The following is a 44,285-nucleotide window of genomic DNA, read 5'->3' on the forward strand; positions in this document are numbered from 1 at the left end:
TACCAGCCGACGCTGGCCGACGAAATGGGCAAGCTGCAAGAGCGCATCACCTCCACCAAAACCGGCTCCATCACTTCCATCCAGGCCGTGTACGTGCCGGCGGACGACTTGACCGACCCGTCGCCCGCAACCACCTTCAACCACCTCGACGCCACCGTGGTGCTGAGCCGCGACATCGCCTCGCTGGGCATCTACCCGGCGGTCGATCCGCTGGATTCCACCAGCCGCCAGATTGACCCCAACGTCATCGGCGAAGAGCACTACTCCACCACCCGCGCGGTGCAGGGCATTCTGCAACGCTACAAGGAACTGCGCGACATCATCGCCATTCTGGGCATGGACGAACTCTCGCCGGAAGACAAGCAGGCTGTGGCCCGCGCCCGCAAAATCCAGCGTTTCCTGTCGCAGCCCTTCCACGTAGCCGAAGTGTTTACCGGTTCGCCCGGCAAGTATGTGCCGCTGAAGGAAACCATCCGCGGCTTCAAGATGATCGTCAACGGCGAATGCGACGCCCTGCCCGAGCAGGCGTTCTACATGGTCGGCACCATCGACGAAGTCTTCGAGAAGGCCAAGAAACTCAACTAAGCCAGCGAGCTTGAAGCGATCCAATCCGGCCGACGATGCAAAAGACCGTCGGCTGGAGCCTGAAACCGCATCACGTTCCGGATTGAAGCCATGAACACCATCCATGTCGACGTCGTCAGCGCCGAAGAATCCATCTTCTCCGGCGAAGCCCGTTTCGTCGCCCTTCCGGGCGAGTCAGGTGAACTGGGCATTCTGCCCGGCCACACCCCCTTGATCACCCGCATCAAGCCGGGCTCGGTGCGAATCGAGTTGGCCGAAGCCAACGCCTCAGGCGGCAAGGAAGAGTTCATCTTTGTCGCAGGCGGCATTCTTGAAGTGCAGCCCAAGAGGGTGACCGTGCTCGCGGACACCGCCATTCGGGGAAAAGATCTCGACGAGGCCAAGGCCAACGAGGCGCTCAAGGCCGCGCAAGACGCGCGCGCGCATGCCAAAGAAGTGCAAGACGTCGCTGTGGTGGAGGGTGAACTCGCCATGCTGGCCGCCCAGCTTGCGGCGATCCGCAGGCTTCGCGGCCGAGCGCACTGAGAGCCCCCAGGGCCGGGCTGCGCCCAGCCCGCCACCGTGGGGGGCAAGCAAACTTGGGACGGCCCTACGTTTCTTTGAGTTCTCTTGGGTCAACCGTTGCAAAAGAACAGCCCGCTCGTGCGGGCTGTTTTGTTTTGCGCTTCGCCGCCGTTACGATGAACTGGACGCGAGCAATGTGGAGTCGGTGAATGAGCGCAGGTGGGGGCGTATGGACGACAGCCCAAGGAGGTCGGGACAGCAGGCCGCGCCTGCCAGGATCTCTGCTCGCCGTTGCACTGTTGCTGGGTTTGGCCTTAGGGGGCTGCGCCAGTGCGCCGCAGCGCAGCGCCTCGGGCGGGGCGCCAATCAATGCGCAGGAGGGGTGCCACGCTCCACCGCCCAATCTGCGTGCGGCCTACAACCGCACTTATACCGTGCGGGGCCGCAGCTACAGCCCCTTGCGCAACGCCGACGGTTACGACGAAGTAGGCATCGCCTCCTGGTACGGCTGGGAGTCGGGCACCACCACGTCGATGGGCACGCGTTTCAACCCGCGAGACTTTTCGGCCGCCAGCCGCGTCTTGCCGCTGCCGACCTGCGTTCAGGTGACCAATCTCGACAACGGTCTGAGCGCCCTGGTGCTGGTCAATGATCGGGGTCCATTTGTCAGCGGACGTTTGCTCGATTTGTCGATGGGCGCAGCGCAGGCTCTGGGCGTGACCCGAACGGGCACGGCGCGGGTGCGCATCGTGGCCCTGCCCGAGGGGGCCAACGCCCCCTTGCAAATCGCGCAGGCGGCCACGCCGCAGCCGTCGCCGCAAACCGGGTCGGCGCCTGTCGTGAGCCCGCCATCTGCTTCCTTGTCGGAACAGCCCGCGTTTGCGCCGCAGCAGTTCGCTGCGGCGCCCGTCACGCAGGTGCCGTCGATGCCAACGCCCGGGGCGAGCTTGCCCCAGCAGGCGCCAGAGCCTGCGCCCATCGAAGTGCAGACGCTGCCGCCGCTTACGCCCGCCTCATTGTCAACCTCTGTGCCGGCCGTCTCTGACCCACAGGCTGCGTTGCCTGCCGCTGCCACCAGCGCTCAGCCGCCAATGCCGCAGCCTGCGTTGAACCTGCCCGCAAACTCCGCTTCACCGCAAAACTATGTGCAGACTGGCGCATTCACGCTGCAAGCCAATGCCGAGGCGGAAAAAGCGCGTCTGCAGGCCGCAGGCATCGACGACGTATTGGTGGTGCCCGGCTATATCCGGGGTCAGACGTTCTACCGTGTGCAGATCGGACCGATCACAGGCGCCGCACCGGATGCCACGCTAGTGCAGAAATTACAGGGACTGGGATTGAGCGGCTACTCCGTGGTGCAGCAGTAGCGACACACTTCCTGCTTCCAAGACCACAAATGAAAAACGCACCCGAAGGTGCGTGCAAACCGCGTGCAAGCGTTTGAATTATTTCTTACGCAGGCATTCGCTCATGAATTTTTTACGCTCTTCGCCTTTCATGCCTTTGGCCTTGGCATCTTTGCTGCAGAACGACATCTTCTCTTGCTGCGGGGTCAGCTTCTTTTCGCCGGCAGCGGCTTTTTGTTCTGTCTTGCGTTCGGGCTTGGAGGCTTCTTTGCTGGCAGGCTTGGCAGTTTCGGCAGCTGCGGCGGGCTTGCTGGCCAGGCACTCTTTCATGAAGGTCTTGCGGGCCTCGCCGGTCTTGCCGGTGGCTTCCTTGTTGCATTGGGCCATGCGGCTTTGCTGCGGTGTGCCTTGCGCTTGAGACAGCACAGGCAGGGCCATCAGGCCCAGGGCGAGACCGAGGGTGGCGATCAGTTTTTTCATCATTCCTCCAAGTTGTGTTGTGACCGGACCGCAGTAGGCGGTTGTGCGATCAAGCCGTGCAACGAAAGGTTGCAAACCGGCAATTCATTACACCATACGGTTGTGCGGGCGCGAAGAACGGCAACAGACCCATAAAATGCCGACTTTGCGTCTTTACAACATTCCCATAATGATCGAATTCACCGCGCGGTTGACCACAGCGCTGCAACAAGCGGCAACGGCCTTGCAGCCCGAGTTTTCAGGCTCTATCGAACTCAGCCGTCCGCGCAGCGACGATCATGGCGAATTGGCCAGCAATCTGGCGATGCAACTGGCCAAACCGCTCAAACGCAACCCGCGCGATGTCGCTCAGCAAATCATCGATGCGTTGCGCACAAATGCTGACTTGGCCGAGGGCATCGCCCGCACTGAAATCGCCGGTCCCGGATTCATCAACTTTCACCTCCATCCTGCGGTGCTGCAGCAGGTGATTGTGGAAGTCGAGCAGGGTGAGGCGAAGTTCGGGCATTCCCGTGCGGGGCGCGAGCAGCCCATGCTGGTGGAGTTTGTTTCGGCCAATCCGACCGGGCCGTTGCATGTGGGGCATGGGCGCCAGGGGGCGTTGGGCGATGCCATTGCCGCCGTCTTGACCACTCAAGGCTGGGCGGTGCAGCGCGAGTTTTATTACAACGACGCCGGGGTGCAGATCCAGACGCTCGCGCTGTCGGTTCAGGCCCGGGCGCGTGGGTACAAGCCGGGCGATGCGCAATGGCCCGAGTCGGCCTACAACGGCGACTACATCGCCGACATTGCGCGGGACTTTCTGGCGTGTGAATCGGTACCAGACGACCAAGGTCAGCCCATCGTGGCCAATGGTCAAGCCGAAGATCTGGACAATATCCGCCGTTTTGCCGTGGCCTATCTGCGCCGCGAGCAGGATCTCGATCTCAAGACTTTCGGCATTCGGTTCGACAACTATTACCTCGAATCCAGCCTCTACACCGATGGCCGGGTGGAAGATGCGGTGCAGCGCTTGCAGGCCTCGGGCCACACCTACGAGCAGGACGGCGCGCTGTGGCTGCGCACGACGCAATACGGTGACGACAAGGACCGCGTGATGCGCAAGTCCGACGGCACCTACACCTATTTCGTTCCCGATGTGGCCTACCACCTGGCCAAATGGCAGCGTGGGTTTCATCGCGCGGTGAACATTCAGGGCTCGGATCATCATGGCACCATCGCGCGAGTGCGCGCCGGGCTGCAGGCGCTCGACCTCGGCATACCCACCGGCTATCCCGACTATGTGCTGCACAAAATGGTCACGGTGATGCGGGGCGGTCAGGAGGTGAAAATCTCCAAGCGCGCGGGCAGCTATGTGACCGTGCGCGACCTGATTGAATGGTCGGGCGGCGTGCGCGACGACATGAGCGACGAGCAGCGTCAGGCGGCTTTGCAGCGAGGGCGAGACGCCGTGCGCTTTTTTCTGGTCTCGCGCAAAGCCGATACCGAATTCGTGTTCGATGTCGATCTGGCCCTGGCGCAAAGCGACGAAAACCCGGTTTACTACGTGCAATATGCCCACGCCCGGGTGAACTCGGTGTTCGAACAATGGGCCGCCCGAGCCCCGCAAGAGGCCGCGCAGCCCGCGCTCATCGAGCAAGCCGACTTGTCACTGCTGATCGCCCCGCGCGAACGAGCGCTGCAACTCACGCTTGCGCGCTATCCGCAAGTCCTGGCCGCAGCGGCACAGGAACTGGCGCCGCATCAGGTGGCCTTCTATCTGCGCGATCTGGCTGCCGATTTCCACGCTTTCTACAACGCCGAACGCGTGCTGGTCGACGAACTTCCCCTGCGGCATGCGCGCCTGCGGCTGCTGCGTGCCGTGCGTCAGGTGATGCACAATGCACTGGCCGTGCTCGGCGTGAGCGCGCCGCAGCGCATGTAAGCGCACGGCGCGTCCGCAGGGCTCCATCGACAACGCACACTTCTGTCTTCCATGTCTAAACGCACCACACTCCGCGGCCAGTTCGGCGGCACCGTGATCGGCCTGATCGTCGGCCTGGTCATCGGCCTGGGTATCGCCCTCGGCGTTGCCCTCTACATCACCAAGGCGCCGCTGCCCTTCATGAATCGATTCCAGGAGCGTCCCGCCAGTGCGGCTTCCGGGGCCAGCAACTGGAATCCCAATCAGGGCTTGAGCGGCGCAACCGCAGCGCCGCCTGCGGGCAGCGGTTCCATGCCCGTGACGGTGGCGAGCAAGCCGCTGTCTCCTCAGGCGCTGGCCAAACTGGGGCAGCCCGCTGCGGGGGCCTCACAGGCGGCACTCGCGCCGACGACGGGAGGCGCGACAACCCCGGCCGCCCCAACCAAACCGGCCGCCCAAGGCCCCGTGCAGTATGTGCTGCAGGTCGGGGCGTACAGCACGCGCGAAGACGCCGAGCGTCAGCGCGCCAAGGTGGCTCTGATCGGTCAGGAAGCGCATGTGGATGAGCGCGTTGTCAACGGGCGCACCCTCTATCGCGTTCGAGTGGGGCCATTCACCTCGGCGCAGCAAGCCGAGCAGACGCAGAAACTTCTGGGCGATAACGGGGTTCAAACCGCCCTGATGCGCACCGGTTCATAAAACCCTATTCAGATCTTCAAACCAAAGGACGACTCATGTTTCAACGCTGGCTTTCCGTGGTGTTCATGGTGTTTTCAATGGGCTTTCTTGCTGCGGGAGCGCAGGCGCAGACGCCCGCCAAGAGCAGCCCGTTCAACGAGGGTTTTGCCTACAACCGCCTGGCCGTGCCGCAGCCGGTGAGCCCGTCGGACAAAATCGTGGTGTACGAGTTTTTCTGGTACGACTGCCCGCACTGCGCCGACTTCGACCCCCTGCTCGAAGCCTGGCAGAAAAAACTGCCCGCCGGAGTGGTGCTCGAGCGCGTGCCCGTCGCTTTTTCTCCTCAGTTCGTGCCGCAACAGCACCTCTACTACGCACTGAAGGCGCTGGGCAAGCTCGACGATGCGATGCAGGCCAAGATTTTCAACGCCATCCACAAACAGCACATTCCTCTGGGCACGGCCGATCAGATGGCCAACTGGCTGGCACAGCAGGGCATTCCCAAAAAAGCGTTCCTGGATGCCTACAACTCGTTCGGCGTGAATGCGCAAGTCCGGCAGGCCACGCAAATGGTGACGGACTATCAGATCAGCGGGGTGCCGACCATGGCGGTTCAGGGCACCTACACCACTTCTGCGGCGCTGCCTGAAGCCAACAACAACAAGAAGGTGCTCGAGGTCGTGGACTACCTGATCAAGAAGGTGCAGGCGGAGAAGAAGTAAGCGCGTCGCCCTGCCACATCTCAACACTGCCCGCATGCCGCGGGCAGTGTTTTTTGAGCCCCGCAAAATTGCTGCGAAATCGCCTGAACTGGCCCTAGAATGGATCGACTAAAGCAAAACCCATGCCGATGAAACGAGTGGCCAGAATTCTGTTGTTGACCCTGCTGTGTGCGCCGAGCTTGGCGCTGCCCGTGCTTGCGGCGCAGACCGACCGGAACCAGCCGATTCACATCGAGGCCGACGCCATGCGCTACGACGACGTGCACCAGACCAGTGTGTTCACCGGCAACGTGGTCGTCACCAAGGGTTCTCTGGTGCTGCGCGCCGCAACGGTCGATGTGCGCCAGGCGCCGGACGGCTATCAGTACGCGACGGCGATCGCCGCGCCGGGCCAGTTGGCCACCTTCCAGCAACAACTCGATACCGCGCCCGGCCAGCCCACGCAAACCATGGACGGCGCCGCGCAGCGCATCGAATACGACGGTAAGACCGATGTGGTGACGCTGCGTGGCCAGGCCATGCTCAGCCGACTGATCGACGGCAAGCTGGCCGACCGCAGCCAGGGCAATGTGATTGCCTACAACCAGATCACCGATGTGTTCACCGTCGAAGGCGGTGCGCAGGGCGCCACGGCCACCAACCCTGGAGGGCGGGTGCGGGTGATGTTGACGCCGCAGCCCGCCGCCCCGTCCGCGCCGACGGCGCCCAAATCGCCTCCCGCGCTCAAAGTCGCCCCGAAGCTGGGGACACAGCCTTGAGCGTCCAGCCGCATTCCGCTGGACAGACCGTGGTGCGGGGCGGCCTGGAGCCCGTCGCCCCGGCTGAAGCCGCGCGCGTGCCTTCAACTCCGTCGTCCCGCGCGGCCACCGGCCCGGAGCTCGACGTTCAACATTTGCAGAAACGCTATGCCGGTCGGCAGGTGGTGCGCGACGTTAGCTTCAGCGTGCGCTGTGGCGAGGTGGTCGGGCTGCTGGGGCCGAACGGCGCGGGCAAGACCACGTCGTTCTACATGATCGTCGGCCTGGTGCGGCCCGACGCGGGGCGCATCCACATCGACGGCCAGGACGTGAGCGATTCTCCGATGCACCGCCGTGCGCGCATGGGGTTGTCGTATCTGCCGCAGGAGGCGTCGATCTTCCGCCGCATGACGGTGGCCGAGAACGTGAGGGCGGTGCTGGAGTTGCAGCGCGACGCGCAAGGGCGCCGCCTGGGCAGGGCCGAAATCCGCGAACGCGAAGATCATCTGCTGCGCGAACTGCACGTCGAACATCTGCGCGACAGCCCCGCCCCCGCGCTTTCGGGCGGCGAGCGGCGGCGGGTGGAAATCGCCCGCGCGCTGGCCACGCAACCGCGCTTCATCCTGCTCGACGAGCCGTTTGCCGGCATCGATCCGATTGCGGTCATCGAGATTCAGCGCATCGTTCAGTTCCTGAAAGAGCAGGGCATCGGCGTGCTGATCACCGACCACAATGTGCGTGAAACGCTAGGCATCTGCGACCGGGCCTGCATCATCAGCGAAGGGCAGGTGCTGGCGCAGGGCGATCCGCAATCCATCATCGACAACCCCGCGGTACGCAAGGTGTACCTCGGCGAAAACTTCCGCATGTAAGCCGCGATGAAGCCGTCGCTGAACCTGCGCCTGTCCCAGCATCTCGCACTCACGCCGCAGTTGCAGCAGTCCATCCGGCTGCTGCAACTCTCCACCCTCGAACTCACGCAGGAAATCGAGGGCCTGCTCGAATCCAATCCCTTCCTCGAACCTGAAGAAGAGCAAGAGGCGCCCGCTGCCGCGCCGACATCCGAGTCGCCACCGCCTTTGGCGCCCGACCCGTCTCAGACATCGGTCGAAGGGCATGACGCAGCCGCCGAGCCCGCCGCTGAGCTGCAACTCGACACGCAGGACTGGACGGCCAGCAGCGGCGAAACCGATCACGGTGCGGATACCGATGCCGACGCCGACTCCTGGGTCAGCTCAGGCCAGTCCGTCAGCGGGGGCGGGGGTGACGACGACGAATTCAGCGCGCTCGACATTGCCTCCGAACACCTCGATCTGCGCGACCACCTGCGCGGTCAGTTGGCCGGGCTTGCGCTGAGCGCCACCGACCGCGCGGCTGCCGAAGCCATCATCGACTCGCTCGACGACGACGGCTATCTGCCCGACACCCCGCTGGAACTGGCGCAGGCCCTCGCCCCCGCGGCAGACGCCGAGCAGCTCGAAGACCTGGCCGATGCGCTGACCACGGCCATGCGCCTGATTCAGAGCTTCGACCCGGCCGGTGTCGCCGCCCACGATTTGCCCGACTGTCTCTGCCTGCAGCTTCAGCGCCAGGCGTCTTGTCCCGTGCGCGAACTCGCCCTGCAGATTTGCCGCGGCGGTCATCTCGATCTGCTGGCCAAGCGCGACTGGCGCAAGCTCGAACGCCAGCTCGAAGCCGATGAAGCCGCGCTGCGCCTGGCGCAGCAACGCATCGCCCAGCTCGACCCCCATCCCGGCAGCGCCTTCCGCCGCGATGCCGCGCAAGCCGTGACCCCCGATGTCATCGCCCGCAAGACCCCGCAAGGCTGGGTGGCGCAGCTCAACCCCGAGGTCATGCCCCGGCTGCGCGTGAATCAGATCTATGCCGACGCCATGCGCCGCGCACGCGACAGCGGCGGCGCCATGCAGGGACAGCTTCAGGAGGCGCGCTGGTTCGTGAAAAACGTGCAGCAGCGTTTCGAGACCATTCAACGCGTGTCGCAGACCATCGTCGAGCGCCAGCAGCGTTTTTTCGACTTCGGCCCCGTGGCCATGCGGCCCATGGTGCTGCGCGAAATCGCCGACGAACTCGGCCTGCACGAATCGACCATCTCGCGCGTGACCACGCAGAAGTTCATGCTCACGCCCTTTGGCACTGTCGAGCTGAAGTATTTTTTCGGCTCTGGCCTGAGCACCGAGGCCGGGGGCAACACCTCATCCACCGCGGTACGCGAACTCATCCGCCGCCTGGTGGCTGAAGAAGACAGCGCCAAACCCCTGTCGGACAGCGAACTCGCCGAACGCCTCACGCAGCAAGGCGTGCAGGTGGCGCGGCGCACCGTGGCCAAATACCGCGAAGCGCTGCGCATCGCCCCGGCCAATCTGCGCAAGAGCGGCTGAGGGCCCGCAGTCGCAAGCGGAGCCAGTCGCTCACCTTGCGCTAAGTCGTCCTCTCCAGAATGCCGGGGTCGCGCCGCACGCGACGCCACAACAACGCAAACGGTATTCAGGGAGTTCATCATGCAAAACGCAGTAAAAGCCGCGCAGCCTGGTTGGGCGCTGGCGGTCAAGGTTCCGGTCGTCATCACGCTTTACTTCTGGCTGATCAAAATCATGGCCACCACGGTGGGCGAAACCGCTGCAGACTATCTGTCGGTGGATCTGCATCTGGGCCTGGTCGCCACCAGCGCGGTGATGACCCTCTTGTTCATCGGTGTGCTGACGGCGCAGATGCGCGCCAGCCGTTACGTTCCCTGGCTTTACTGGTTGACGGTGACGCTCATCAGCGTCGTGGGCACCTTGCTGACCGACAATCTGACCGATCAGTTGGGTGTGCCGCTGCCGGTGAGCACTGCCTTGTTTGCGCTGGCCTTGCTGGCGACGTTTGCGATCTGGTGGGGCAGCGAGCATGATCTGTCGATCCACAGCATTGCCACGCCAAAACGAGAAGGGTTTTACTGGGCGACGATTCTGTTCACCTTTGCGCTGGGTACTGCCGGAGGCGATCTGGCCGCTGAGCGGCTGCAGCTCGGCTATGCCTTGTCGGCCTTGCTGTTTGGCGGCGCCATTGCGCTGACGGCAGCGGCCTACTACCTCTTCAAGGCCAGTGCCGTGACCACGTTCTGGGTCGCTTACATCCTCACCCGCCCGCTGGGCGCGACCTTGGGTGACTGGTTGTCTAAACCCGGTGCTGAAGGAGGGCTCGGTCTGGGAACCATGGGCACCAGTGCCCTGTTCCTGGTCACGATTCTGGCCCTGGTGATTTACCTCACTGCGACACGGCGCGACCAGTTGCAGGCAAGTTCAACCCCAAGTTCAACCCTCTCTTGACTTGCCGCGGGCGGCTTGGAGCGCGCGCTGCAAGCCGGTGCGGGCCTGCTTGAAGGCATCGTGCATGGCCTGTTCGCTGAACGCGTTGGGCTGTGACGGCGGAGTGCTTGGGTCGCTGATCATCCAACGCGCCAGCCGGTGGGTGTCGAGCGCTTTGCCCAGGTCGGTTTGCAGGGCGCTGGTGAGTTTGAGCCAGGCTTTGCCTTCGTCGCCCAGCGACTGGCCGATCCAGGGGGCCAGCCATTCCAGCGCATAACGCAATTGCTTGGCGCGCAGGCGCAGGGCGTGCAGCGCGCTCCAGGGGGCGTCGATCGGTGTCGCGGCGAGGCTGTCCCAGATGGCCAGCAGTTCGGCCCAGCGCTGCGGGTGCAAATGCAGGTCGTCGCGGTGCAAGCGCAGCAGCCTGCGGGCCAGCTGTTCGGTGGACATCTCGGCGGCAATGATCTGGCTGCCGCTCCAGCACTCGGCCCAGCGCGTCTGCGCCAGCAGTACGCGGCCGAAGCGGGCGCTGCGCAGATAGGTCAACAGGGCTTGAAGACGCGCCTCGCGGCGTTGGGCGAGACCGTCGCGTAGGGTGGCGTGTGTGCTGCCGGGCGCGCTGGCCTGTTCAATGCAGACGTCGACATCGCGCACCGCGCCCAGCAGTTGTCCGGCCCAGCGCCATTCGTCGCGCAGCCAGCGGCAGGCTGCGCGTTGCGACTTCGGCCCCGTGGTCTGAAGCAGCCGCAGCAGCACCCGCAGTCGGCGCAACTGCAGCCGCATCTGGTGCACGGTTTCGGGCAGGGCTTTGTCGTGCAACAGATCGGCGCCGACGGCAATGACGGCGGTTGCCTGCTGCAGCACGTCGGCTACGGCCTGCCCGCCCTGTTCATGCGGAGGCAGTTCGCGAGCGAGCGCGGGCAGTTGCAGCGTGGCGGCGCCTGCGGCAATCGCTGCGAGCTGAACCTTGCTGATGGGCGAGATCAGCAGCGGCAGGTCTTGCGCCAGCGTCCACGCAAGGTCGAAAGCGTGGAGCCAATGGCCGCTGATGAACTCGATCTCCAATTCGCTGACCAAGAGGCTGGGCGCGTCTGGGGTGACGCCGCCCAGCGCCTGGCCGTGATCGAGGCAGACCTCGAGTTGCGAGCCCTCCCAATCGACCCACCATAGGGTGCGCTGCACCCGGGTGCCGAGCACCGCCTGCAACTGGCTGGCGAGCGCATCAAGGTCGCCCAGGCGGGCCAGTGGCGTCTCGCTCAGGCGTTGCAGCGACGCGGCGTCGGGCGTGTCGGCGTCGATGTCGAACTCCCATTCGCCGCGCGCGAGTTGCAGGCCCTGCGCCGGGCTGCTCTTGAGGGTGAGAATGCGCCGCCCGTCCCCCGGGTGCCGTACCCGCAAGGCCAGGCCCGCCTCGCGCAGGGCGTGCGCCGGGGTATCGAAGTACCAGGTTTGCAGCGCCTGAACCCGGGGCGGCTGCGCCATCGATTGCAAGACCGGATGGCGGCGCACGGCGTCATGCAGGGCGGGATCGAGTCGGAATTTGAGTTCGCGTTCCTGGCTCATGGCGAGGGGGGTTCGAGGGAATGAAGTTGTCATTTGACCCGCTCGCTAGATGTGAAACAAGTCGCAGCGTCAATTGGGTAGCGATATTTTTTCCGTGACGTTCACCAGATTGACACATTGAAGCTATGCAATGCGCGACATGGTGATCCAAACCCTGTCCCGAATGATGCGCAGCAGTGCCGTGATTCCGCAAGACGGCGCCACGGCGGAAACCCTGCGCGCGGCAGTTCACATCGACGCTCCGCAAGCCGGCGCTGAGGGCGAGCCGGAGTTGAAATGGCGCACCCTGTGGCTGTCCGACATTCATCTCGGCACGCGCGACTGCAAGGCGCCGCAGCTGCTCGAATTTCTGCGGCATTGCAGCGCCGACACCATTTATCTGGTGGGCGACATCATCGACGGCTGGCAGCTCAAGAAAAAGGGCATCTACTGGCCGCAGGCGCACAACGACGTGGTGCAAAAGCTGTTGCGCAAGGCGCGCAAGGGCACGCGGGTGGTGTTCGTGCCGGGCAACCATGACGAGTTCGCGCGGCCCTACGACGGGCTGCATTTCGGCGGCATCGAGGTCATCAATCAGGTGCGGCATGTCACCGCCGATGGCCGCACCCTGCTTATCGTGCACGGCGATCTGTTCGACAGCGTGGTGCTCTATGCCAAGTGGCTGGCGCATCTGGGCGACGCCGCCTACATGTTCACCCTCAAGCTCAATCGCTGGCTCAACCATGCGCGGCTCAAGCTCGGTCTGCCGTACTGGTCGCTATCGCAATATCTCAAGCACAAGGTCAAGGCGGCGGTGAACACCATCTCGAGTTTCGAGACCTTGCTCAGCGATGAAGCGCGACGCCAGCAGTGCGACGGTGTGGTCTGCGGTCATATTCACCGCGCCGAGCTGCGCAGCGAAGACCGGCAGATCTACGCCAACTGCGGCGACTGGGTGGAGAGCCTGACCGCGCTGGCTGAAGACTTCGACGGCCGCCTCAAGCTGCTGCACTGGAACGCCGGGCTGCAGGTGCTGGCGGAGCTGGCGCCGCAGACTGCAACGCATCCCGCCCCTTTACATCCCGCACCCACACAACCCGTCCACGCATGATCGCCTCCGCAGTCGCTCCTCAAGTGGCCGCCGCGGCCGAAAAGCCCTGGCCCCCCGCCGCCGGCACGCCGCCGCTGCGCATTCTCATCGTCACCGACGCCTGGGAGCCGCAGGTCAACGGCGTCGTGCGCACTCTGAAGACCACCATCGGGCAGCTGCGCGACATGGGGCAAGTGGTCGAGGTGGTGGAGCCGGGCAGTTTTCGCACCATTCCCTGCCCGACCTATCCCGAAATCCGCCTCAGCCTGCGGCCGCGTTCGCGCATCATGCAGCGGGTGACCGAGTTCATGCCCGACGTGGTGCATGTGGCTACCGAAGGGCCGCTGGGCCAGGCCGCGCGGCGCATCGCGCAGCGTCTGGACATTCCGCTGACCACGGCGTACCACACCCGCTTTCCCGAATACGTCCAGGCGCGCTTTCGTGTGCCGCTGGGGTGGACTTATGCCTATCTGCGGCGCTTTCACAACGCCGGCCGCGCCGTGCTGGTGCCCACGCAAGTGGTGCAGCGCGATTTGCAGGAGCATGGTTTTCGAAATGTGCGGCTGTGGTCGCGCGGGGTGGATCACCGCATGTTCTACCCGCGCGAAGGTGAACGGCTCGACGGCAAGCCGCCCATCTTTCTGTACGTTGGCCGGGTGGCGGTGGAAAAGAACATCGACGCTTTCCTGCAGCTCGACCTGCCGGGTACCAAGTGGGTGGTGGGCGAAGGGCCGGAGCTGGAGCGCATCCGCAAGCAGTATCCCGGCGTGCGCTTTCTCGGCGTGCTCACGCAGGACGAGCTCGCCAAGGTCTATTCCGGCGCCGATGTGTTCGTGTTTCCGAGCAAGACCGACACCTTCGGGCTGGTGCTGATCGAAGCGATGGCCTGCGGCTGCCCGGTGGCGGCTTATCCCGTGACCGGCCCACTCGATGTGATCGGCGAAAGCCCTGCCGGTGCGCTCGACAACGACCTCAAGGCCGCCTGCCTGCGCGCCCTGCAGATTCCGCGCAGCGTGGCGCTGGCGCATGCGCGCAAATTCACCTGGGAAGCGGCCTCGCGGCAGTTTCTCGATCATTTGCGCAAGGCCGTTCGCGAAAGTAGTGCGGCAAATAGTGCGACGCAAACGACGCACTGAACCCATGGCCCAGCAGCGCGAACGCGCGCCCCTGCCCAAGCCGGAGGCGGCGCCCAATCCCTACAAAACCCGCACCGGGCTATCGCGCGTGTATCACGCGGGTATCAACTCCATGAGCGGTTTGCGCGCTGCGTGGCAGACCGAGTCGGCGTTCCGCCAGGAGCTCACGCTGGCCCTCATCCTGCTGCCGCTGGCGCTGTGGCTCGGTCGCACCTGGACCGAGCGGGCCGTACTCGCAGGCAGTGTGCTGCTGGTGCTCATTGTCGAGCTGCTCAACACCGCCATCGAGTACACCGTCGATCGCGTTTCGCTGGAGCGGCACGACCTGAGCAAGACCGCCAAGGACCTGGGCAGTGCCGCCGTGCTGCTCACCCTGCTGCTGTGCGTGCTGATCTGGGCGGCTGTGCTGCTGCCGCGCATCTGATTCCAGCGCGGCGTCGCGCTACTGCATAAGATGCGCATCATGGAAATCGACGCTGCCCCGCCTTTGCACGCCTGTCCTTTGCACCGCATCGCCCGTGTGTTTGAACAACTGCGCGCCGACCAGCTCGACGTGCTGACGCAGGTTTACGCCCCGCAGGCCACGTTTCAAGACCCGTTCAATCGCGTGCAGGGCTTGCCCGCCATCACGGCGCAGTTTGCGCATATGTACGCCAAACTGCATGCGCCGCGTTTTGTGGTGAGCGAGGTCACCGGGCAGGGCAATGTGGGGTGGATGACCTGGGATTTCCACTTCGCCCTGCGCAAGGGCGCGTCTGCGCAAGTCGTGGCCGGCGCCACGCGCTTCGTGCTCGATGCGCAGGGGCTGGTGATGGATCACCGCGACTATTGGGACGCCTGCGATTTCTACGCCACGGTGCCGGTGCTCGGCGCCGTGGTACGGCGACTGAAACGCGCTGCCGCGGCCGGCTGAACAGGCTCTAATCGAGCCAGCCCTTTTTGCGGAAAAACCAGAACGGCGCGATGACGGTGAGCACCATCAGCCCCAGGGCGAAGGGGTAGCCGAGGGGCCAGTCGAGCTCGGGCATGTGTTTGAAGTTCATGCCGTAGATGCTGGCGATCAGCGTGGGCGGCAGCATGGCGACGGCAGCGACGGAAAAAATCTTGATGACCTTGTTCTGGTTGATGTTGATGAAGCCGACGGTGACGTCCATCAGGAAGTTGATCTTGTCGAACAGAAAGGCGGTGTGGCCGTCGAGCGAGTCGAGGTCGCGCAGGATCTGCCGCGCCTCTTGCGACTGATCGGCGCTGAGATGGCGGCTGCGCAACAGAAAGCTCAGCGCGCGGCGGGTGTCCATCACATTGCGGCGGATGCGGCCGTTCAGGTCTTCCTGCTGCGCGATGCCGGTGAGTGCCTCGGATGCGTCCTGGTCGCTGGGGCGCGGCTTGAGGATGTGCGCGCCGATGGCCTCCAGATCGTCGTAAATGCCTTCGAGGGTATCGGCCGAATATTCGGCGTCGGTGAGGTAGAGCGCGAGCAGCACGTCAGTGGCGTTTTCAATCAGCCCGGGCATGCGACGCGCCCGCAGCCGCAGCAGGCGAAAGACGATGAGGTCGTGCGTGTGGATGGAGAACAGCACGTTGCCGTGAACGATGAAGGCCACGCGCTCGTTGCGCGGACGCTCTTCGTCACTGATGAGAAAGTCGGTGCGCAGATGCAATTGCCCGTCTTCTTCCTCCTCGTAAAACCGCGCGGATTCCTCCAGATCCTGATCGAGGACGTCGGCGGGGATGGTCAGGCCGAAGCGGGCCTCGACCCAGCCGAGCTCGCGCGGATCGGCCGATTCGAGATCGACCCAGACGGGCTGCAGCCCCGCGAGGGTTTGCGGGTCGCCGACCTCCTGCTGCACCAGGCGACCATTCTTGAGGGTGAACACATTGAGCATAGGGCTGCATTATGCGCAATGCGGGTCGGGCGCGGTGAGGTTGAAAAACGCCGTGATCGCATCGCGCTGCGCCAGCGCATCGGCCCGGCCGAGTTCGACCAAGGCGGAGAGGTAATCCGGCGTGAACAGCAGATAACTGGCCAGCGCCGATCCTCGGCCGGTACCCATGCCCACCGATTGCAGCAGCAGCCGCGCGCCACGGGGCATGCTGTGCCAGTGCCGCGCGGCAATGGCGTCGATCGAGGTGGAGGGCAGCAGGGTCAGCGTGGGCAGGGGGCGGTAAGGCAGATTGGCGCGCACCTCGGGCGGCAGATCCGCCAACATGCGGTTGATGCGCCCGGCCTGCTGCGCGTCGGCGCGCAGGGTGTCGAGAAACACGCTGGACATGGCGTGCGCCGCAATCTCCGCCACGCTGGGGTAGGGCGGCAGATGCCGGCGCATTTGCCCCGCCTCGGGATGCGGCTCGGCCACGCCGATGGCCAGTGCGCGTTCTGCGCCCAGATGAATGGCAGGAGCCAGCGGGGCGAGCTGGCGCATGGCGCCGTCGCCAAAGTATTCCGGCCCGACTTCGCCATACAGCGGCGTGGCCGGAAACACGAAGGGCAGGGCGCTCGACGCCAGCAAGTGCTCCACGCCGATGGGCTGCGCAATGCCCCACAGCCCAGGCCGCCGCCAGGGCTGCACCTCGGGGTGGGCCTGAAAGAAGGTGATGTGCCGCCCGCTGGTATAGCTGGAGGTGGCCACAGATAGCGCGCGCAAGGCGCCGCTCTGAATCGCGGCGTCCACCGCATCGAAGTGCACCCGCCGACCCAGGGTGTCGGCCAGCGGGGTGTTGTCGAGCAGGGCGCGCGGGTTCTGCTTCCACAGCCAGCCGAATGCCATCAGCCCGAGCCAGCGCGCGCCGCCGCGCAGCAGTTGCCCTGTGCCGACCCCGAAGACCTCGTGCGCCTGCAGGGTGCTCCAAAGCGTTTGCAGTTCATGCAGGGCGGCTGGCCATTCGGCGCAGCGGCTGGCGAAATACGCCGCATTGATCGCCCCGGCCGAGGTGCCGCACACCACGGGAAACGGGTTGCGCTGCGCGGGCCAGCCCTGCGCCTGCAGAATCTCGCCCACACCGCCGAGCACTCCGGCCTGATAGGCCGTGCGCGCCCCGCCGCCCAGCAGCACCAGGGCCGCGTTTTGCGGCGGTGGGTTGTCGGCGGCAGTCGTGTTGTCGGGCATGGCGGCGTTGAAAATATCACTGCGCCGCGGCAGTAGAAATGCGGGTTAGCGCACGAAACGATAGACCCCGCCGTCTTCCAGGCGGCGCAACTGCCCATCGAACCACAGCTTGTGCAGATGGGCGATGGACTCGCCCATGGCGAAGGTTATCTGGTGCACGTCCAGCGGGCGTTTGAACAGCACGGGCAGCAGGTCGGCCGCGGTTTGCGGCGTGGCGCAGGCCTGCATCACTTCGGCCAGACGCTCGTGGTGATGCTGCTGCAACTGCCCGATGCGGGCCAGGGCGCCGCGGAAGGGTAGGCCGTGCGAGGGGAAGATCAGCGTGTCGTCCGACAGCAAGGCGCTAAAGCGCGCCAGGCTGTCGAGAAACTGTTGCAAAGGATTGGACAGCGGTTCGTTGTCGTTCACGCTGATGTTGGTGGAGATGCGAGGCAGCAGCATGTCACCTGCGATGAACAGCGCGTCGGCCTCGCTGTATAGGCTGATGTGTTCCGGCGCATGGCCGTAGCCCGCGACGCAGCGCCAGTCGCGCTCTCCGATGCGCAGCACGTCGCCGTCCTGCAGGCGCACGAAACGCGTGGGCATGGCGGGCACCAGGCCGCTGTAGTAGTCGGTGCGCTTGCGGATGGCGGTCAGAGTCTGCGGGTCGGCCAGGCCATGCGCGGCGTAGTGCGCCGCCATCGCCTCTCCGCCGATGGTCATGCAGCCGCGCGCCGCCATGCACGAGACGGCATAGTCGGTGGCGCTCATCCACAGCAGGCAATTCCAGCGCGCGGTGAGCCAGTGCGCCAGCCCGACGTGGTCTGGGTGCATGTGCGTGACCACCACACGCAGCACCGGCAGGCCGCCCAGTTGCGTGGCGAACACCTGCTCCCATGCCGCGCGGGTGGGCAGGGAGTCGATGCCGCAGTCCACAATCGTCCAGCCGCGCACGCCGTCCACGGTGTCTTCCAGCAGCCAGAGGTTGATGTGGTTCAGCGCGAAAGGCAGCCCCATGCGCAGCCAGCGCAGCCCCGGCGCCAGCTCGATGCTTTCTCCCAGTGCGGGCGTCGTTTCTCCAAAGGGGTAGCGGATGGCATCAAAGGCGGGCTGGGCGGACATGGCGGGCGGATTCAAAAGGTTGGGAGCGTGATGGCGCAAACTACACTTGACGTTAACGTCAACTGGAGCCGAGTATAGGCACGCATGAAAAAAGCCGCTGCTGCACCTGCCGCCCCCACTTTCACCATTGGTGAGCTCGCCCGCGAGTTCGACCTCACCACCCGCGCCATCCGCTTTTACGAAGAAGCCGGCTTGCTCTGCCCGCAGCGCCAGGGTCGGCTGCGCGTGTATACCCAAGGCGACCGCACGCGGCTCAAACTCACTCAGCGGGGCAAACGGCTGGGCCTCAGCCTGGCCGAGATCAAGGAACTGGTGATGATGTACGAGTCGCCGCGCGACACCGCACCGCAACTGCGCCGCTACCTGGAAGTGCTGGCCGAGCACCGCGCCGACATCGAAGGCCGCATGGCCGATCTCAAGGCGACGTTGGAGGAGATTCGCGCCTACGAGACCGAGGCGCGGGGGCTGCTGAAGAAGCAGGGCGGGTGAGGGGAGCGCTGGTTCTGGATGGGTGCTGGAGGAGTGGCTATTCACGTTGACGTAAACGGAAGGTAAGATCACCGGAAATCTGCCAGCAGAGCAGCCCCCACGGAGACTTGCCACCATGACCACCGCCCCCGCCGTTCTATCGCCTGCGCAGGAGGCGGCTATTCGCCAGAGTTTTGCCCGCCAAGGCTTGATGGCCGCGTTGGGCGTGGAGATGGTGCGGTTGGGGCCGGGGCGGGCGGAACTACGGCTGCCGCATTCAGAACGGATCAGCCAGCAGCAGGGCGGCTTCCACGGTGGGGCCATTGGCGCGCTGGCCGACGTGGCCGGTGGCTATGCGGCGATGACTCTGGCGCCCGAAGGCGACGAAGTCACCACGGTGGAGTACAAAAGCAATTTTCTAGCGGCCTTTGCGGGAGGTGAACTGCGCGCCTACGGGCGGGTAATCCGGGCGGGCAAGCGGCTGATCATCACCACCGCCGAAGTGATGCACCGCGATGAGGACGGCGCTGAGACAGTTTGCGCGGTGATGCAGCAGACCATCGCGCCAGTGCCCAAGCGGTATTGAAATTACGTCGAAACAACGCATCGAAACAAACAAGCGAGGAGACCTCATGCAACTACCCGGACTGGACTTCCAACTCGGCGAAGACATCGCTGCTCTGCGCGAGGCCGTGCGCGACTTTGCCGAGCAAGAAATTGCCCCGCGCGCGACCGAGATCGACCGCACCGATCAGTTCCCGATGGATCTGTGGCGCAAGTTCGGCGACCTGGGCCTGCTGGGCGTCACCGTGCCCGAGGCCGATGGCGGCACGGGCATGGGCTATCTGGCGCATATGGTGGCGTTGGAAGAAATCTCCCGCGCCAGCGCCTCGGTGGGCTTGAGCTACGGCGCGCATTCCAACCTCTGCGTCAACCAGATCCGCCGCAACGGCAGCGCCGCGCAGAAGGCGAAGTATCTGCCCAAACTGATTAGCGGCGAGCATGTGGGCGCGCTGGCGATGAGCGAGCCGGGCGCCGGCAGCGACGTGGTGAGCATGAAGCTGCGTGCTGACCGGCGAGGTGATGGGTTCGTGCTCAACGGCAGCAAGATGTGGATCACCAACGGGCCCGATGCCGATGTGCTGGTGGTCTACGCCAAGACCGATCCGGCCGCAAGTTCCAAGGGCATCACTGCCTTCCTGGTGGAGAAGGGTTTCAAGGGTTTTTCGGTGGCGCAGAAGCTCGACAAGCTGGGCATGCGCGGCAGCCATACCGGCGAGCTGGTGTTTCAGGATTGCGAGGTGCCCGCAGAGAACGTGCTGGGCCATTTGAACGGCGGCGTCAAAGTGCTGATGAGCGGCCTGGATTACGAGCGCGCGGTGCTGGCCGCCGGGCCGGTGGGCATCATGCAGGCGGTGATGGACAGCGTGGTGCCTTATGTGCACGAACGCAAGCAGTTCGGCCAGAGCATCGGCGAGTTCCAGCTCATCCAGGGCAAGCTGGCCGATATGTACACCGTGCTGCAGGCCGCGCGCAGCCTGCTTTACACCGTGGGCAAAAACCTCGACGCACTGGGCGACGGCCATGCCCGCTCGGTGCGAAAAGACTGCGCGGCCGTGATTCTGTGGTGCGCCGAAAAGGCCACCTGGATGGCGGGCGAGGGCATCCAGATTTTCGGCGGCAACGGCTATATCAACGACTACCCGCTGGGCCGGTTGTGGCGCGACGCCAAGCTGTACGAGATTGGCGCGGGCACATCCGAAATCCGCCGCATGCTGATCGGGCGGGAACTGTTCGCGCAAACGGCGTGAAGCCGTGAAGCTGGGTAGCGAACAGGGCTGAGCGACTGATGCGGCGGGTGATTCAGTTACCGAGGCGCTTACCGAGGCGGCTAGCGATGCGCTTTTTCCGGCAGGTGCAAACCCACGGCGTCGAGCGCCGCGTCCAGCCGCTGCACGGCGGCGGGCACGTCCTTCCATTTGTCCAGCCCGAACAGGCCGAGGCGAAAGCTCATGTAGTCGGCCGGTTCGTCGCAGGCCAGCGGCACACCGGCGGCAATCTGCATACCCTGTGCCACAAACTTCTTGCCGTTCTGAATGTCGGGATCGCGGGTGTAGCTCACCACCACGCCCGGCGCCTGAAAGCCGGGCGCCGCCACGCTCTTGACGCCGCGTTGCTCCAACGAAGAGCGCGCTGCGCGACCCAGTTCGATCTGCGCGGCCTTGAGCGCGGGCAGGCCGTAGCTGAACGCCTCGCGCATCTGGTCGCGTACTTCCGCCAGGGTGTCGGTGGGCATGGTGGCGTGATAGGCATGCGTGCCTTTTTCGTAGGCCTGCATGATCTGATGCCACTTTTTCAGGTCGCAGGAAAAGCTGTCGCTCGTGGTCGTCTCCAGCCGTTGCAAAGCCCGCTCGGAAAGCATGGCGAAGCCGCAGCAGGGCTGGCCGCTCCAGCCTTTTTGCGGTGCGCTGACCAGCACGTCCACGCCGGTGGCCTGCATGTCCACCCACATCGCACCCGAGGCGATGCAGTCGAGCACGAACACGCCGCCCACCGCATGCACCGCGTCGGCGACAGCGCGCAGATAGTCGTCGGGCAGCATCATGCCGGCGGAGGTTTCCACATGCGGGGCGAACACCACGGCGGGCTTTTCGCGGGCGATGGTGGCGACCACCTCGGCTATGGGCGCGGGCGTGAAGGGCGACTCGGACGAATCGGCCACGCGGCGGGCCTTGAGCACTGTGACTTTGTCCGACAAATGCCCGGTCTCGATGATCTGGCTCCAGCGATAGCTGAACCAGCCGTTGCGCACGATGAGCACCTGCGCGCCCTGCACGAATTGCCGCGCCACGGCCTCCATGGCAAATGTGCCGCTACCCGGCACGATGACTGCCGCCTGCGCGTTGTAGGCCTGTTTGAGCATGGACGACAGATCGCGCATAACCTGCTGAAACTTGGCCGACATGTGGTTGAGCGAGCGGTCGGTGTAAACCACCGAATACTCCAGCAGTCCATCGGGATCGACATTGGGCAGCAAGGCGGGCATCAGAAATCTCCTGGTCTTATGGTTCGAAAAAGTCGGCGCGGTGTCTATGCCGACCGCCTGAAAAGCCTAGCACGCAGCGGCGTCAAGCGCTGGGCGCTTTGCCTTGCCAGCGTCGCGGGCTTACAGTGGGCAGGGTGTTTTCGTATTGCCAATGCCCGATGAACCAATTCCCGCCCCGCCTCGATTCCCCCGTGGCTTTTGCCATGGCGCGCACCATGCTCGAAGGCTTCAATCGCCACTACCGCCTGTTCCGCCAAGTAAGCGCCGCGGCCAAGCAGCGCTTCGAGCGGGCCGATTGGGCCGGGCAGCAGGCAGCGCAGCGCGAGCGCATCGCGTTTTACGACCAGCGGGTGGACGAAGCCACTGAGCGGCTGCAGAACGAACTTGATGCCGGCAACCAGCCCATGGAAATCTGGCAGCAGGCCAAGCTGCACTACATCGGCCTGCTGACCAATCACCACCAGCCCGAGCTGGCCGAGACGTTTTTCAACTCGGTGACGACCAAGATTCTGCGGCGTGAGCATTTCAACAACGAGTTTCTGTTCGTGCGCCCCGCGCTGTCCACCGAGTACATCGAGAACGAAGAGCCCGCCGCCAAGCCGACCTTCCGTGTGTATTACCCGCACACCCACGAGGCGCTGCACGCCTGTCTGCGCCGCGCCATCGAGAACTTTCAGCTTGCGCTGCCCTTCGAAGATCTGGACCGCGACGTGGGCCAGGTGCTGGCCGCCGTGCGCCAGCGCTTCGGCAACGATGTGCGCCTGCGCGCCAACTTCCAGATTCAGATGCTCGACTCGCTGTTCTACCGCAACAAGGGCGCGTATGCGGTGGGCAAGGTGATCAACGGCTTCACCGAATTTCCGCTGGCGCTGCCCATCCTGCACAACGAGCGCGGCCAGCTCTTTATCGACACGGTGCTGCTCACCGAAGACGATCTGCTGCTGCTGTTCTCCTTCGCCCGCGCCTATTTCATGGTCGATATGGAAATCCCGTCGGCCTATGTGCAGTTTTTGCGCAGCCTCATGGCGCGCAAGCCGCGCGCCGAGCTGTACAACGCGCTGGGTTTGGCCAAGCAGGGCAAGACCCTGTTCTACCGCGACTTTCTCTATCACCTGCGGCATTCGAGCGATCAGTTCATCGTGGCGCCGGGCATCAAGGGCATGGTGATGGTGGTGTTCACCCTGCCGTCCTTTCCCTTTGTGTTCAAAGTCATCAAAGACTTCTATCCGCCGCAGAAAGACACTACCCGCGACAAAATCAAGGGCAAGTACCTGCTGGTGAAACAGCATGACCGCGTAGGGCGCATGGCCGAGACGCTGGAATACTCCAACGTGGCCTTCGAGCGAGCCCGTTTCTCGCCCGAGCTGATTCAGGAAATCGAAACCTTCTGCCCCTCGCAACTCGAATACGACGGCGACACCATCATCATCCGGCACTGCTACATCGAGCGGCGCATGATTCCGCTCAACATCTATCTGCAAGAGGCTGACGACGCCCAGCTCGACGCCGCCGTCATTGAATACGGCAACGCCATCAAGGACATGGTGGCGGCCAATATCTTTCCCGGTGACATGCTGTGGAAGAACTTCGGCATCACCCGCCACGGCAAGGTGGTGTTCTACGACTACGACGAGATCGAGTACATCACCGACTGCAACTTCCGCCGCGTGCCCGCGCCGCGCAACGAAGAAGACGAAATGGCCGCCGAGCCCTGGTACGCCGTGGGTCCGCACGACGTGTTTCCCGAGACCTTCGGCCAGTTTCTGCTCGGCAACCCCAAGGTGCGCGCCGTGTTCATGAAACACCACGCCGACCTGCTCGACGCTGCGTTCTGGCAGGAGCACCAGAGCCGCATCCGCGAGGGCCATCTGTACGACGTGTTCACTTATGACGCCACCCGCCGCTTCGCCCGCGAGGGCGCTCTTGCGGCATCCAACCCACCCGTTCAACCTGTTCAGGAGACTTCGACATGACTGATCCCATCGTGATGGTTTCTGCCGCGCGCACGCCCATCGGCGGCCTGCTCGGCGACTTTGCTGCCGTACCCGCCTGGGAGCTCGGCGCTACCGCCATCGCTGCTGCCGTGCAACGCGCGGGCATTGCGGGCGACGCCGTGAATGAAGTGCTCATGGGTAACTGCCTGATGGCCGGGCAGGGCCAGGCCCCCGCGCGCCAGGCCGCACTCAAGGCCGGGCTGCCGCAATCGGCGGGCGCGGTCACGCTGTCCAAAATGTGCGGCTCGGGTATGCGGGCGATGATGTTCGCCCACGACATGCTCGCTGCGGGCACGGCCGATGTGATGGTGGCCGGCGGCATGGAAAGCATGACCAACGCGCCGCATCTTGCCTTTGTGCGCAAGGGCGTGAAATACGGCCTCACCCAGTTTTACGACCACATGGCGCTTGACGGTCTGGAAGACGCTTACGACCGCGGCAAGGCCATGGGCGTGTTCGCTGAAAGCTGCGTGAGCAAATACGCCTTCAGCCGCGAGGAGATGGACGCATTCGCCATTGCCTCGACTGAGCGCAGCAAAAAAGCCAACGAAGACGGCAGCTTCGAGTGGGAGATGGCGCCCGTCACGGTGGCGGGTCGGGGCGGCGAGGTGAAAATCGCCCGCGACGAGCAGCCGTTCAAGGCCAAGCTCGACAAGATTCCTACGCTCAAGCCCGCGTTCAAGAAAGACGGGGCCATCACCGCCGCCACCTCGTCGAGCATTTCCGACGGCGCTGCCGCGCTGGTGCTGATGCGCCAGTCCACCGCTGACAAGCTGGGCTGCGCGCCGATCGCTCGCATTCGCGCCCATGCGGTGCATGCGCAGGCGCCCGAGTGGTTCACCACAGCGCCCGTGGGGGCCATTCAAAAGGTGCTCGACAAAACCGGCTGGAAGGCGGCCGACGTGGACCTGTGGGAAGTCAACGAAGCCTTCGCCGCCGTCACCATGGCGGCGATGCGGGAATACAAGCTGCCGCATGAGATCGTCAACGTGCACGGCGGCGCGGTGGCGCTGGGCCACCCCATCGGCGCGTCGGGCGCGCGCATCGTCGTCACCTTGCTGGGCGCGCTGCGGCAGCGCGGGCTCAAGAAGGGCGTGGCCGCGCTGTGCATCGGCGGCGGCGAGGCCACAGCAATGGCGGTTGAACTGCTCTGAATCGTCATGCTGCTTTCTGACGATCACCGCATGATCCGCGACGCGGTGCGCGATTTTGCTCAAGCCGAAATCGCCCCGCATGCGGCCGATTGGGCGCGCGAAAGTCGCTTTCCGCGCGAGGCGTTGCAGGGCTTGTCGGCGCTGGGTTGCCTGGGCATTGCCGTGTCCGCCGAATGGGACGGCGCCGGGCTCGACTACCTGTCTCTCGCGCTGGCCGTCGAGGAGATCGCCGCGGCCGATGGCGCGACCAGCACCATCGTGAGCGTGAACAACTGCCCGGTGTGCTCCATTCTGATGGCCTGGGGCAGCGATGCGCAAAAAGACCAGTGGCTGCGCCCGGTGGCGCGCGGCGAGTGGATCGGCGCGTTCGCGCTGACCGAACCGCAGGCCGGATCGGACGCCTCCAACCTGCGCACCACGGCAAAGTTAGAGGGTGACCACTACGTCCTCGACGGCGTCAAGCAGTTCATCACCAGCGGCAAGAACGGACAGGTCGCCATCGTGCTGGCCGCAACCGACCGGGCCGCGGGCAAGAAAGGCATCAGCGCCTTCCTCGTGCCCACCGACACGCCGGGCTACATCGTCGAACGCCTCGAAGACAAGACGGGGCAATCGGCCAGCGACACCGCGCAGATCCGCTTCGAGGGCTGCCGCGTGCCCGCCGCCAACCGCCTCGGCGCCGAGGGCGAGGGCTACAAGATTGCGCTGTCCGGCCTGGAAGGTGGGCGCATCGGCATTGCGGCGCAGTCGGTTGGCATGGCGCGCGCGGCGTTCGAAGCGGCGTTGCGCTATGCGCGCGAGCGCACGGCCTTTGGCAAACCGATTGCCGAGCATCAGGCGGTGCAATTCCGCCTGGCCGAGATGGCGATGCAGATCGAGGCGGCGCGGCAGTTGCTGTGGCACGCTGCCAGCCTGAAGGATGCGGGCCTGCCTTGTCTGAAGGAGGCGGCTATGGCCAAACTGATGGCCAGCGAAATGGCCGAGCGGGTGTGCAGCGCGGCGCTGCAGATCCACGGCGGTTACGGTTATGTGGCCGACTTTCCCGTCGAGCGCATCTGGCGCGATGTGCGGGTTTGCCAGATTTACGAAGGCACCAGCGATGTGCAAAAAATGCTCATTGCCCGTGCGCTGTAAACCGAGATTCCCAGGAGACTCCCATGCCCGTCAGCCCGATTACTTTTTTCTTCGATTTTTCTTCGCCCTACGCCTACCTGGCGAGCACGCAGATCGAGGCCATTGCCGCGCGCCACCTGCGCGACATCGAGTGGGTGCCGATGCTGCTAGGGCCCGTGTTCCAGACGACAGGATCGAAGCCGCTGATCGATCAGCCGCTCAAGGGCGACTACGCCCGCATCGACATTCCGCGCTCGGCGCGCTTTCTGGGCGTGCCTTTTGTGCAGCCGGAGCCGTTTCCCATTGCCACTTATCAGACCGCACGGGTGCTCATCGGCCTGCAACGCGACTTGCCCGCGCAGGCTGCGCCGTGGCTGCATCGCTGTTTTTCGGCCTATTTCGTGCAGAACCGCAACATCGCCGAATTGCCTGTGCTTGAAGCCCTTGCCGCCGAGCAGGGGCTGGCGAGCGATGCGGTGGCGCGCTATACCGCCGATCCCGCCATCAAAGCCCAGCTCAAGGCCAACTGCGACCGCGCGCTGCAGCAAGGCATGTGCGGCGCGCCCTTTATGGTGGTGGACGATCAACCCTTCTGGGGCGCAGACCGGCTGCCGCAGCTCGAACATTGGCTGCAGACCGGCGGGTTTTGAAGCCGCCAAAAATGAACACCGGAGAATCATCATGACCGAGCCAACCCCGCTGGTGCAGGCCTACGCCTGCGGCGCCACCGACCAGCCGCTGCTAACGCAGACCATAGGCGATTTTTTCGATGCCATGGCCGAGCGCCAAGGCCTGCAAGAGGCGCTGGTTTCGCGCCACCAGAACATTCGCCTGAGCTATGCCGAGCTCAAGCGCGAGGTGGATCGTCTGGGCAGCGCCTTGTTGCGCAGCGGTTTGCGCAAGGGTGACCGCGTGGGCATCTGGGCGCACAACAGCGTGGAATGGGTGCTGATGCAACTGGCGACGGCCAAGGTCGGTCTGATTCTGGTGAACATCAACCCGGCCTATCGCACCTCCGAAGTGGAGTACGCGCTCAACAAGGTGGCTTGCAAGGCGCTGGTCACCATGACCTCGTTCAAGACCAGCGACTATCTCGCCATGCTGCGCGAACTCGCGCCGGAGCTGGCGACCTGCGCGCCGGGCGAACTGCGCGCCGCGCGTCTGCCCGATCTCAAACTGGTGGTGCATCTGGGCGAGGCCGACGAACCCGGCATGCTGCGCTTTGCCGACTGGATCGCCCGCGGCAGCGCCGACGACCCGGCGGTCGCCGAGGTCGCGGCAACGCTGCACGCGCACGAACCCATCAACATCCAGTTCACCAGCGGCACCACCGGTTTTCCCAAGGGCGCCACGCTCACGCACAGCAACATCCTGAACAACGGTTTCTTTATTGGTGAGGCGATGAAACTCACCGCCGAAGACCGGCTGTGCATTCCGGTGCCGCTGTACCACTGCTTCGGCATGGTGCTGGGCAACCTGGCGTGTCTGACGCACGGCGCCACCATCGTCTATCCCAACGACGGCTTCGACCCATTGCTGACTTTGGAGTGCGTGCAGGACGAAGCCTGCACCGGGCTGCACGGCGTGCCGACCATGTTCATCGCCATGCTCGACCATCCGCGCTTTGCCGAGTTCGATCTGAGCACCCTGCGTACCGGCATCATGGCCGGCAGCCCTTGCCCCATCGAGGTGATGAAGCGGGTGGTGCGCGACATGCATCTGTCTGAGATCACCATCGCCTACGGCATGACCGAGACCGCGCCGGTGAGCTGCCAAAGCTCCACCGACACGCCGCTGGACAAGCGGGTGAGTACGGTGGGGCAGGTGCAGCCGCATTTGCAGGTGAAGATCGTCGATCCGCAAAGCGGCGAAACTGTCGCGCCCGGCGAAACCGGCGAGCTTTGCACCAAGGGCTATTCGGTGATGCACGGCTACTGGGGCGACGCGGAGAAGACGCATGAGGCCATTGACGCCGAGGGCTGGATGCATACCGGCGACCTGGCGGTGATGGACAGCGAGGGTTATGTGAACATCGTCGGCCGCATCAAAGATATGGTGATCCGCGGCGGCGAGAACATCTACCCGCGCGAGGTCGAGGAATTCCTCTACCGCCATCCGCAGGTGCAGGACGTGCAGGTGGTCGGCGTGCCCGACCCGAAGTACGGCGAAGAACTGTGCGCCTGGATCATCCCCAAGGCCGACGCCGCGCCGACCGAAGACGACATCCGCGATTTCTGCAAAGGGAGAATCGCGCACTACAAGATTCCGCGCTACATCCGTTTTGTGCAGAGCTTTCCACTGACCATTACCGGCAAGGTGCAGAAGTTCAAAATCCGCGAAACCATGCAGCAAGAACTCGGGCTCCACCCCGACCGCACCGCCTGAAGACCCCCATGCCCATTCTTGATACCCGACTCAACCCGCGCAGCGCCGAGTTCACCGCCAACGCCGCCGCCCTGCAGGCGCTGGTGGACGACCTGCGCGCGCGCCAGGCCCGCGTGGCCGAAGGCGGCGGCGAGGCCCGCGGCAAGCTGCTGCCGCGCGAACGCGTGGCGGCGCTGCTCGACCCCGGCTCACCCTTCCTGGAGTTTTCTCCACTGGCTGCGCACGGTCTGTACGACAACGCGGCGCCCGGCGCCGGGATCATCACCGGCATCGGGCGCGTCAGCGGGCGCGAGTGCGTGATCGTCTGCAACGACGCCACGGTGAAGGGCGGCACCTATTACCCGATGACCGTCAAGAAGCACCTTCGGGCGCAGGAGATTGCGCGCGAGAACCGTTTGCCCTGCATCTACCTCGTCGATTCGGGCGGCGCCAACCTGCCCAACCAGGACGAGGTGTTTCCCGACCGCGACCACTTCGGCCGCATTTTCTACAACCAGGCGACGCTGAGCGCCGAGGGCATTGCGCAGATCGCGGTGGTCATGGGCTCGTGCACCGCGGGAGGCGCCTACGTGCCGGCCATGAGCGACGAGTCGGTCATCGTCGCCAATCAAGGCACCATCTTTCTCGGCGGCCCGCCGCTGGTGAAGGCCGCCACTGGCGAGGAAGTCACGGCCGAGGATCTGGGTGGCGGCGACGTTCACACCCGGCTGTCGGGCGTGGCCGACCATCTGGCGCGCAACGATGCGCATGCGCTCGACATCGCTCGCCGCATCGTCTCGCGCCTGCGCCCGGCCGAGCGCGCGGCGGTGGATTTGCGCCCGCCGCGCGAGCCGCTGTATGCAGCCAGCGAGCTGTACGGCGTGGTGCCGCTGGATGCGCGCAAGCCCTTCGACATCCGCGAGATCATCGCCCGCATCGTGGATGGTTCCGAGCTCGACGAATTCAAGGCCCGCTTCGGCGCCACGCTGGTGTGCGGTTTTGCGCATCTGCACGGCATGCCCGTGGGCATTCTTGCGAACAACGGCATCCTGTTTTCGGACAGTGCGGTCAAGGGTGCGCACTTCATCGAGCTGTGCTGCCAGCGCCGCATTCCGTTGCTGTTCCTGCAGAACATCACCGGCTTCATGGTCGGCCGCAAGGCCGAGAACGAAGGCATCGCCCGTCATGGCGCCAAGCTGGTCACGGCCGTGGCCTGCGCTCAGGTGCCCAAGTTCACCGTCATCGTCGGCGGCTCCTTCGGCGCGGGCAACTACGGCATGTGCGGCCGCGCTTATGGCCCACGTCAGCTGTGGATGTGGCCCAACGCCCGCATCAGCGTGATGGGCGGCGAACAGGCGGCCAGCGTGCTCGCCACCGTGCGGCGCGACGGCATCGAGGCCAAGGGCGGCAGCTGGAGCGCGGAGGAAGAGGAAGCCTTCAAGGCGCCCGTCCGCTCTCAATATGAAGCGCAGGGCCACCCGTATTACGCCACCGCGCGACTGTGGGACGACGGCGTCATCGACCCGGCAGATACTCGTCGCGTGCTGGCGCTGGGCCTGTCGGCCGCGCTCAACGCGCCAATTCCAGACGCCCGCTTCGGCGTGTTCCGCATGTGATTGTCGTCCCCTACAATGTGCATCATTCATTGACTTGGTACACATCATGCGCACAAACATCGAGATCGACGACGAGCTCATGGACGCCGCCATGCGCGCTGGCCCGTTCAAGACCAAAAAGGAGGCGGTCGAGGAGGGGCTCAAGCTCTTGCGCCGTCGCGCCGCCTACCGCGATTTGCTCGCCCTGCGCGGCAAGCTGCATTGGGAAGACCCCTTGGCCGAGGGCGCCGCGCCGCCCATGGTGCAGGAGCGACGCGCGCCTTACAGCGCGGCTAACTCCCCTGCCAAGACGGCTGGGCGCAAGGCAGCCGCCCGCAAGGCGCCCGTCCCCAAAGCGCCCGCCAACAAGGAGTAGCCGCATGATCCTGGTCGACAGCTCGGTGTGGATCGATTTTTTCAATGGCCGTGCCACCCCGCGCGTCGCGAATCTGGCGCTCCTGCTCGACGATATGGCGCCGGTGGCGGTGGCCGATCTGGTGCTGTTCGAGGTGTTGCGTGGCTTCCGCCATGAACGCGACTACCTGGCCGCGCGCAAGACCCTGACTGCGCTCACCGTGGTTGAAATCGGCGGAGAAGACAACGCCCTGCAGGCCGCGCAACACGACCGCCTGCTGCGCGCCATGGGCTACACCATCCGCAGCGCGGTGGACGTGCTCCAGGCCGCTTACTGCATCGAACACGACTACGCCCTGCTGCACAACGACGCCGACTTCGACGTCATGGAAGATCTGCGCGGCCTGAAGGTCTGGCGGCATTGACTGCAAGCTCTCCCCGGCGAATTTCCCGATGACACTCCAAGACCATTTCCGCACCCTGGCGCGCTATCACGTCTGGGCCACGCATCGCTTGCTCGACGAGCACGTCGCGCTGCTCCCCGAAGCCGATTACCGCCGCGATTGCGGGCTGTTTTTCAACAGCGTTCACGGCACCCTCAATCATCTGCTGGTGGGCGAAGGCTTGCTGTGGCAGCGACGCTTCCTTGAGGGCGTGTCGCCCGCGGGCTTGAAGCTCGACGACGAGGCCGAGCCCGACCGCGCCAGACTGGCGCAACGGCTGAAGGAGAGCGCGCGGGCCTGGCAGCCCTATGTCGAGCGCTTGAGCGAGGCCGATTTCGATCGGCCCTTCCACTACGCCACCAGCAAGGGCGAGCCGATGAGCGCACCGTTCGCGGCCACGCTGGCGCATGTGTTCAACCACGCCACGCACCACCGCGGGCAGATCACCGTAGCGCTCACTGCCATGGGGCATCCCTCGCCCGTGCTCGATCTGATCTACATGCTGCGCGATGAAGCGACAGCCTCATCCAAGCCATGAGCGAATCCCCCGTTCTCATCGACCGCGAAGGGGCCGTCGCGACGGTCACCCTTTATCGCCCCGAAGTGCGCAACGCCTTCGACGCCGCCACCATCGCCGCGCTGCATGCGGTTTTCGTCGAACTCGGTCAGGAGGCCGAAGTGCGTTGTGTGGTGCTTGCCGCGCAAGGCCCTGCGTTCTGCGCTGGAGCCGATCTGCGCTACATGCAACAGTTGGCGGCTTACACCGATGCGCAAAACCGCGACGATGCCCTGCAACTCGCTCGCATGCTGCGCGCCGTGGCCGAATGTCCCAAGCCCGTGATCGCGCGGGTGCAGGGCGACGCGTTCGCCGGTGGCTTCGGTCTGGTGGCCGCCTGCGATCTGGCCGTGGCGGTGCAGACTGCGCGCTTCTGTCTGAGCGAGGTTAGGCTTGGCCTGGTGCCTGCCACCATCATGCCGCATGTGCTGCGCGCCATCGGCCCGCGCGCGGCGCAGCGCTACACCCTGACCGCCGAAGTGCTTAGCGCGGCCACCGCGCAGTCCATAGGCCTGGTGCATGAAGTGGCCGTTGACGCTGCCGCGCTCGACGCGCAGGTGCAGCGCTGGTGCGCCGCATTGCAGAATGCGTCACCGCAAGCGCTGGCTGCGGCCAAGCGGCTGCTGGCCGAAGTGGCGCATCGCCCGCTGGGCGATGCCTTGCTGGCCGACACCGCCGAGCGCATCGCCGTGGCCCGGGCGAGCACCGACGGACGCGAGGGCATCGCCGCCTTTCTCGCCAAGCGCAAGCCGAACTGGATCGACCCCGAGGCGCGTTGACTGCGTCCTCCATCTCCCCTTATGCCATGACCCCGAAACCTTCCGACGTCTGGACGCCAGAGCGCATCGAAGCCCTGCTCGATCTGCCTTTGCCCGAACTGCTCTGGCAAGCCCAGCAGATCCACCGCGCGCACTTCGACCCCACCGACATTCAGCTCTCGTCGCTGCTGTCGATCAAGACCGGCGGCTGCGCCGAAGACTGCGGATACTGCCCGCAATCGGCGCATCATGATGTCGGGCTGAAGGCGGGCAAGCTGATGGACCTTGACCTCGTGCTGGCCAACGCCCGCGCGGCCAAAGAGGCGGGCGCGGCACGCTTTTGCATGGGCGCGGCCTGGCGCGAGCCGAAAGACCGCGACCTCGACGCCGTGGCCGAGATGGTCGAGGGCGTCAAGGCCCTCGGGCTGGAAACCTGCATGACTTTGGGTATGTTGCGGCCCGCGCAGGCGCAGCGCCTGGCCGATGCCGGGCTCGACTACTACAACCACAACCTCGACACCTCGCCCGAGTTCTACGGCCAGATCATCACCACCCGCACCTATCAGGAACGCCTGGACACGCTGCAGGCCGTGCGCGAAGCCGGCATGGCGGTGTGCTGCGGCGGCATCGTCGGCATGGGCGAGACCCGGCGCGACCGCGCGGGCCTGCTGGCGGAGCTGGCCGGGCTCGATCCCCACCCCGAATCGGTGCCCATCAACGCCTTGGTGCGGGTGGCCGGAACGCCGCTCGAACACGCACCAGATCTCGACCCCTTCGAGTTCGTGCGCACCGTGGCTGCGGCCCGCATCACCATGCCCACGGCGCGGGTGCGGCTGTCCGCCGGGCGGCGCGAACTGGGCGACGGCATTCAGGCGCTGTGTTTCTTAGCTGGCGCCAATTCCATTTTTTACGGCGATACCCTGCTGGTCACCGGCAACTCGGAGGTCGATGCCGACCGCGCCTTGTTCGCCCGCCTCGGCCTGCATGCCGGTGCGCAAGCTTCGCCCATGCCATCGGCCACGCCCAAGCAAAAAGTGATCGCCTTGCAAGCCGATTCACCCGTATCCCGGCCATGACCCCGTCCTCACTCGACACCCTGCAACTCCTGGCGCTGGCCGCCGCGCTGGGCTGGGCCAGCGGCCTGCGGGCCTTTCTGGTCATGTTCGCCGTTGGCGCCGCGGGCCTGGCCGGATGGGTCCAACTGCCATCGGGCCTGCAGGGCCTGGCCAGCCCGGTGGCGGTGGGCATCACCGGGTTTCTGGCCTTTCTCGAATTCGTCGGCGACAAGATTCCCGGCGTGGACAGCCTGCTCGACTTCATCTCTACTCTGCTGCGCATTCCGGCAGGAGCGGTGCTTGCCGCCAGCGTGTTCGGACTGGATCACACCTTTGTCGCGGCGCTCGCTGCGGCGGCTGGCGGCAGTCTGGCCGCGGTGAGTCATGGCACCAAGCTCTCCACCCGCGCGGCCATCAACACTTCGCCAGAGCCGTTTTCCAATGTGGGCGCCTCGCTGGGCGAAGACGCGCTGGTGCTGGGCGGGCTGTGGCTGGCCTGGCTGCACCCGGTGCTGTTTTTCATCGCCCTGGTGCTGGTGCTGATCGTCATGGTTTGGCTGGCGCGCAAAAGCTTTCATTTCGTGCGTGGGCTGCTCGCGCGCATGGTGCGTATGTTCAGCGGCCGACCCGAACCCGCCGCAACGCAGCCCCCGCACGGCGCGACCGACGTGTCGTATCGAGACAAACCAGATTGATGCAAGCTACGAACCGGAGTGCTGAAATGTTCTCGAAAATCCTGATCGCCAATCGCGGCGAGATCGCTTGCCGGGTGGCCGCCACCTGCCGCTGTCTGGGCATCCGTACCGTGGCGGTGTATTCCGAGGCCGATGCGCAGGCGGCGCATGTGGCGGCGTGCGACGAGGCGGTGTGTATCGGCCCGGCCGAGGCGGCGCAGAGCTATCTGCGGGATGAGCGCATCCTGCAGGCGGCGCGCGACACCGGCGCGCAAGCTATCCATCCCGGCTATGGTTTTCTCAGCGAGAACGCAGGCTTCGCGCGGCAGTGCGCCGAGGCCGGGGTGGTGTTCATCGGCCCGCCGCCCGAGGCCATGCAGGCGATGGGGCTCAAGGCTGAGTCCAAACGGCTGATGCAAACGGCGTCCGTGCCGTTGGTGCCCGGTTATCACGGTGCGGAGCAGGACGCGGCGTTGCTCAGGGCCGAAGCCGCGCGCATCGGTTTTCCGGTGTTGATCAAGGCGAGTGCGGGCGGTGGCGGCAAGGGCATGCGCGAGGTGCAGCGCGTCGAAGACTTCGACGCTGCGCTGGCCTCGTGCCGCCGTGAAGCGCAGAGCAGTTTCGGCAACGACGCGGTGCTCATCGAGCGATTGGTGCGCAACCCGCGCCACATCGAAATCCAGATCTTCGCGGACCAGCACGACCATGTGCTGTGGCTGTTCGAGCGCGACTGTTCGATGCAGCGCCGCCATCAGAAAGTCATCGAAGAAGCCCCGGCCCCCGGCCTGCCTGATGCCCTGCGCCGCGAGATGGGCGAGGCCGCAGTAGCCGCCGCTCGCGCGGTGGGTTATGTGGGCGCGGGCACCGTGGAGTTCATCGTCGAATGCAGCGAAGGCGGGGTGCCGCAGCGCTTCTACTTCATGGAGATGAACACGCGGCTGCAGGTCGAGCATCCCGTCACCGAGTTGATCACCGGCCTCGATCTGGTCGAGTGGCAATTGCGTGTGGCCGCAGGCGAACCGCTGCCCATCACGCAGGCCGAGGTGCGCTGCAGCGGGCATGCCATCGAGGCGCGGCTTTACGCCGAGCATCCGGAGGCGGGTTTTCTGCCTTCCGCCGGCCAGTTGCGGCGGCTGGCGTTGCCGCCGCATGTCGCCTTCGGTGCGGTGGGAGCTGAGGGCATTCGAGTCGATAGCGGGGTGTTCGAGGGCGACACCATCACCCCGTTCTACGACCCCATGATCGCCAAGCTGATCGCCTGGGGCGAGACCCGCGAGCAGGCGCGCAGACGGCTGCGCCAAGCGCTGGCCGCGACCCGCATCGCGGGTTTGCAGACCAATGCGCAGTTTCTCCACCGACTGCTGGGTGTTGCGGAGTTTGCCGGGGGCGTGCTCGATACCGGACTGATCGCCCGTGAGCACGAGGCGCTGCTCGCGCCGCCGTCCATTCCGCAGTCTTTGGCCTGTGCCGCTGCGATCGGCGCCATGCTCGAAGACGAGCGCGCGCAACAGAGCGCCGATCCCTGGTCGCCCTGGTCGCCATGGTCAATTTGCGACGGGTTTACCAACGGCGTGCTGCCGCCGCGCGTGTTTCGCTTCGACAGCCCGTGGGGTGTTTTGGCGTGCACGCTGCTTACGGCGACAGGCCAGCCCTTGCGCATCCAGACTCCGGGTTCGCCTCAGCCGCAGCCCTTCGCTTGCACCGCGCGCGCCGTGCGGGCAACCCGTGATGTGCGCGAATTCGCCCTAGTTCTCACGCTGGGTGAAGAGCGCGCACAGATGAGCGTGGTACGGCTGGGCGAGACGTCCTTTCAGGTGTTCTCAGGCGGCGAGCTGGTCACGCTGCAAGCGCTGGGCGCCGATCTGGGCAGCTCCGACGGGGGCTTGGCCGGCGGCCGACTGACCGCGCCCATGCCCGGCAGAATCATCGCCCTGCATGTGCAAGCGGGCGACACGGTGCAGGCCGGCGCCCCGCTGCTGGTGCTCGAAGCGATGAAAATGGAGCACACGCTCAGCGCCCCGTCGGCCGGGCAGGTGAGCGAGGTGCTTTACGCGGTGGGCGATCAGGTCAGCGAAGGCGTGGAGCTGCTGCGCATCGAGGCTTTGAAAACCGAGGGATCGCCAGCATGAGGCTCGCGGTCTGGGACCCGGATGAGCCGTTTCGCCGCTGGCGCGACGCGCTGATGCAGCACGCCAAGGAAATCGGCCTGGCCATCGACGTGATCGACGCCCCGAGCGACCCGGACGCGCAGGCCGAATTCGCCCTGGTCTGGCGGCCCGATGCCGATTGGCTCGCCGGGCAGATGGGGCTGCGCGCCGTGTTCAATCTGGGCGCGGGCGTGGATGCCATCGCCCCGGCGCTGCACCGCCTGCATCCCGGCGTGCCGCTCATCCGCCTGGAAGACGCGGGCATGGGACGCCAAATGGCCGACTACGTGGCCGAAGGCGTTTTGCATGCCTACCGCCGCATGACCGATTACGCGGCGCAGCAGGCCAAGGCCCGCTGGGAGCCGCTGCCCTTGCCGCCGCGCGCCAGTTTCAGCGTGGGCTTTCTCGGTCTGGGGCAGATGGGCGCGGCCGCCGCTCGGCGCGTGGCGGCGATGGACTTTCCCATTCTGGCCTGCAGCCGCAGCGGGCAGTCGCGCTTCGCTGCCGAGTTGGGCTGCGCGATCTACGCCCTGGACCGCCTCGATGAATTTCTGGCGCAGACCCGGGTGCTGGTGGTGTTGTTGCCGCTGACCGCAGACACCCGCGGCCTGCTCGATTACGCTGCCTTGAGCCGCTTGCCGCAGGGTGCGCATCTCATCAACGCCAGCCGGGGCGCGGTGATCGATCAGGCCGATCTGCTCGATCTGCTGCACGGCGGGCATCTGGCCAGCGCCCTGCTCGATGTGTTCGCCACCGAGCCCTTGCCCGCGGCCGATGCGCTGTGGAGCCATCCGCGGGTGCGCATCACTCCGCATGTGGCCGCGCAGACCCTGGTCGGGCCGTCCGCTGCGCAGGTGATGCGCAAAATTGCCGCCATCGAACGCGGCGAAAAACCGGGCGGCGTGGTGGATATGCGGCTGGGTTATTGAACGGGAGATTGCCATGTCCACTTTGAACCATTTGCCCAAATTCGTCGAAGTCGTTGAAGTCGGCCCGCGCGACGGGCTGCAAAACGAAGCCAACCCCGTTCCCGTTGCGGTGAAGGTCGATCTCATCGACCGCCTGTCCGCAGCCGGGCTGCCCAATGTCGAAGCCGCCGCCTTCGTCTCGCCCAAGTGGGTGCCGCAGATGGCCGGCAGCAGCGAAGTGATGGCGGGCATCCGCCGTCGTCCCGGCACCGTGTATTCCGCGCTGGTGCCGAACATGAAGGGCATGGAGGCCGCGTTGGCCGCGGGGGTCGGCGAGGTGGTGGTGTTCAGCGCCGCGAGCGAGGCGTTCGCGCAGAAGAACATCAACTGCTCCATCGCTGAATCGATCGAGCGCTTCCGTCCGGTAGCCGAGGCCGCCAAGAGCGCGGGAGTGAACCTGCGCGGCAGCATCTCGGTGGCGTTGGGCTGCCCCTACCAGGGCGCGGTTGAGCCGTCAGCCGTGGCCGAAGTCGTGCGCCGCATGGCCGATCTCGGCTGCGACTGCATCGACATTGCCGACACCATCGGCGTGGGCACGCCCGGTGCGGTGCAGGCGGTGTTCGAGGCCAGCGCGGCGGCCTTCCCCATGCAGAAGCTGGCCGGTCACTTCCACGACACCTATGGTCAGGCGCTGGCGAACATTCTTGCGGCGCTGCAGATGGGCGTCGCCAGCTTTCATTCCTCCGTTGCGGGTCTGGGCGGCTGCCCCTATGCCAAGGGCGCCACCGGCAATGTCGCCACCGAAGATGTGCTCTACCTGCTGCACGGCCTGGGCATCGACACCGGGGTGAACCTGCGCGCGGTGGTCGAGGCCGGCGACTTCATCACCCGCGCCATCAACCGCCCGAACAACAGCCGCGCGGGCAAGGCGCTGCTGGCCAAATGGGCCGCCGAGCAAGGCGAACCCGCCTGCACCGCCTGAGCCGCTTCATCATGCAAACAACGGCTATTTCTTCTCCTTCCTCTTCCCCTTCCGACTCCGTGCAGCGCGTGATCGACGCGCTTGCCGCCCTGGGTCATGCCGAACCGCCGGTGATGCTCGACGCCGCCGCCCGCACCGCGGAGCAGGCGGCCGACGCCCTCGGTGTGGCGCTGGGGCAGATCGCCAAGTCCATCGTGTTCTGCCATGCCGACAGCGGCCGTGCGGTGCTGGTGGTCTGCGCCGGTGATCGCCGGGTGGACGAAAAGGCCGTGGCCGCGCAGGTCGGCCACTTGGCTCGGGCCGATGCCGATTTCGTACGCGCCGCCACCGGCTTCGCCATCGGCGGGGTCAGCCCGGTGGGCCACACCCAGCCGCCCATCGCCTTGGTGGACAACAGCCTCTGGCGCTTCGACCGCATCTGGGCGGCGGCGGGCCATCCGCATGCGGTCTTTCCTCTGCGGCCCGAAGACCTGCCGCGTTGGCTGGGCGTTGCGCCGAGCGCTGTCACGCGGGCGCCGCAATGACAGTTCCCTCTCCTTGCATCAACATCTGCACGCTGGACGCCGCTAGCGGGCTTTGCCTGGGCTGCGCCCGCACCCTGCAGGAAATCAGCGACTGGTCCAATCTGGATGACGCAGGCAAGCGCGCCGTCTGGGCGCGCATCGCCGAACGGCGCGTGCAGGGGCTAGTCCCCGAGCAGCCCATCGCGCTCAAGCCGGGGCCTGTCAGCGCACGGTGAGAGCCCCCAGGGCCGGGCAATCCCCACCCCAACCCTCCCCACAAGTGGGGAGGGAGTGATCTCACCTCCTACACGCAGTGGGGGAGGCCGGGAGGGGGTTGCCCAACCCGCCCCCGTGGGGTGTCAAGGAAACTTGGGGCGGCCCTACGTTTTCTCATGAGCCGGTTCCGGGCTGGCGGCCAGCCGGATCGCCTAAAATCACTTGCTCAAAAAAACGGCAGCGCAGACGTTGCCCGCCTTCTGCTCGCACACTGCCCGCCGCGCCCATGTCCAACCCCGCCGATCTCACCCCCTCCGCACCCTTGACCGGGCTCGCGGGCGGCCTGCGTCTGGGGCGGCACCTGCTGCCCAACCGGGTGTTCGCTGCACCCATGGCCGGGGTGACCGACCGGCCCTACCGCCGTCTGGCGCGGCAACTCGGCGCGGGTTACTGTGTGAGCGAGATGGTGACCTCGCGCGCCGATCTGCGCGACACCCTCAAGACCTCACGCCGCGCCAATCACGACGGCGAAGCTGCGCCCATCGCGGTGCAGATCGTCGGCACCGACCCCGAGCAGATTGCCGAGGCCACTCGCTACAACCTGGAGCGCGGCGCCGACATCATCGATATCAATATGGGCTGCCCGGCGAAGAAGGTGTGCAACCGCTGGGCTGGCTCTGCCCTGATGCAGGACGAAGACCTCGCCGCGCGGTTGGTGGAGGCGGCGGTAGCGGCTGCCCGCCCGTTCGACGCCCCGGTTACGCTCAAGATGCGCGCCGGATGGTGCGCCAGCGCCCGCAACGCGCCGCGCATCGCCCGCAGGGCCGAAGCCGCAGGCGCCGCCATGCTGGTGGTGCACGGCCGCACCCGCGAGCAGGGCTATGGCGGTGAGGCCGAATACGCCACGCTTGCCGAAGTGAAGCGCAGCGTGGGCATTCCGGTGGTGGCCAATGGCGACATCGACTCACCGCAAAAAGCCGCCGCCGTGCTGCGGCAAAGCGGCGCCGACGCGGTGATGATCGGCCGCGCCGCCATGGGTCGGCCCTGGCTGTTCGGCCAGGTCGCGGCCTATCTGGAGCACGGCGTCCTGCTGCCCGACCCCGCGCCCGAGCAATGGCGCGACTGGCTGTTCGCCCACCTCGACGATCACTATGCGCTGTATGGCGAAGCCATCGGCGTGCGCACCGCGCGCAAGCATGTGGGCTGGTACGTTGCGGCCCTGCCCGAAGGCGAGACCTTCCGCCGTCAATTCAACACGCTGGGCAGCGCAGCCGAGCAACTCGCGGCGCTGCGCGGCCTCCTCGATTCGGGTTCCAAGGCCGCGCCGCTGGCGGCCTGAAACCGTCCCGTTCACTCGCATCCCGCCATGCCCGCCGTTCCCCGCAAAACCACGCTCGAACAATGTGTCGTCGATAGCCTCGAGGCCTATTTCAACGACCTCGGCGGCTCCGAGCCGCACGGCATTCATGCCATGGTGCTGGCCGCGGTGGAAAAACCGCTGCTGGCCACGGTGATGAAGCATGCCGAGGGCAACCAATCGCTGGCCGCGCGCTGGCTCGACATCAACCGCAACACCCTGCGTAAGAAGCTTGCCGAACACAAGCTGCTCTGACCCATCCCGCCGCACCCGCCCATTTCCATTCACCGAGACTTCCATGCAAGCCCTGATTTCCGTTTCCGACAAAACCGGCGTGCTCGACTTCGCCCGCGATCTGCACGCCCTGGGCGTGCGCCTGCTGTCCACCGGCGGCACCGCCAAGATGCTGCAGGGCGCCGGTCTGCCGGTGACCGAGGTGGCCGATTACACTGGCTTTCCGGAAATGCTCGACGGCCGGGTGAAGACCCTGCATCCCAAGGTGCATGCCGGCCTGCTGGCGCGGCGCGACCTGCCCGAGCATGTGGCGCAAACCGACGCGCACGACCTGCCGGCGATCGACATCCTCTGCGTCAATCTCTACCCCTTCGAGGCCACCGTGGCCAAGCTGCACACGCTCGATGAGGCCATCGAAAACATCGACATCGGCGGCCCGGCCATGGTGCGCTCGGGCGCCAAGAACTATCACCATGTTGCCGTGCTCACCGACCCGGCCGACTATGCCGTGGTGGTGGCTGAGCTGCGCGCGGCGGGCCAAGTGAGCGACGCCACGCGCTTTCGCCTCTCGGTGGCGGCATTCAACCGCATCGCGCAATACGACGCGGCTATTTCCAACTACCTGTCGGCGCTGCAGGACGACGGCACGCGTGCTTCCTTCCCCGGTCAGTTCAACCTGTCTTTCGTCAAGCAGCAAGACCTGCGCTACGGCGAAAACCCGCACCAGAGCGCGGCGTTTTACGTCGAGCCGGGCGCGCGCGAGGCCAGCATCGCCACCGCCCGCCAGCTGCAGGGCAAGGAGCTCTCGTACAACAACATCGGCGACGCCGACGCCGCGCTGGAATGCGTGAAGCAGTTCGACACCGCGCCCGCCTGCGTCATCGTCAAGCACGCCAACCCTTGCGGCGTGGCCTACGGCACGTCCCTGCTGGACGCCTATGAGCGTGCCTACAAAACCGACCCAGAATCCTCCTTCGGCGGCATCATCGCTTTCAACGGCGAACTCGACGGCGCTACCGCGCAGGCCATCGTCGAGCGGCAGTTCGTCGAAGTCATCATCGCCCCGAAGGTGACGCAGGCCGCCATCGACATCTGCGCGGCCAAGAAGAACGTCCGCCTGCTTGAATGCGGCCAGTGGCCTGCGCAGCCCGGTGCGCGGCTGGACTACAAGCGCGTCAACGGCGGGCTGCTGGTGCAGGACGCAGACCTGCTGCTGTCCGGCGACATTCAGGTGGTGAGCCAGCGCCAGCCTTCGGCCGACGAAATGCGCGACCTGTTATTCGCCTGGCGCGTGGCCAAGTTCGTCAAGTCCAACGCCATCGTCTATGCCAAGGACAACGCCACCATCGGCGTCGGTGCGGGGCAGATGAGCCGGGTCAACTCCGCGCGCATCGCCGCCATCAAGGCCGAGCACGCGGGCCTGCCCGTCCCCGGCTCGGTCATGGCCTCAGACGCCTTTTTCCCCTTCCGCGACGGCATCGACAACGCGGCGCAGGCCGGCATCAAAGCCGTTATCCAGCCCGGCGGCTCGATGCGCGACGCCGAAGTCATCCAAGCGGCCGACGAACACGGCATGGCCATGGTGCTCACCGGCATGCGGCATTTCCGGCATTGAGCCGCGGCGCACCACCATGCGCATTCTCGGTATCGACCCCGGACTCAACACCACGGGCTACGGCGTGATCGATGCCCACGGCCAACGTCTGGGCTATCAGGCCAGCGGCGCCATTCGTATCCCGAAGGGCACGCTGCCCGAGCGTCTGAAGACGCTGTTCGACGGCGTGAGCGAGGTGGCGCGGCTGGCCGACGCCGAGGTTGCCGTGGTGGAGATCGTGTTCGTCAACGTCAATCCGCAGTCCACCCTGCTGCTGGGGCAGGCGCGCGGCGCGGCCATAGCCGCGCTGGTGGCGCAAGGGCTGCCGGTGGTCGAGTACACCGCGCTGCAGCTGAAAAAATCCATCGTCGGCTACGGCCGCGCCAGCAAGTCGCAGATTCAGGAAATGGTGATGCGGCTGCTGGCCTTGCCCGGCCAACCCGGCCCGGACGCCGCCGACGCGCTCGGGCTGGCGATCTGCCACGCACATGCGCAGCGCGGTCTGGCGGCGCTGCATCGGGCGTCTTCTCCTGCGAATGTGGGCACGGCGGACGTGGCCAGTGGCAAGCTCAGCGCGGCGCAACTGCGCGGCATGCGGGTGCGCGGGGGGCGGCTGATCGGGTGACGCCGGTGGGGGTGCGGATGCATCTGCTTACAGGCCGCGCGCGGTTTTTGCTTGATGATCCGGGTTCGTTGTCTTCAAGCCGGATCTCTCAAGGAGAACCTCATGACTTCATCGTTGCTATTGACTGGAGTGTCTTTGGCGCTGTTTGCCGGTCTGGGGCTGTCGGCCCATGCGGCCGAGCCGCGCGTGGTGCTTGGCGTTGCCGTGCCGCTGTCTGGCCCCTTGGCCGCCAGTGGGCAGGATGCAGTCAACGGAGTGCAAATGGCGCTGAACCAGCTCAATGCCGAGCATGCCCGGATTGGCGGCAAGTCGGTGCGCTGGGCGATGGATGCAGAAGATGACCAGGGACTGCCCACTCAAGCCACACTAGTGGCGCAGAAGCTGGTGGATGAGGGCGTGAGCGGCGTCGTCGGCCATCAGACCTCGGGCTGCACCTTTCCGGCCGCGCGCATTTACGCCCGGGCGGGGATTCCGCAGATCACGCCATCTTCCACTTCGCCGAAGATCGCCGAGCAGGGCTACAAGACCTTCTTTCGCCTGATCGCCAACGACAACGCCCTGGGGGCCGGGCTGGCCGAGTATGCCCACGACGCCCTTCACGTGCAGCGCGTGGCGGTGGTGGACGACCGTACCGCCTACGGCCAAGGACTGGCCGATGTGTTCTCGGCCAAGGCGAAGAAGCTCGGCATGGACGTGGTGGACCGCGAATACACCGATGACAAAGCCACCGATTTCTCCGCCATCCTCACCCGCATCAAGGCCGACCATCCGCAGGTGATCTTCTACGGCGGCATGTATAGCCAGGCCGGACCGCTGGTGCGGCAGATGCGCCAGATCGGCATCACCGCGCGGCTGATGGGCGGCGACGGCATCTGCGCGCCCATCATGGCCAAGGTCGCGGGCGATGCGGTCAACGGCACGATCTGCGCCCAGGGCGGCGTGCCGCTCTCTGAGTTGCCCAAGGGCAAGGCCTGGAAGGCGCGTTACGACACCGAGTTCGGCGCGGCCGCCTTCCAGCTCTATTCACCCAACGCCTTTGATGCAGCCATGGTGCTGGCCCATGCGATGATGAAAGCTGGGTCGAGCGACCCGAAGGTCTATCTGCCCCACATCCGCCACATCGACTACGACGGCGTGACCGACAGCGACATTCACTTCACCGCCACGGGCGAACTCGCCGATCCCAGCATCACCCTGTCGGAGTTCGAGCACGGTGTGAAAGTGCCGCTGGCGGTGGAGCAGGTGCGGTAGCCAAGAAGGTGTGCCAAGCCCCCGCAGAGAATGGCGGAGGCATGAGGAGGCACTGTTAGTATCTTTTGCTATACGCGGAGGCAACTGAATAAGGTATCGAGGGATGCTTGAACAACTCATTAAAGACTACCTGGTCACCCAGGCAAAAATCGACCCGGCCAAATTTGACCAGGCGGATCTGAAGGTGGCTGATCTCGGGCTTGACTCGTTGACCTTGGTCGAGATGTTGTTCGAGATCGAGGATCGATTCGGATTTCAGATTGCCGACCCGATGAAGTTTCAGAACATGCGGTTCACCGAGATGGTGGCCTCGATCGAGTCGGAAGTGCGGGCGAACAATGAGGGGAAATTGCCGCAGATCGACGCGCTGGGCTCGCCCACACAGGCGCCATGAGACCGGTGGTCATCACCGGCCTGGGCATGATCTCTCCGCTGGGGGGCGATTGCCAGTCGAGTTTTGAGGCTGCGCTTGCGGCACGCAGCGCCATCTGCCGCGTGCCCGAGGCACTGAGTGCGGGTCTACCCAACTTGTTGATGGCCCCTGCGGCTGTCGAGCCGAGCCTGTCAGGAATTTTGTGTGCGAGGCATAGCATGAGAATCAGGAGCATGTATGCCAAGCAAGACGAAGTTGAAGAACGCGGCCATTGCGGCCAGG

General features: G+C 65.4%; 46 protein-coding genes. 40 read left to right on the forward strand and 6 right to left on the reverse strand.

Features of this window, described 5'->3' with window-relative positions:
• The 3 genes from ABT24_RS10365 to ABT24_RS10375 all read left to right on the forward strand — a co-directional run.
• Positions 1 to 585 (forward strand): ATP synthase beta subunit C-terminal domain-containing protein (locus tag ABT24_RS10365; protein WP_502689012.1); only part of this gene is annotated, 585 nt, incomplete at its 5' end.
• 90 nt (positions 586 to 675) lie between these two features.
• Entirely contained in the window at positions 676 to 1,110 is a 435-nt protein-coding gene (locus ABT24_RS10370; RefSeq protein WP_013124221.1) for a F0F1 ATP synthase subunit epsilon, read from the forward strand.
• 188 nt (positions 1,111 to 1,298) lie between these two features.
• Positions 1,299 to 2,456: a septal ring lytic transglycosylase RlpA family protein gene (locus ABT24_RS10375; protein ID WP_276729469.1), complete on the forward strand. Its 1,158-nt coding sequence runs from the start codon at positions 1,299 to 1,301 to the stop codon at positions 2,454 to 2,456.
• A 78-nt stretch (positions 2,457 to 2,534) separates the two neighbouring features.
• Here ABT24_RS10375 and ABT24_RS10380 read toward each other — a convergent pair whose 3' ends face one another.
• The gene (locus ABT24_RS10380; RefSeq protein ID WP_502689013.1) at positions 2,535 to 2,990 is read right to left on the reverse strand and encodes a PsiF family protein; all 456 of its coding nucleotides are present in this window, start codon (positions 2,988 to 2,990) and stop codon (positions 2,535 to 2,537) included.
• Between the two features lie 94 nt (positions 2,991 to 3,084).
• On the opposite strand from ABT24_RS10380, the gene argS reads away from it, so the two are divergent.
• The 7 genes from argS to ABT24_RS10415 all read left to right on the forward strand — a co-directional run bounded on the left by argS (position 3,085) and on the right by ABT24_RS10415 (position 10,284).
• On the forward strand, positions 3,085 to 4,839 hold the full coding sequence (gene argS, locus ABT24_RS10385; RefSeq protein WP_276729688.1) for an arginine--tRNA ligase: 1,755 nt from the start codon (positions 3,085 to 3,087) through the stop codon (positions 4,837 to 4,839).
• A 51-nt stretch (positions 4,840 to 4,890) separates the two neighbouring features.
• Positions 4,891 to 5,517 (forward strand): SPOR domain-containing protein, encoded by a 627-nt coding sequence (locus ABT24_RS10390; protein WP_013124217.1) that lies wholly within the window; start codon positions 4,891 to 4,893, stop codon positions 5,515 to 5,517.
• A 35-nt stretch (positions 5,518 to 5,552) separates the two neighbouring features.
• The gene (locus tag ABT24_RS10395) at positions 5,553 to 6,218 is read left to right on the forward strand and encodes a thiol:disulfide interchange protein DsbA/DsbL (RefSeq protein ID WP_276729465.1); all 666 of its coding nucleotides are present in this window, start codon (positions 5,553 to 5,555) and stop codon (positions 6,216 to 6,218) included.
• Between the two features lie 122 nt (positions 6,219 to 6,340).
• Positions 6,341 to 6,976: a lipopolysaccharide transport periplasmic protein LptA gene (gene lptA, locus ABT24_RS10400; protein WP_013107144.1), complete on the forward strand. Its 636-nt coding sequence runs from the start codon at positions 6,341 to 6,343 to the stop codon at positions 6,974 to 6,976.
• A gap of 77 nt (positions 6,977 to 7,053) precedes the next feature.
• Positions 7,054 to 7,827, forward strand: coding sequence for an LPS export ABC transporter ATP-binding protein (gene lptB / locus ABT24_RS10405; RefSeq protein WP_013107143.1), 774 nt, complete (start codon positions 7,054 to 7,056; stop codon positions 7,825 to 7,827).
• Positions 7,828 to 7,833: 6 nt separating this feature from the next.
• Positions 7,834 to 9,354: an RNA polymerase factor sigma-54 gene (locus tag ABT24_RS10410; protein WP_276729463.1), complete on the forward strand. Its 1,521-nt coding sequence runs from the start codon at positions 7,834 to 7,836 to the stop codon at positions 9,352 to 9,354.
• Positions 9,355 to 9,474: 120 nt separating this feature from the next.
• Positions 9,475 to 10,284 carry a COG4705 family protein gene (locus tag ABT24_RS10415; RefSeq protein ID WP_276729462.1) on the forward strand — a complete coding sequence of 270 codons (810 nt, stop codon included), beginning with the start codon at positions 9,475 to 9,477 and terminating at the stop codon, positions 10,282 to 10,284.
• Here ABT24_RS10415 and ABT24_RS10420 read toward each other — a convergent pair.
• Entirely contained in the window at positions 10,270 to 11,826 is a 1,557-nt protein-coding gene (locus ABT24_RS10420; RefSeq protein WP_276729460.1) for a CYTH and CHAD domain-containing protein, read from the reverse strand. The genes ABT24_RS10415 and ABT24_RS10420 overlap by 15 nt on opposite strands.
• Before the next feature lie 130 nt (positions 11,827 to 11,956).
• On the opposite strand from ABT24_RS10420, the gene ABT24_RS10425 reads away from it, so the two are divergent.
• The 4 genes from ABT24_RS10425 to ABT24_RS10440 all read left to right on the forward strand — a co-directional run bounded on the left by ABT24_RS10425 (position 11,957) and on the right by ABT24_RS10440 (position 14,944).
• Complete coding sequence (locus ABT24_RS10425) at positions 11,957 to 12,916, forward strand: UDP-2,3-diacylglucosamine diphosphatase (protein ID WP_276729458.1); 960 nt, start codon at positions 11,957 to 11,959, stop codon at positions 12,914 to 12,916.
• A gap of 74 nt (positions 12,917 to 12,990) precedes the next feature.
• A complete protein-coding gene (locus ABT24_RS10430; RefSeq protein WP_191088471.1) occupies positions 12,991 to 14,031 on the forward strand; it encodes a glycosyltransferase family 4 protein in 1,041 nt (346 codons plus the stop codon).
• A gap of 4 nt (positions 14,032 to 14,035) precedes the next feature.
• Complete coding sequence (locus ABT24_RS10435) at positions 14,036 to 14,455, forward strand: diacylglycerol kinase (protein ID WP_013124209.1); 420 nt, start codon at positions 14,036 to 14,038, stop codon at positions 14,453 to 14,455.
• A gap of 39 nt (positions 14,456 to 14,494) precedes the next feature.
• On the forward strand, positions 14,495 to 14,944 hold the full coding sequence (locus tag ABT24_RS10440; RefSeq protein WP_276729456.1) for a nuclear transport factor 2 family protein: 450 nt from the start codon (positions 14,495 to 14,497) through the stop codon (positions 14,942 to 14,944).
• A gap of 7 nt (positions 14,945 to 14,951) precedes the next feature.
• On the opposite strand, the gene corA is transcribed toward ABT24_RS10440, so the two are convergent.
• From corA to ABT24_RS10455, 3 genes are read right to left on the reverse strand one after another with little or no spacing between them, the layout of a single operon-like run.
• Positions 14,952 to 15,917, reverse strand: a complete 966-nt coding sequence (gene corA / locus ABT24_RS10445; protein ID WP_013107135.1) for a magnesium/cobalt transporter CorA — start codon at positions 15,915 to 15,917, stop codon at positions 14,952 to 14,954.
• 9 nt (positions 15,918 to 15,926) lie between these two features.
• Positions 15,927 to 17,138 carry a patatin-like phospholipase family protein gene (locus ABT24_RS10450; protein ID WP_013124207.1) on the reverse strand — a complete coding sequence of 404 codons (1,212 nt, stop codon included), beginning with the start codon at positions 17,136 to 17,138 and terminating at the stop codon, positions 15,927 to 15,929.
• 45 nt (positions 17,139 to 17,183) lie between these two features.
• Entirely contained in the window at positions 17,184 to 18,239 is a 1,056-nt protein-coding gene (locus ABT24_RS10455) for an MBL fold metallo-hydrolase (RefSeq protein ID WP_013124206.1), read from the reverse strand.
• An 84-nt stretch (positions 18,240 to 18,323) separates the two neighbouring features.
• Here ABT24_RS10455 and ABT24_RS10460 point away from each other — a divergent pair, with 84 nt between their 5' ends.
• The 3 genes from ABT24_RS10460 (at position 18,324) to ABT24_RS10470 (ending at position 20,518) form a co-directional block, all read left to right on the forward strand.
• Positions 18,324 to 18,728 (forward strand): MerR family transcriptional regulator, encoded by a 405-nt coding sequence (locus ABT24_RS10460; RefSeq protein ID WP_013107132.1) that lies wholly within the window; start codon positions 18,324 to 18,326, stop codon positions 18,726 to 18,728.
• A gap of 115 nt (positions 18,729 to 18,843) precedes the next feature.
• Positions 18,844 to 19,293 carry a PaaI family thioesterase gene (locus tag ABT24_RS10465; RefSeq protein WP_276729453.1) on the forward strand — a complete coding sequence of 150 codons (450 nt, stop codon included), beginning with the start codon at positions 18,844 to 18,846 and terminating at the stop codon, positions 19,291 to 19,293.
• A gap of 46 nt (positions 19,294 to 19,339) precedes the next feature.
• Entirely contained in the window at positions 19,340 to 20,518 is a 1,179-nt protein-coding gene (locus ABT24_RS10470) for an isovaleryl-CoA dehydrogenase (protein WP_013124204.1), read from the forward strand.
• An 80-nt stretch (positions 20,519 to 20,598) separates the two neighbouring features.
• On the opposite strand, the gene ABT24_RS10475 is transcribed toward ABT24_RS10470, so the two are convergent.
• Entirely contained in the window at positions 20,599 to 21,753 is a 1,155-nt protein-coding gene (locus ABT24_RS10475; RefSeq protein WP_013124203.1) for an aminotransferase class V-fold PLP-dependent enzyme, read from the reverse strand.
• Between the two features lie 158 nt (positions 21,754 to 21,911).
• Between ABT24_RS10475 and aceK the strand changes: the two genes are divergently transcribed.
• From aceK to ABT24_RS10590, 23 genes are all read left to right on the forward strand, one after another.
• Complete coding sequence (gene aceK / locus ABT24_RS10480; RefSeq protein WP_276729451.1) at positions 21,912 to 23,726, forward strand: bifunctional isocitrate dehydrogenase kinase/phosphatase; 1,815 nt, start codon at positions 21,912 to 21,914, stop codon at positions 23,724 to 23,726.
• Positions 23,723 to 24,901: an acetyl-CoA C-acyltransferase gene (locus tag ABT24_RS10485; protein WP_276729449.1), complete on the forward strand. Its 1,179-nt coding sequence runs from the start codon at positions 23,723 to 23,725 to the stop codon at positions 24,899 to 24,901. Before aceK ends, ABT24_RS10485 begins: the two co-directional genes overlap by 4 nt.
• Before the next feature lie 6 nt (positions 24,902 to 24,907).
• Positions 24,908 to 26,035 carry an acyl-CoA dehydrogenase family protein gene (locus ABT24_RS10490; protein ID WP_276729447.1) on the forward strand — a complete coding sequence of 376 codons (1,128 nt, stop codon included), beginning with the start codon at positions 24,908 to 24,910 and terminating at the stop codon, positions 26,033 to 26,035.
• Between the two features lie 23 nt (positions 26,036 to 26,058).
• Positions 26,059 to 26,664 (forward strand): 2-hydroxychromene-2-carboxylate isomerase, encoded by a 606-nt coding sequence (locus tag ABT24_RS10495; protein WP_276729445.1) that lies wholly within the window; start codon positions 26,059 to 26,061, stop codon positions 26,662 to 26,664.
• Positions 26,665 to 26,695: 31 nt separating this feature from the next.
• Complete coding sequence (locus ABT24_RS10500) at positions 26,696 to 28,399, forward strand: AMP-binding protein (protein WP_276729443.1); 1,704 nt, start codon at positions 26,696 to 26,698, stop codon at positions 28,397 to 28,399.
• Between the two features lie 8 nt (positions 28,400 to 28,407).
• Positions 28,408 to 29,994 (forward strand): carboxyl transferase domain-containing protein, encoded by a 1,587-nt coding sequence (locus ABT24_RS10505; RefSeq protein ID WP_286737792.1) that lies wholly within the window; start codon positions 28,408 to 28,410, stop codon positions 29,992 to 29,994.
• Between the two features lie 46 nt (positions 29,995 to 30,040).
• Positions 30,041 to 30,349 carry a type II toxin-antitoxin system VapB family antitoxin gene (locus ABT24_RS10510; protein WP_013124196.1) on the forward strand — a complete coding sequence of 103 codons (309 nt, stop codon included), beginning with the start codon at positions 30,041 to 30,043 and terminating at the stop codon, positions 30,347 to 30,349.
• Between the two features lie 4 nt (positions 30,350 to 30,353).
• Positions 30,354 to 30,752, forward strand: a complete 399-nt coding sequence (gene vapC / locus ABT24_RS10515; RefSeq protein WP_013124195.1) for a type II toxin-antitoxin system VapC family toxin — start codon at positions 30,354 to 30,356, stop codon at positions 30,750 to 30,752.
• Positions 30,753 to 30,780: 28 nt separating this feature from the next.
• Positions 30,781 to 31,308: a DinB family protein gene (locus ABT24_RS10520; protein WP_013124194.1), complete on the forward strand. Its 528-nt coding sequence runs from the start codon at positions 30,781 to 30,783 to the stop codon at positions 31,306 to 31,308.
• Entirely contained in the window at positions 31,305 to 32,105 is an 801-nt protein-coding gene (locus tag ABT24_RS10525; protein WP_013124193.1) for an enoyl-CoA hydratase-related protein, read from the forward strand. The genes ABT24_RS10520 and ABT24_RS10525 overlap by 4 nt, the downstream gene beginning before the upstream one ends.
• Positions 32,106 to 32,131: 26 nt before the next feature.
• On the forward strand, positions 32,132 to 33,160 hold the full coding sequence (gene bioB / locus ABT24_RS10530) for a biotin synthase BioB (RefSeq protein WP_013124192.1): 1,029 nt from the start codon (positions 32,132 to 32,134) through the stop codon (positions 33,158 to 33,160).
• The gene (locus tag ABT24_RS10535) at positions 33,157 to 33,834 is read left to right on the forward strand and encodes a DUF4126 domain-containing protein (protein WP_013124191.1); all 678 of its coding nucleotides are present in this window, start codon (positions 33,157 to 33,159) and stop codon (positions 33,832 to 33,834) included. The genes bioB and ABT24_RS10535 overlap by 4 nt, the downstream gene beginning before the upstream one ends.
• Positions 33,835 to 33,860: 26 nt before the next feature.
• Positions 33,861 to 35,942: an acetyl/propionyl/methylcrotonyl-CoA carboxylase subunit alpha gene (locus ABT24_RS10540; protein WP_276729440.1), complete on the forward strand. Its 2,082-nt coding sequence runs from the start codon at positions 33,861 to 33,863 to the stop codon at positions 35,940 to 35,942.
• Positions 35,939 to 36,889 (forward strand): NAD(P)-dependent oxidoreductase, encoded by a 951-nt coding sequence (locus ABT24_RS10545; protein WP_013124189.1) that lies wholly within the window; start codon positions 35,939 to 35,941, stop codon positions 36,887 to 36,889. The genes ABT24_RS10540 and ABT24_RS10545 overlap by 4 nt, the downstream gene beginning before the upstream one ends.
• Positions 36,890 to 36,902: 13 nt before the next feature.
• A complete protein-coding gene (locus ABT24_RS10550) occupies positions 36,903 to 37,850 on the forward strand; it encodes a hydroxymethylglutaryl-CoA lyase (protein WP_013124188.1) in 948 nt (315 codons plus the stop codon).
• Positions 37,851 to 37,861: 11 nt separating this feature from the next.
• Positions 37,862 to 38,374, forward strand: a complete 513-nt coding sequence (locus ABT24_RS10555; protein ID WP_276729437.1) for a YbaK/EbsC family protein — start codon at positions 37,862 to 37,864, stop codon at positions 38,372 to 38,374.
• Positions 38,371 to 38,589, forward strand: a complete 219-nt coding sequence (locus tag ABT24_RS10560) for a DUF1289 domain-containing protein (RefSeq protein WP_276729435.1) — start codon at positions 38,371 to 38,373, stop codon at positions 38,587 to 38,589. The genes ABT24_RS10555 and ABT24_RS10560 overlap by 4 nt, the downstream gene beginning before the upstream one ends.
• Positions 38,590 to 38,855: 266 nt before the next feature.
• Positions 38,856 to 39,908 carry a tRNA dihydrouridine synthase DusB gene (gene dusB / locus ABT24_RS10565; protein ID WP_276729433.1) on the forward strand — a complete coding sequence of 351 codons (1,053 nt, stop codon included), beginning with the start codon at positions 38,856 to 38,858 and terminating at the stop codon, positions 39,906 to 39,908.
• Positions 39,909 to 39,935: 27 nt separating this feature from the next.
• Positions 39,936 to 40,181, forward strand: a complete 246-nt coding sequence (locus tag ABT24_RS10570; protein ID WP_013107110.1) for a helix-turn-helix domain-containing protein — start codon at positions 39,936 to 39,938, stop codon at positions 40,179 to 40,181.
• 43 nt (positions 40,182 to 40,224) lie between these two features.
• On the forward strand, positions 40,225 to 41,775 hold the full coding sequence (gene purH / locus ABT24_RS10575) for a bifunctional phosphoribosylaminoimidazolecarboxamide formyltransferase/IMP cyclohydrolase (RefSeq protein ID WP_276729431.1): 1,551 nt from the start codon (positions 40,225 to 40,227) through the stop codon (positions 41,773 to 41,775).
• 16 nt (positions 41,776 to 41,791) lie between these two features.
• The gene (gene ruvC, locus ABT24_RS10580; RefSeq protein ID WP_013124183.1) at positions 41,792 to 42,379 is read left to right on the forward strand and encodes a crossover junction endodeoxyribonuclease RuvC; all 588 of its coding nucleotides are present in this window, start codon (positions 41,792 to 41,794) and stop codon (positions 42,377 to 42,379) included.
• Between the two features lie 102 nt (positions 42,380 to 42,481).
• Entirely contained in the window at positions 42,482 to 43,630 is a 1,149-nt protein-coding gene (locus tag ABT24_RS10585) for a branched-chain amino acid ABC transporter substrate-binding protein (RefSeq protein ID WP_276729428.1), read from the forward strand.
• 103 nt (positions 43,631 to 43,733) lie between these two features.
• Positions 43,734 to 44,024: an acyl carrier protein gene (locus tag ABT24_RS10590; RefSeq protein ID WP_013107106.1), complete on the forward strand. Its 291-nt coding sequence runs from the start codon at positions 43,734 to 43,736 to the stop codon at positions 44,022 to 44,024.
• Positions 44,025 to 44,285: the final 261 nt, after the last annotated feature.

Origin of the sequence: Thiomonas sp. SCN 64-16 (genome assembly GCF_001725585.1) — a bacterium.
Classification (GTDB): domain Bacteria; phylum Pseudomonadota; class Gammaproteobacteria; order Burkholderiales; family Burkholderiaceae_C; genus Thiomonas; species Thiomonas arsenitoxydans.

Coding starts and splice junctions, on each gene's coding strand:
- ABT24_RS10370 (WP_013124221.1), top strand. CDS start 676: ATGAACACCATCCATGTCGACGTCGTCAGCGCCGAAGAATCCATCTTC.
- bioB (WP_013124192.1), top strand. CDS start 32,132: ATGACCCCGAAACCTTCCGACGTCTGGACGCCAGAGCGCATCGAAGCC.
- aceK (WP_276729451.1), top strand. CDS start 21,912: ATGAACCAATTCCCGCCCCGCCTCGATTCCCCCGTGGCTTTTGCCATG.
- ABT24_RS10425 (WP_276729458.1), top strand. CDS start 11,957: ATGCGCGACATGGTGATCCAAACCCTGTCCCGAATGATGCGCAGCAGT.
- ABT24_RS10490 (WP_276729447.1), top strand. CDS start 24,908: ATGCTGCTTTCTGACGATCACCGCATGATCCGCGACGCGGTGCGCGAT.
- ABT24_RS10410 (WP_276729463.1), top strand. CDS start 7,834: ATGAAGCCGTCGCTGAACCTGCGCCTGTCCCAGCATCTCGCACTCACG.
- ABT24_RS10485 (WP_276729449.1), top strand. CDS start 23,723: ATGACTGATCCCATCGTGATGGTTTCTGCCGCGCGCACGCCCATCGGC.
- ABT24_RS10375 (WP_276729469.1), top strand. CDS start 1,299: ATGAGCGCAGGTGGGGGCGTATGGACGACAGCCCAAGGAGGTCGGGAC.
- ABT24_RS10570 (WP_013107110.1), top strand. CDS start 39,936: ATGCCCGCCGTTCCCCGCAAAACCACGCTCGAACAATGTGTCGTCGAT.
- ruvC (WP_013124183.1), top strand. CDS start 41,792: ATGCGCATTCTCGGTATCGACCCCGGACTCAACACCACGGGCTACGGC.
- ABT24_RS10535 (WP_013124191.1), top strand. CDS start 33,157: ATGACCCCGTCCTCACTCGACACCCTGCAACTCCTGGCGCTGGCCGCC.
- ABT24_RS10450 (WP_013124207.1), bottom strand. CDS start 17,138: ATGCCCGACAACACGACTGCCGCCGACAACCCACCGCCGCAAAACGCG.
- ABT24_RS10420 (WP_276729460.1), bottom strand. CDS start 11,826: ATGAGCCAGGAACGCGAACTCAAATTCCGACTCGATCCCGCCCTGCAT.
- ABT24_RS10550 (WP_013124188.1), top strand. CDS start 36,903: ATGTCCACTTTGAACCATTTGCCCAAATTCGTCGAAGTCGTTGAAGTC.
- ABT24_RS10395 (WP_276729465.1), top strand. CDS start 5,553: ATGTTTCAACGCTGGCTTTCCGTGGTGTTCATGGTGTTTTCAATGGGC.
- purH (WP_276729431.1), top strand. CDS start 40,225: ATGCAAGCCCTGATTTCCGTTTCCGACAAAACCGGCGTGCTCGACTTC.
- corA (WP_013107135.1), bottom strand. CDS start 15,917: ATGCTCAATGTGTTCACCCTCAAGAATGGTCGCCTGGTGCAGCAGGAG.
- ABT24_RS10455 (WP_013124206.1), bottom strand. CDS start 18,239: ATGTCCGCCCAGCCCGCCTTTGATGCCATCCGCTACCCCTTTGGAGAA.
- ABT24_RS10505 (WP_286737792.1), top strand. CDS start 28,408: ATGCCCATTCTTGATACCCGACTCAACCCGCGCAGCGCCGAGTTCACC.
- ABT24_RS10555 (WP_276729437.1), top strand. CDS start 37,862: ATGCAAACAACGGCTATTTCTTCTCCTTCCTCTTCCCCTTCCGACTCC.
- ABT24_RS10545 (WP_013124189.1), top strand. CDS start 35,939: ATGAGGCTCGCGGTCTGGGACCCGGATGAGCCGTTTCGCCGCTGGCGC.
- argS (WP_276729688.1), top strand. CDS start 3,085: ATGATCGAATTCACCGCGCGGTTGACCACAGCGCTGCAACAAGCGGCA.
- ABT24_RS10390 (WP_013124217.1), top strand. CDS start 4,891: ATGTCTAAACGCACCACACTCCGCGGCCAGTTCGGCGGCACCGTGATC.
- ABT24_RS10510 (WP_013124196.1), top strand. CDS start 30,041: ATGCGCACAAACATCGAGATCGACGACGAGCTCATGGACGCCGCCATG.
- dusB (WP_276729433.1), top strand. CDS start 38,856: ATGTCCAACCCCGCCGATCTCACCCCCTCCGCACCCTTGACCGGGCTC.
- ABT24_RS10585 (WP_276729428.1), top strand. CDS start 42,482: ATGACTTCATCGTTGCTATTGACTGGAGTGTCTTTGGCGCTGTTTGCC.
- vapC (WP_013124195.1), top strand. CDS start 30,354: ATGATCCTGGTCGACAGCTCGGTGTGGATCGATTTTTTCAATGGCCGT.
- ABT24_RS10590 (WP_013107106.1), top strand. CDS start 43,734: ATGCTTGAACAACTCATTAAAGACTACCTGGTCACCCAGGCAAAAATC.
- ABT24_RS10520 (WP_013124194.1), top strand. CDS start 30,781: ATGACACTCCAAGACCATTTCCGCACCCTGGCGCGCTATCACGTCTGG.
- ABT24_RS10500 (WP_276729443.1), top strand. CDS start 26,696: ATGACCGAGCCAACCCCGCTGGTGCAGGCCTACGCCTGCGGCGCCACC.
- ABT24_RS10540 (WP_276729440.1), top strand. CDS start 33,861: ATGTTCTCGAAAATCCTGATCGCCAATCGCGGCGAGATCGCTTGCCGG.
- ABT24_RS10440 (WP_276729456.1), top strand. CDS start 14,495: ATGGAAATCGACGCTGCCCCGCCTTTGCACGCCTGTCCTTTGCACCGC.
- ABT24_RS10495 (WP_276729445.1), top strand. CDS start 26,059: ATGCCCGTCAGCCCGATTACTTTTTTCTTCGATTTTTCTTCGCCCTAC.
- ABT24_RS10415 (WP_276729462.1), top strand. CDS start 9,475: ATGCAAAACGCAGTAAAAGCCGCGCAGCCTGGTTGGGCGCTGGCGGTC.
- ABT24_RS10465 (WP_276729453.1), top strand. CDS start 18,844: ATGACCACCGCCCCCGCCGTTCTATCGCCTGCGCAGGAGGCGGCTATT.
- lptA (WP_013107144.1), top strand. CDS start 6,341: ATGCCGATGAAACGAGTGGCCAGAATTCTGTTGTTGACCCTGCTGTGT.
- ABT24_RS10525 (WP_013124193.1), top strand. CDS start 31,305: ATGAGCGAATCCCCCGTTCTCATCGACCGCGAAGGGGCCGTCGCGACG.
- ABT24_RS10470 (WP_013124204.1), top strand. CDS start 19,340: ATGCAACTACCCGGACTGGACTTCCAACTCGGCGAAGACATCGCTGCT.
- ABT24_RS10435 (WP_013124209.1), top strand. CDS start 14,036: ATGGCCCAGCAGCGCGAACGCGCGCCCCTGCCCAAGCCGGAGGCGGCG.
- ABT24_RS10475 (WP_013124203.1), bottom strand. CDS start 21,753: ATGCCCGCCTTGCTGCCCAATGTCGATCCCGATGGACTGCTGGAGTAT.
- ABT24_RS10460 (WP_013107132.1), top strand. CDS start 18,324: ATGAAAAAAGCCGCTGCTGCACCTGCCGCCCCCACTTTCACCATTGGT.
- ABT24_RS10560 (WP_276729435.1), top strand. CDS start 38,371: ATGACAGTTCCCTCTCCTTGCATCAACATCTGCACGCTGGACGCCGCT.